Annotated in this window: 62 protein-coding genes (1 of these 62 running past the window's edge); 23 read left to right on the forward strand and 39 right to left on the reverse strand. The window is 52.1% G+C overall.

Going from position 1 to position 56089, the window contains the following annotated elements; genetic code table 11:
- The first annotated feature begins 33 nt into the window (after window positions 1-33).
- Window positions 34-318, forward strand: a complete 285-nt coding sequence (locus tag KIS77_19040) for a hypothetical protein (GenBank protein MCW5924422.1) — start codon at window positions 34-36, stop codon at window positions 316-318.
- Window positions 319-469: 151 nt separating this feature from the next.
- Here the strand turns inward: KIS77_19040 and KIS77_19045 are convergent, their stop codons facing one another.
- Window positions 470-1606 (reverse strand): BamA/TamA family outer membrane protein, encoded by a 1137-nt coding sequence (locus KIS77_19045; protein MCW5924423.1) that lies wholly within the window; start codon window positions 1604-1606, stop codon window positions 470-472.
- 147 nt (window positions 1607-1753) lie between these two features.
- On the opposite strand from KIS77_19045, the gene KIS77_19050 reads away from it, so the two are divergent.
- The 7 genes from KIS77_19050 (at window position 1754) to KIS77_19080 (ending at window position 13466) form a co-directional block, all read left to right on the forward strand.
- A complete protein-coding gene (locus KIS77_19050; GenBank protein MCW5924424.1) occupies window positions 1754-2317 on the forward strand; it encodes a hypothetical protein in 564 nt (187 codons plus the stop codon).
- A gap of 383 nt (window positions 2318-2700) precedes the next feature.
- Window positions 2701-3882 carry an ATP-binding protein gene (locus tag KIS77_19055; protein MCW5924425.1) on the forward strand — a complete coding sequence of 394 codons (1182 nt, stop codon included), beginning with the start codon at window positions 2701-2703 and terminating at the stop codon, window positions 3880-3882.
- A 181-nt stretch (window positions 3883-4063) separates the two neighbouring features.
- Window positions 4064-7120: a T9SS type A sorting domain-containing protein gene (locus KIS77_19060; GenBank protein MCW5924426.1), complete on the forward strand. Its 3057-nt coding sequence runs from the start codon at window positions 4064-4066 to the stop codon at window positions 7118-7120.
- Between the two features lie 178 nt (window positions 7121-7298).
- Window positions 7299-9806: a magnesium-translocating P-type ATPase gene (gene mgtA / locus KIS77_19065; protein MCW5924427.1), complete on the forward strand. Its 2508-nt coding sequence runs from the start codon at window positions 7299-7301 to the stop codon at window positions 9804-9806.
- A gap of 233 nt (window positions 9807-10039) precedes the next feature.
- On the forward strand, window positions 10040-10963 hold the full coding sequence (locus KIS77_19070) for a hypothetical protein (GenBank protein MCW5924428.1): 924 nt from the start codon (window positions 10040-10042) through the stop codon (window positions 10961-10963).
- A gap of 286 nt (window positions 10964-11249) precedes the next feature.
- Complete coding sequence (locus KIS77_19075; protein ID MCW5924429.1) at window positions 11250-12182, forward strand: hypothetical protein; 933 nt, start codon at window positions 11250-11252, stop codon at window positions 12180-12182.
- Window positions 12183-12260: 78 nt separating this feature from the next.
- Complete coding sequence (locus KIS77_19080; protein ID MCW5924430.1) at window positions 12261-13466, forward strand: MFS transporter; 1206 nt, start codon at window positions 12261-12263, stop codon at window positions 13464-13466.
- A gap of 2 nt (window positions 13467-13468) precedes the next feature.
- On the opposite strand, the gene KIS77_19085 is transcribed toward KIS77_19080, so the two are convergent.
- Complete coding sequence (locus KIS77_19085; GenBank protein ID MCW5924431.1) at window positions 13469-14155, reverse strand: carboxypeptidase-like regulatory domain-containing protein; 687 nt, start codon at window positions 14153-14155, stop codon at window positions 13469-13471.
- A 334-nt stretch (window positions 14156-14489) separates the two neighbouring features.
- Here KIS77_19085 and KIS77_19090 point away from each other — a divergent pair, with 334 nt between their 5' ends.
- On the forward strand, window positions 14490-15011 hold the full coding sequence (locus tag KIS77_19090) for an OmpH family outer membrane protein (protein MCW5924432.1): 522 nt from the start codon (window positions 14490-14492) through the stop codon (window positions 15009-15011).
- A gap of 368 nt (window positions 15012-15379) precedes the next feature.
- Here KIS77_19090 and KIS77_19095 read toward each other — a convergent pair whose 3' ends face one another.
- A complete protein-coding gene (locus tag KIS77_19095) occupies window positions 15380-16210 on the reverse strand; it encodes a 1,4-dihydroxy-6-naphthoate synthase (GenBank protein MCW5924433.1) in 831 nt (276 codons plus the stop codon).
- Window positions 16211-16303: 93 nt separating this feature from the next.
- On the opposite strand from KIS77_19095, the gene KIS77_19100 reads away from it, so the two are divergent.
- Window positions 16304-16996, forward strand: coding sequence for an RluA family pseudouridine synthase (locus tag KIS77_19100; GenBank protein ID MCW5924434.1), 693 nt, complete (start codon window positions 16304-16306; stop codon window positions 16994-16996).
- Between the two features lie 132 nt (window positions 16997-17128).
- Here KIS77_19100 and KIS77_19105 read toward each other — a convergent pair whose 3' ends face one another.
- Together KIS77_19105 and KIS77_19110 are read right to left on the reverse strand one after the other, a co-directional pair.
- Window positions 17129-18085 (reverse strand): D-2-hydroxyacid dehydrogenase, encoded by a 957-nt coding sequence (locus KIS77_19105; protein MCW5924435.1) that lies wholly within the window; start codon window positions 18083-18085, stop codon window positions 17129-17131.
- The gene (locus tag KIS77_19110) at window positions 18048-18365 is read right to left on the reverse strand and encodes a hypothetical protein (protein MCW5924436.1); all 318 of its coding nucleotides are present in this window, start codon (window positions 18363-18365) and stop codon (window positions 18048-18050) included. Before KIS77_19110 ends, KIS77_19105 begins: the two co-directional genes overlap by 38 nt.
- Before the next feature lie 14 nt (window positions 18366-18379).
- Between KIS77_19110 and KIS77_19115 the strand changes: the two genes are divergently transcribed.
- Window positions 18380-19615 carry a M20/M25/M40 family metallo-hydrolase gene (locus KIS77_19115; GenBank protein ID MCW5924437.1) on the forward strand — a complete coding sequence of 412 codons (1236 nt, stop codon included), beginning with the start codon at window positions 18380-18382 and terminating at the stop codon, window positions 19613-19615.
- Here the strand turns inward: KIS77_19115 and KIS77_19120 are convergent.
- Window positions 19602-20327, reverse strand: coding sequence for a glycosyltransferase (locus tag KIS77_19120; protein ID MCW5924438.1), 726 nt, complete (start codon window positions 20325-20327; stop codon window positions 19602-19604). The two genes, KIS77_19115 and KIS77_19120, sit on opposite strands and share 14 nt — an antisense overlap.
- A 216-nt stretch (window positions 20328-20543) precedes the next feature.
- On the opposite strand from KIS77_19120, the gene KIS77_19125 reads away from it, so the two are divergent.
- From KIS77_19125 to KIS77_19155, 7 genes are all read left to right on the forward strand, one after another.
- Entirely contained in the window at window positions 20544-21221 is a 678-nt protein-coding gene (locus KIS77_19125; GenBank protein ID MCW5924439.1) for a hypothetical protein, read from the forward strand.
- A 59-nt stretch (window positions 21222-21280) separates the two neighbouring features.
- A complete protein-coding gene (locus KIS77_19130) occupies window positions 21281-21478 on the forward strand; it encodes a hypothetical protein (protein ID MCW5924440.1) in 198 nt (65 codons plus the stop codon).
- 182 nt (window positions 21479-21660) lie between these two features.
- Entirely contained in the window at window positions 21661-22692 is a 1032-nt protein-coding gene (locus tag KIS77_19135) for a hypothetical protein (protein ID MCW5924441.1), read from the forward strand.
- A gap of 186 nt (window positions 22693-22878) precedes the next feature.
- Window positions 22879-24444, forward strand: coding sequence for an OmpA family protein (locus KIS77_19140; protein ID MCW5924442.1), 1566 nt, complete (start codon window positions 22879-22881; stop codon window positions 24442-24444).
- A gap of 336 nt (window positions 24445-24780) precedes the next feature.
- Window positions 24781-26304, forward strand: a complete 1524-nt coding sequence (locus KIS77_19145; GenBank protein MCW5924443.1) for a HAMP domain-containing histidine kinase — start codon at window positions 24781-24783, stop codon at window positions 26302-26304.
- Window positions 26305-26434: 130 nt separating this feature from the next.
- Entirely contained in the window at window positions 26435-26845 is a 411-nt protein-coding gene (locus tag KIS77_19150) for a hypothetical protein (GenBank protein ID MCW5924444.1), read from the forward strand.
- A gap of 209 nt (window positions 26846-27054) precedes the next feature.
- On the forward strand, window positions 27055-28959 hold the full coding sequence (locus KIS77_19155; protein MCW5924445.1) for a T9SS type A sorting domain-containing protein: 1905 nt from the start codon (window positions 27055-27057) through the stop codon (window positions 28957-28959).
- 80 nt (window positions 28960-29039) lie between these two features.
- On the opposite strand, the gene rplQ is transcribed toward KIS77_19155, so the two are convergent.
- The 31 genes from rplQ to KIS77_19310 all read right to left on the reverse strand — a co-directional run bounded on the left by rplQ (window position 29040) and on the right by KIS77_19310 (window position 48046).
- Window positions 29040-29702, reverse strand: a complete 663-nt coding sequence (gene rplQ, locus KIS77_19160) for a 50S ribosomal protein L17 (protein MCW5924446.1) — start codon at window positions 29700-29702, stop codon at window positions 29040-29042.
- A 169-nt stretch (window positions 29703-29871) separates the two neighbouring features.
- Entirely contained in the window at window positions 29872-30870 is a 999-nt protein-coding gene (locus KIS77_19165; GenBank protein ID MCW5924447.1) for a DNA-directed RNA polymerase subunit alpha, read from the reverse strand.
- Window positions 30871-31009: 139 nt separating this feature from the next.
- A complete protein-coding gene (gene rpsD, locus KIS77_19170; protein MCW5924448.1) occupies window positions 31010-31624 on the reverse strand; it encodes a 30S ribosomal protein S4 in 615 nt (204 codons plus the stop codon).
- A 98-nt stretch (window positions 31625-31722) separates the two neighbouring features.
- A complete protein-coding gene (gene rpsK / locus KIS77_19175) occupies window positions 31723-32115 on the reverse strand; it encodes a 30S ribosomal protein S11 (protein MCW5924449.1) in 393 nt (130 codons plus the stop codon).
- Window positions 32116-32224: 109 nt separating this feature from the next.
- A complete protein-coding gene (gene rpsM, locus KIS77_19180) occupies window positions 32225-32602 on the reverse strand; it encodes a 30S ribosomal protein S13 (protein ID MCW5924450.1) in 378 nt (125 codons plus the stop codon).
- A 110-nt stretch (window positions 32603-32712) separates the two neighbouring features.
- Complete coding sequence (rpmJ, locus tag KIS77_19185; protein ID MCW5924451.1) at window positions 32713-32829, reverse strand: 50S ribosomal protein L36; 117 nt, start codon at window positions 32827-32829, stop codon at window positions 32713-32715.
- Window positions 32830-32900: 71 nt separating this feature from the next.
- Complete coding sequence (gene infA, locus KIS77_19190) at window positions 32901-33119, reverse strand: translation initiation factor IF-1 (protein ID MCW5924452.1); 219 nt, start codon at window positions 33117-33119, stop codon at window positions 32901-32903.
- 33 nt (window positions 33120-33152) lie between these two features.
- On the reverse strand, window positions 33153-34007 hold the full coding sequence (map, locus tag KIS77_19195; GenBank protein ID MCW5924453.1) for a type I methionyl aminopeptidase: 855 nt from the start codon (window positions 34005-34007) through the stop codon (window positions 33153-33155).
- A 96-nt stretch (window positions 34008-34103) separates the two neighbouring features.
- Window positions 34104-35468 (reverse strand): preprotein translocase subunit SecY, encoded by a 1365-nt coding sequence (secY, locus tag KIS77_19200; protein MCW5924454.1) that lies wholly within the window; start codon window positions 35466-35468, stop codon window positions 34104-34106.
- A 14-nt stretch (window positions 35469-35482) separates the two neighbouring features.
- On the reverse strand, window positions 35483-35929 hold the full coding sequence (gene rplO / locus KIS77_19205) for a 50S ribosomal protein L15 (protein MCW5924455.1): 447 nt from the start codon (window positions 35927-35929) through the stop codon (window positions 35483-35485).
- 120 nt (window positions 35930-36049) lie between these two features.
- On the reverse strand, window positions 36050-36229 hold the full coding sequence (gene rpmD / locus KIS77_19210; GenBank protein MCW5924456.1) for a 50S ribosomal protein L30: 180 nt from the start codon (window positions 36227-36229) through the stop codon (window positions 36050-36052).
- Window positions 36230-36310: 81 nt separating this feature from the next.
- Window positions 36311-36832 (reverse strand): 30S ribosomal protein S5, encoded by a 522-nt coding sequence (gene rpsE / locus KIS77_19215; protein ID MCW5924457.1) that lies wholly within the window; start codon window positions 36830-36832, stop codon window positions 36311-36313.
- Between the two features lie 106 nt (window positions 36833-36938).
- The gene (gene rplR, locus KIS77_19220) at window positions 36939-37280 is read right to left on the reverse strand and encodes a 50S ribosomal protein L18 (protein MCW5924458.1); all 342 of its coding nucleotides are present in this window, start codon (window positions 37278-37280) and stop codon (window positions 36939-36941) included.
- Window positions 37281-37379: 99 nt separating this feature from the next.
- A complete protein-coding gene (rplF, locus tag KIS77_19225) occupies window positions 37380-37940 on the reverse strand; it encodes a 50S ribosomal protein L6 (protein MCW5924459.1) in 561 nt (186 codons plus the stop codon).
- A 100-nt stretch (window positions 37941-38040) separates the two neighbouring features.
- On the reverse strand, window positions 38041-38451 hold the full coding sequence (rpsH, locus tag KIS77_19230; GenBank protein MCW5924460.1) for a 30S ribosomal protein S8: 411 nt from the start codon (window positions 38449-38451) through the stop codon (window positions 38041-38043).
- Window positions 38452-38563: 112 nt separating this feature from the next.
- Window positions 38564-38833 carry a 30S ribosomal protein S14 gene (gene rpsN, locus KIS77_19235; protein ID MCW5924461.1) on the reverse strand — a complete coding sequence of 90 codons (270 nt, stop codon included), beginning with the start codon at window positions 38831-38833 and terminating at the stop codon, window positions 38564-38566.
- 36 nt (window positions 38834-38869) lie between these two features.
- Window positions 38870-39421, reverse strand: coding sequence for a 50S ribosomal protein L5 (gene rplE / locus KIS77_19240; protein MCW5924462.1), 552 nt, complete (start codon window positions 39419-39421; stop codon window positions 38870-38872).
- Window positions 39421-39765 (reverse strand): 50S ribosomal protein L24, encoded by a 345-nt coding sequence (gene rplX / locus KIS77_19245; protein MCW5924463.1) that lies wholly within the window; start codon window positions 39763-39765, stop codon window positions 39421-39423. Before rplX ends, rplE begins: the two co-directional genes overlap by 1 nt.
- Window positions 39766-39824: 59 nt before the next feature.
- The gene (gene rplN, locus KIS77_19250; GenBank protein ID MCW5924464.1) at window positions 39825-40193 is read right to left on the reverse strand and encodes a 50S ribosomal protein L14; all 369 of its coding nucleotides are present in this window, start codon (window positions 40191-40193) and stop codon (window positions 39825-39827) included.
- A gap of 85 nt (window positions 40194-40278) precedes the next feature.
- On the reverse strand, window positions 40279-40542 hold the full coding sequence (gene rpsQ, locus KIS77_19255) for a 30S ribosomal protein S17 (GenBank protein MCW5924465.1): 264 nt from the start codon (window positions 40540-40542) through the stop codon (window positions 40279-40281).
- Between the two features lie 115 nt (window positions 40543-40657).
- Window positions 40658-40918 carry a 50S ribosomal protein L29 gene (rpmC, locus tag KIS77_19260; GenBank protein ID MCW5924466.1) on the reverse strand — a complete coding sequence of 87 codons (261 nt, stop codon included), beginning with the start codon at window positions 40916-40918 and terminating at the stop codon, window positions 40658-40660.
- 92 nt (window positions 40919-41010) lie between these two features.
- The gene (gene rplP, locus KIS77_19265; protein MCW5924467.1) at window positions 41011-41430 is read right to left on the reverse strand and encodes a 50S ribosomal protein L16; all 420 of its coding nucleotides are present in this window, start codon (window positions 41428-41430) and stop codon (window positions 41011-41013) included.
- Window positions 41431-41570: 140 nt separating this feature from the next.
- The gene (gene rpsC, locus KIS77_19270) at window positions 41571-42503 is read right to left on the reverse strand and encodes a 30S ribosomal protein S3 (GenBank protein ID MCW5924468.1); all 933 of its coding nucleotides are present in this window, start codon (window positions 42501-42503) and stop codon (window positions 41571-41573) included.
- Window positions 42504-42555: 52 nt separating this feature from the next.
- Complete coding sequence (rplV, locus tag KIS77_19275; GenBank protein MCW5924469.1) at window positions 42556-42927, reverse strand: 50S ribosomal protein L22; 372 nt, start codon at window positions 42925-42927, stop codon at window positions 42556-42558.
- A 74-nt stretch (window positions 42928-43001) separates the two neighbouring features.
- Window positions 43002-43268: a 30S ribosomal protein S19 gene (gene rpsS, locus KIS77_19280; protein MCW5924470.1), complete on the reverse strand. Its 267-nt coding sequence runs from the start codon at window positions 43266-43268 to the stop codon at window positions 43002-43004.
- Window positions 43269-43373: 105 nt separating this feature from the next.
- Window positions 43374-44207 (reverse strand): 50S ribosomal protein L2, encoded by an 834-nt coding sequence (rplB, locus tag KIS77_19285; GenBank protein MCW5924471.1) that lies wholly within the window; start codon window positions 44205-44207, stop codon window positions 43374-43376.
- A 57-nt stretch (window positions 44208-44264) separates the two neighbouring features.
- Entirely contained in the window at window positions 44265-44564 is a 300-nt protein-coding gene (rplW, locus tag KIS77_19290) for a 50S ribosomal protein L23 (GenBank protein MCW5924472.1), read from the reverse strand.
- An 83-nt stretch (window positions 44565-44647) separates the two neighbouring features.
- Window positions 44648-45274 carry a 50S ribosomal protein L4 gene (gene rplD / locus KIS77_19295; protein ID MCW5924473.1) on the reverse strand — a complete coding sequence of 209 codons (627 nt, stop codon included), beginning with the start codon at window positions 45272-45274 and terminating at the stop codon, window positions 44648-44650.
- A 27-nt stretch (window positions 45275-45301) separates the two neighbouring features.
- Entirely contained in the window at window positions 45302-45925 is a 624-nt protein-coding gene (rplC, locus tag KIS77_19300; protein ID MCW5924474.1) for a 50S ribosomal protein L3, read from the reverse strand.
- 233 nt (window positions 45926-46158) lie between these two features.
- Window positions 46159-46467 carry a 30S ribosomal protein S10 gene (gene rpsJ / locus KIS77_19305; protein ID MCW5924475.1) on the reverse strand — a complete coding sequence of 103 codons (309 nt, stop codon included), beginning with the start codon at window positions 46465-46467 and terminating at the stop codon, window positions 46159-46161.
- Window positions 46468-46597: 130 nt separating this feature from the next.
- Window positions 46598-48046 (reverse strand): hypothetical protein, encoded by a 1449-nt coding sequence (locus tag KIS77_19310; GenBank protein ID MCW5924476.1) that lies wholly within the window; start codon window positions 48044-48046, stop codon window positions 46598-46600.
- Between the two features lie 83 nt (window positions 48047-48129).
- On the opposite strand from KIS77_19310, the gene KIS77_19315 reads away from it, so the two are divergent.
- Window positions 48130-50022, forward strand: coding sequence for a family 20 glycosylhydrolase (locus KIS77_19315; GenBank protein MCW5924477.1), 1893 nt, complete (start codon window positions 48130-48132; stop codon window positions 50020-50022).
- Here KIS77_19315 and KIS77_19320 read toward each other — a convergent pair.
- Together KIS77_19320 and KIS77_19325 are read right to left on the reverse strand one after the other, a co-directional pair.
- A complete protein-coding gene (locus KIS77_19320; protein ID MCW5924478.1) occupies window positions 50019-51029 on the reverse strand; it encodes a DUF1028 domain-containing protein in 1011 nt (336 codons plus the stop codon). The two genes, KIS77_19315 and KIS77_19320, sit on opposite strands and share 4 nt — an antisense overlap.
- 138 nt (window positions 51030-51167) lie before the next feature.
- Window positions 51168-51797 (reverse strand): hypothetical protein, encoded by a 630-nt coding sequence (locus KIS77_19325; protein ID MCW5924479.1) that lies wholly within the window; start codon window positions 51795-51797, stop codon window positions 51168-51170.
- 86 nt (window positions 51798-51883) lie between these two features.
- Between KIS77_19325 and KIS77_19330 the strand changes: the two genes are divergently transcribed.
- The 4 genes from KIS77_19330 to KIS77_19345 form a co-directional block, all read left to right on the forward strand.
- Window positions 51884-52198 carry a hypothetical protein gene (locus KIS77_19330; GenBank protein ID MCW5924480.1) on the forward strand — a complete coding sequence of 105 codons (315 nt, stop codon included), beginning with the start codon at window positions 51884-51886 and terminating at the stop codon, window positions 52196-52198.
- Between the two features lie 262 nt (window positions 52199-52460).
- The gene (locus KIS77_19335; GenBank protein MCW5924481.1) at window positions 52461-53558 is read left to right on the forward strand and encodes a site-specific integrase; all 1098 of its coding nucleotides are present in this window, start codon (window positions 52461-52463) and stop codon (window positions 53556-53558) included.
- A 356-nt stretch (window positions 53559-53914) separates the two neighbouring features.
- Window positions 53915-55015: an OmpA family protein gene (locus KIS77_19340; GenBank protein ID MCW5924482.1), complete on the forward strand. Its 1101-nt coding sequence runs from the start codon at window positions 53915-53917 to the stop codon at window positions 55013-55015.
- A 268-nt stretch (window positions 55016-55283) separates the two neighbouring features.
- Window positions 55284-56089, forward strand: the 5' portion of a protein-coding gene (locus tag KIS77_19345; protein ID MCW5924483.1) for a catechol 1,2-dioxygenase. Its footprint extends 97 nt past the window's final position; 806 of the gene's 903 nt are visible here — the first part of the coding sequence; it begins with the start codon at window positions 55284-55286; the stop codon falls past the right edge of the window.

The following is a 56089-nucleotide window of genomic DNA, read 5'->3' on the forward strand; positions in this document are numbered from 1 at the left end:
AATTTCGCATCTTCAACCGAACCAGCTTACGCTATGCCAAAGCCTAACAACATCATCGTCAGCGTAGCCACCTATTCCAAAGCGGAGTACCTCGAACTGCTGGCCCTCTCCGACGACCGCGACCAGATGGACGCGACATGGGAGGAATGGACAAAAAGCAAAAACAAGACAGTGAAAAACCTGCGCAAACAAGGCCTTCGAGTGGAAGAGGTGGAGGTGCGGCTAACGGAGATGGTGCTTTTCTGCCGCGAACGGGGTTTGAAAATCAATGGCAAGAGTCGGGCGATGTTTGCGCGAAAGTTGGCTTCAGGGAAATAGGCTGCCGTTATTAGACTTGTTGCGTTCAATTTCGTACTCGGAAAGCGCAACTTCTGGCTTGGCTCAATAATTTTCTTTACAAAGATACACGGCATGGAACGATTGGGCAATTTTTTGGAACAATCAAACTCGCACTCGCCTTTCTCCACGCTCAAAACGCCTCCCCCGTGAAAATATAAAAACTCACGCCCTCCCGCGTGAAGCCGGCATCCAATCGGACAAAAATGTCTTTTTGCGGAAAAATGAAATAACGCAACCCCGCCCCGCCCGCCAAACGGAGGTTTTGGAGGGTCAGCGACGAAACGGTGGGCGCGACGGCACCCATGCCCACAAAACCCGTCGCGCCGAATCGCTTGCTGAACGGGAAGGGCAAAAAACGGTACTCGGCTTGCGCGGCGTAGTAGTGACGGTCGCGGTAGCGCCCCGTGTAGTAGCCGCGCAGGAGCGATTCGTTGCCCATCAGGCTGAGCATATTGAAAGGCGCGTCGCCGAGCACGACATTGCCCGCTGCCTGCCATGCGAACACGGCGTTTTTGTTGAGTTGGCGATAGCGACGCACCTCCGCGAAAAAGCCGTCGAAGGCATGGTCGCTCCCGATGGTTTTGCTGTAATGCAGCCATGACAGCTCCGCAAACCAGCCATCGCGGGTGTTCAGCATGTTGGGCCGCGAATCGTACACCGTGCCGATACCCACACCAAAGTTGGTGGAACCGTCGGCACCGCGCGGCAGGGGCCGAGAAGGCTGCTCGCCGCCAAAATCCACCTGACCCAAACGCTGATAATCCAACTCCATGCCCGCAAACCAGTTGCGCTTGACCCGATGCATCACGCGCTGCCTTATTAAATGGTACACGCCATTGACCACCACGGGGTCATCCTTCGGCGCTTCCGGCCCGATGCCGTAGTACAGGAGCGGGAACCGCTGGAGACGAACTTTGCCCAACAACAGCCAGCGGTCTTCGTCGGTGTAGATGGCGTTGTCGAGCCAAAGGCCATATTGGGAGCGGAGCGTGACAAAAGCAAATGCCGTGACCTCGCTCAGGCGATTTTTTTGGTAGTCATTTTTGGCGTGGAACAGCAAGGAGGAAGCCGCGCCCAACTCCCAACTGGTCTCCGGCGAATAGGCTACCGTGGGATAGGCAAGCAATCTGGGCTGGTGGGGCGGGCGGTGTTCTTGAGTGAGGCGGGTCAGTACGCGGTCGAACCAACCGCTCGAATCCGAGTGGGCGCACAGAGCTCCACTTGCCAAGCAAAAAGAAGCGAAAACGATGAGTCGGATGGACGACATGACACTGAGAGGATGATGGAAGTTTTGTCCAACGCCTTGTCCCGCATTTTGTTGGCGAATAGTTCGACAATGGGGCGGATTTGACAATTTTAGGAAAGTTCCTTACCATTGTGGGGGTCTGTTATCTCTTTCAAAAATTGACACATTATGAAACCACTCCACCTTGTTTTTTTGCTTGCCCCTACGCTCTTGTCTTCTTGCAAAGTAACGCAGGAAAAACCAGCGGCAGCTGTCACCGCCGACCGACCGATTCGCCTTGAAGAAGCCCAACCGCCAAGCATTGACCCCTGCGCTTTGTGCGTGGGTTTTTCTGCAACGAAGCCCTATACCTCAGGCAGCATCCGATGGGTCAATTGTAGGATGGGCCAAGACAAGGTGTACTTGGACCTGCGGCTCTCCAAGCGCAACAAACCGGACTTGAAGGTGCGCCTCATGCGCGATTGCGACAACCCGGCCCAACCCGGCAATATAGTTACGGTCAGCAACCACTATCTGAAATGCTCTGCCGATGATATATCGGGTTTCACGGTAGTTCATTATGAGCAAACACCTGAAGGCCATATAGTTACTTCCATCTTATTTAATTTTTCTTGGTCAAACGAACTAAATGTCTTTCAGGCTAAGCTGACTTCCAATGCTTTGGTGGACATTCAAGTAAAGGACGGCTGGCAAATGCACTACGACAATGCAAAGGGGTGCAAGGGGAAATAGGTTGTGTGCGGAGGAATCATGCGTTTGACTTATTTCCAAAAATAAACGCATACTTGGAATTATCTCCTGTTTTTGACCACTTATTTCCAAGTACTAGGTCTTAACTGTCGCCTATTCCCCCCGAATGCGTACGCACAAGAAGTGGTGGATGCGGAAATCCGCTTGGAGCAATTGTTAGCCTGAGCGCGGATGGATGACCATAAAGCCGTTAAAGGGAGTTGGCATCATCGTAGCTCGCTTTTGCAGCCTTATTGAGCAAGAAATTTTTACGGTGCATTTTTGAATAATCGGCGGGTGCGAAAATTAACCTTGGGCATTTGTGCGCTCAAATGCGACTAATAGCATTACTTTGTGTCAATTTTTTTTACACAAAGTAATGTGTCATGTATCATCGGCCTATTTTTTCAGCACTTGAAAAGCACCTTGTTGAGCCTCAAGTGACTGTCGTCACGGGGATGCGGAGGACGGGCAAAACCACAGCGTTAAAATATCTTTTGGAAAAAACAGCCCACAAAAACAAATTGTACCTTGATTTGGAGAGGCTGGAATATCGCCGAATCTTTACCCGAGGCAGTTTCAGCGAAATGCAAGCCGACCTTGAGTTTTTGGGGTATGATTTTGCTCAAAACGGAATAATTGCCATAGACGAGGTGCAGCTTATCCCTGAAGTGGTTTCGTTTATCAAATACTATCACGATAACTTCCCGGTCAAGTTCCTAATTTCAGGGTCAAGTTCCTATTATCTCAAAAACCGATTCACTGAAAGTTTATCTGGCCGAAAGCGGGTTTTTGAGATATTTCCACTCGATTTTTGGGAATTCTTGAGTTTCAAACAGGTTGATTCAGCGCCTTTGCTAGGCCAAAGGCTCCAACAGTTCCGGCCTTTGGTCTTTGCTGCTTATCAGCATCATTATGAAGAGTATTTGCGGTTTGGCGGATTCCCGCAAGTAGTGCTGGCAGATTCAGCGGAAAAGAAAGTGCAGGCGCTAAACGACATCCTCAATTCTTATCTGGAATTAGACATCAAGATTTTGTCGGACTACTCGGTTATTGACGACCTTTTCAAATTAGCGACCCTTCTGTCAGCCCGTATCGGGAGCAAATTGGATTATCAGAAAATTGGTGTCCTCACTGGCCTAAACCGGCACAAAGTCAAGGATTACGTCCAATTGTTTCGGGCCACATACTTTTTGTACCTCATTGAGCCTTATTCGCTCAGTCCTGACAGAAGCATAGCCGTGCAACCCAAAATTTATATCTCCGACAACGGAATAGTTAACCAACTTGCTCAGGTTAGCAGCGGTGCCCTGTTCGAAAATTCCATTGCCAACCAACTGCTTCGGCTTGGAAACGTCCAGTATTTCCAGAAAAAAACTGGACAAGAAATTGATTTCATTTTGGACGGAGAAAGGGCGATTGAAGTGAAAGAAACCCCCAGCACATCCGATATGAAAACACTACAGAACCGAGCTGCCAGTCTCGGCATCAAAGACCATATATTGGTTGGGCGATACCCCCCGGGAAGCGAATTCCACGAGTTCGTTTGGGGCGGCTGCATTTTTTGACCGGACACATCTTATACCCTGATTCGCCGGGATTAATCTGACGACCATGATTAACATCCTTGACTTTGAACAGATTGTGCTTTTAACCGTGCTTAAAACCTGACGGCGCAAAACATACTTTTTATCCTCTACCCAACCTTTTCGGAGCAAAGCGCGTGTGCTTCATAAAATTTCAATTTTTATGAAAAACACAACCAACATCCTACTCACCGCTTTGATGGTGTTGCTCGGCATTGGAGCCAACGCCCAACAATTCTTCTTCTCTGCCGTACAACCCTCCTCTTGCGCCGCCGACGATGGCATCGTCACCATCGTGCCGACGCAGGGTGTGCCGCCATTCACCTATCTATGGAGCAACGGCTCCACCGAGTTGAGCATTAGAAACGTGCCTAAGGGTATCTATTCGGCCACCCTGACCGACTCGGAGGGTGCCACTGTGACTCACACTCACATCCTGAACAGCAAGGCACTGGACTTGTATCTCGCCGATGCCAAGCCCGTGGGCCATTGCAACCCGAACTCCGGCGCCTTGACTGTGGAGCCGATTGGTGGCCAGCCTCCCTACACCTACTCGTGGAGCAACGGACAGTCTGGCGCTTCGGCACAAGGGTTGACCGTCGGCACCTATTCCGTCACCGTGCAGGATGCCGCAGGGTGCGTCGCGCTGGGCGAATACGAGGTCAAATACGTCAGCATTTATTACAGCCCTTTCGCGGATGTTCACACGGTCAGTGAGCCGGACTGCGCCAATCTGAACGGCGGCGAACTTTCGGCAACCATGCTTTGGAGCGGTTTTTTGCCATACACCTACATCTGGAACACGGGGGCCACGACCGAGACCATTTCAAACCTTGCTGCCGGCGACTACTCCGTCACCGTGACGGACGGGTTGGGCTGTTCGAGCAGCAAAACTGTGACGCTGCGCAGAGCATTGACCATGCTCGGAAGCACTATTTGCGCTGGCGCTTCATCGGGCTCCGTCAGCGCAGAGTTGGTAAACGCCACCCCGCCAGTCAATTATGTGTGGAGCAATGGCCAATCGGGGCAGAGCCTCAACAACCTTTCGAGCGGCACCTACTCCGTGACGGCCACCGATGCCGTTGGTTGTAGTTCCATCAATCAGGTCAAGGTAACACTCCCGCAACTTTTCACGAACGACCTTTCACCCAAATGCTATGCTGGCAACAACGGGGTGGCCAATTGCTGGGTCAGCGGCGACGACGCGCTCAACTACCTGTGGGACAATGGTGTCACCACCGCCCTCAACAACAGCCTTAGCCCGGGAGCGCACAGTGTCACCGTGACGACTGCGCTGGGTTGCACCCTCACGAGCAGCGTGAACATCGCCGCGCCTATCGCCCCACCCATCGAAATCAACTATGCCCCCACCCCGGCCAACTGCGCCATCGGAGCCAACGGAGCCATGAACATCAGCATCACGGGAGGCATCCCGCCGTACAACTTTTACGCTTGGGGGCCTAATTTCAACGCCAACAACACGGCTGCCATGCAGAATCTGGCAGGCGGACAATACTACCTTTCCGTGTGGACACCCTTTCCTAACTACTGCACCGCCAACGTCACAGCCGTGTTGCCCGATGCGGGCGGGTTTGAGCCAAGTTTGGTAGTGGAGGAACTTGATTGCGTCTCTGGCTACGGCGCTGCCGCCATCGTGGGCGTCACCATGCCCGGCACGGCGTATCAGTGGAGCATGGGTGCCACCACCCCCGACGTCCACAACCTGACGGCTGGCTCATATTCCGCCACGGTGACAGGCCAAGGCTCGTGCATCAAGTATTTCAATTTCAATTTGCCCGAAAACGATACCCTTCAATTTTTCAATGACTGCTCTGGCTTGGCGACGGGCCAGCTGCTCAACGATTTGGGCATCGCCGGCTGCAACGGCACGGCGGGCATCCCGTTCCAGCTCATCCGCACCCAGCCATCGGGGGCGCTGAACTTCACCGATGCCAATGGCGTGTATGAGGCACAATTGCCCAATGGCAATTTTAGCATAGCGCCTGCCAATTACAACCCAACCGACATTGCCTGCCCACCGGGAGGCTCTCATTCAGTCAATTCGTTGGTCGGCGTCACCGTATCGGGACTCGATTTTCACTTTTACAATCCCAACCCCACCGACCACCGGGTGCGGCAAAAAGCCTTGCGCACCGCGCAACCGGGCTTCCCATACTCGCTGCGCATTGACGTGTGCAACGACGGCAACAACGCGCCCAACGGCACCGTCGCGCTGGAATACGGCAATTTCTTCGGCAGCATGGCAGCGGCACATTTCGCCCAGCACGCGGGCACGTTCTCTTTTGCCTCCGAAATGGCGGGCAGCCCGAACAACGAAGCCACCTTCACCTTCCCCAGCATCGCGCCCGGCGGGTGCGAGCTGTTGCAAATTGATTTTGAAACGCCAACGACCACGCCAGCCAACACGGAATTTATCACCCGCGCCTCCGTGACGCCGACGAGCGGAGACCCAACTCCCGACAACAACGTTTCGACCCTGTTCAACACGGTGGTCGGCTCGTTCGACCCCAACAGCGTGTTCGCCTACCCTGCCCGTAATGGCAACCCCCGCGACGGCGGCGACATTCTGCGCAACGTGGACCGCACGATTACTTACCAGATTTTTTTCCAAAACACGGGGACGGCGGCGGCCAATCTCGTCATCGTGCGCGACACGATGGATGCGCGACTGAACCTCGCCACCATCCGCAACATCACGGCTTCGCACGACGTGAAGGTGAGCATAGAAGGCGACAATGATGTGCTGGTGTTCAAATTCCCAAACATCAACCTGCCCGACTCGACAGCGGACTACGCCAACAGCATCGGCTCCATCCAGTATGAAATTGACCTTATGCCCAACCTGCCCGTCGGCACCGAGGTGATGAAGCACGCGGCTATTTATTTCGACTTCAACAGCCCCATCATCACGAACGAAAACGTGCTGAAAGTGGCCGAAACCAGCTCGCTCACAACCATTGCAAAAGCCAATAGCGCGCTCGTTCTTTTCCCCAACCCTGCCGACCAATACTTTGGGTTGCGCAGCGAAAGCGGTGGCGAGCTGAGCATTTTCAACGCAATGGGCAGCTTGGTGTCGCGGCAATCGGTGAATCCGGGCTTGCAACGTGTCCCGACAGTTGACTTGCCCAACGGCATTTACTTGGTTCGCTTGGATGCTGGCGGCTTGGTGCAAACAGGAAAGGTGGTGGTGAGCCATTGACACGAAGATTCCCAAAGACTTCTTGGGCGGCAGCGCGACGTTTGTGTCGCGCTGCCGTTTTTTTAGGGCTAAAAGCACAGGAGATTGCTGCGCCAATTTCTTCCAGTGTTTGTTCGCTCCTATTACATACATTTGGCACTTTGATTCACACTTTCTGCCCCTATCAAGTTTGCCCTCCATGAGACGCGACACTTGGCAACGCCCAACCGATGAATGGCTCCAATCCCTTCGAGCCACCCGCACCGGGCTAACCCAGTCCGAAGCAGACAAGCGATTGCGCGCTCGTTTACAGAAAGAAAAAGTGATGCCTGGGTGGTGGAGAGCAGTTTCGCTGTTTTTCCGTCAATTCAAAAACCCATTGGTGCTCTTATTGGCAGTGGCAGTCGCTTTGGCTGCCGTGCTGGGCGATTTCACCAATTCCGCTATCGTGTTCGGCATTCTGTTGCTGACGGGCATACTGGGTTTTTGGCAAGAATACAAAGCCGACCGAGCGGTGAAAAAATTGCGCGAGCTGGTGAAATCGCAGTCCCGTGTGCGGCGCGACGGCAGATGGGTGGACATCCCGCAGAACGAAGTAGTGGAGGGCGATTGCGTGCAGCTGACGGCTGGCGACATGATTCCGGGCGACTGTCTGCTATTGGAAGCCAAGGATTTGCACGTCAATGAGGCGGCGCTGACCGGAGAGTCGTTTCCGGTAGAAAAAGAGGTTCCACTCTCTGGCACAGATGAGGAACAGCCCAAACGCCACATTCTTTTTCAGGGCTGCAATGTGGTGAGCGGCACGGCTGAAGCACTTGTGGTGAAAGTGGGCAAAGACACCGAACTGGGAAAAATCACGCACGACTTGCAATTCAGCGAGCAACCTACCGCATTCGAGCGGGGCATCAGCGATTTTGGTTTTTTGTTGATTCGGCTCACCCTGTTGCTTGCCATCGGTATCCTGATTTTCAACATCCTGCTGGGGCGTCCGGCTGTTGAGTCCATCTTTTTTGCGCTGGCATTGGCCGTCGGCATGGCACCCGAGCTGCTGCCAGCCATCATGGTGACCACGCTTTCTTCAGGCGCTTTGCGCATGGCGCAACAAAAAGTAGTGGTAAAAAAATTGGCTGCCATCCAGAACCTCGGCGCCATTGACGTTTTGTGCTCGGACAAGACAGGAACGCTCACGGAAGGCACCGTCAAAGTACACGCCACGCTCGACTGGCAGGGCCACCCCTCCGAAAAGGTGCGTCAATACGCCTACCTGAATGCTTTTTTTGAATCGGGCTTCAACAACCCCATTGACCTTGCGCTACGCAATCTCCCCGACACCAACAAACAAGGTTTCTCCAAAGTGGATGAAGTACCCTACGATTTCATCCGCAAACGCCTCAGTGTGGTGGTAGAGGAAAATGAGAAGCATTGGATGATTACCAAAGGAGCCTTGAACAACGTGTTGGAGGTGTGCCATTTAGTGGAAAAAGGCGAACAGTCGGAGCTGCTCGCAAACGTTCGAGACAGTATCCTGCAAGCGTGCGAACACTATGGCCGCGAGGGCTTCAGAGTGTTGGGGCTGGCTTACAAAGACATCACGGGCGACCCGGTCATCAATCGGGACGATGAGACGGAAATGATTTTCCTCGGCTTCATCTTGCTCTTTGACCCTCCCAAAGCAGGTGTCGGAAACACGCTTGACAAGCTTGAGCGTGCAGGCGTGCGGCTGAAGATTATCAGCGGCGACAACGAGTATTCCGTGCGGCACACGGCTGAAGCCATCGGCTTATCCGCCTCCAAAGTGCTGACCGGGCAACAATTGCAGCATATCGGCGACGATGCCCTGCCGACACTCGCCACTCAGACCGACCTTTTTGCCGAAGTGGAGCCTCATCAAAAGGAACGGCTCATCCGCGCGCTTTCTGCCAAAGGCAGCGTCGTAGGGTACCTCGGCGATGGCATCAACGACGCGCCCGCCCTCAAAGCCGCCGACGTGGGCATCTCGGTGGATAGCGGCGTGGACGTGGCCAAAGAAGCCGCCGACATCGTGCTGCTCGACAAAGACTTCGATGTACTGCTGCAAGGCATCGTGGAAGGCCGCCGCACTTACCTCAATACGCTGAAATACATTTTCATCACTACCAGCGCCAACTTCGGCAATATGTTCAGCCTCGCCGGGGTGTCGCTGCTCATTCCCTATCTGCCACTCCTGCCCAAGCAGATTCTGCTGCTCAATTTTTTATCCGACATTCCCGCGCTTTTCATCGCTTCCGACAAGGTGGATGAGGAAAACCTGCAACAGCCGAAAAAGTGGAACGTGACATTGATTCGTCGTTTCATGTTCCTCTTTGGCGTGCAAAGTTCGGTGTTCGACTACCTCACGTTTGCGGTGTTGTTGCTGGTTTTCAAGGTGCAGGAATCTGTGTTTCAGACCGCTTGGTTCGTCGAATCCGTCATCACCGAAGTGCTGATTTTGCTCATTATCCGCACGACACGTCGAGCTTGGCGCAGCAAGCCCAGCCCGTGGTTGTTGTGGACGGGGCTATTGGTAGTCGCTGTCACGGTGGCCATTCCTTACCTGCCGTTTGCGTCGTTGTTCGGCTTTCAGCCGCTCCCGCCGGGTTTGCTGGCAGGCATGGTTGGCATCGCGCTGGCGTATGCGCTGCTCGCCGAATTTTTGAAGGGAAAGTTCTTCCGGTATGCGAGTCTCTGAGAACAAGCACGGCTGAACAAACGCCACTCTCTCCCGCGTTCAGCCCGCAAAAAAGTCTCCAACCTTACACTTTTTCCCCTTTTAATTTTCTTTTAACCCCGCTTTAATGTCACTCCCCTCGTTGCGGCAAAACCTTTGCAACGTCGGCGCTCACGCTTTTCGGCTATCATCCCTCCCCCCATTGCCGACAGTGTTTTCCCAACCGTATTTACTCATCATCATTAATCTTCACTATGAGAAACTTCTTTCAGTCAAAACGCTTCTACATCGTTGCCGGGATATTGCTGCTGTTGGCGCTCGGCACCACCGCCTTCTTCTGGCAAAAATCCAACAGCCTTGGCAGTGAAAACAAACGGCTCATCGCAGAAACGCAGGCATTGGAGTTGGAAAAAGCAACCCTGGAAGCCTCGCTCGACAGTCTGACACTTTCCTACGACAACCTGCGCGCCGAGCATGAAGACCTGCGCGGCAAGGAGGCCAGCTCCGCCACCCTGATTGCCGAAAAAGACGCTGCCATCAAAAAAATCAAGGCGCAGAGCAAACGCGACCTCGAATCGCTTCGCAAACAGGTGGAAGACCTGCGCAGAATCAAAATCGAGTACGAGACCCTCATCAGCGCCCTGCGCAGCGAAAACGACCAACTCCGCGCCGAAAACGAACGGCTGGCAGGCGAAAACTCCCAACTCCGCGGCGAAAACGCCGACCTGAGCGGCCAAGTGGGCAGCCTCGCCAAGCAATTGGAGGAGCAAATCAGAAAGACACAGAGCGCCAAATTCAAGGCCACTTCTTTCAGAGTGGAAGTAGAACGCCGCAACGACAAACTGACCACGCGCGCCAAAAGAGCGCGGGAGATATTGGTCAGCTTCGACTTGGCTGATGTGCCTCAAGAATACCAAGGCGCTCAAAAGCTCTATCTGGCCATCACGGACGACAAAGGTCGCCCTGTACCCTCTGCCAATCCCATCAAAGCCAGCGTGGAAGCACCCACAGGACCAGTGGCCATCATCGCGCAGCAAGTGAAGGCCGTAGCCGTCGGCAACACGCAGCGGCTGTCATTCTCTTACAAGTTCGACGAAAAAATAAAGCCGGGCAACTATGTGGTTGCCATTTATTGCGATACGGGTTTGCTCGGAGCTGCCAGCTTCCGGCTGACCTGACGAAGAAAACTATGCAAGTTCATCGAAGCGACCGCTTCCCCGACGAAAGTTGCCGGGGAGCGGTCTTCTTTTTTAGACTTGTTGCGGTGGAGGGTTTTGAGTGAAGGGAATTGTCATTTTTTCGACTGGCAAGGCAAATTTTGCAATCTAAATCGGGCATATTCGCCGAAAAATTTAACGAAGCCAGTCGGAAAAAGGGCTTTCCATTTGCCAAAGGCCTCTACCGCAACAAGTCTTTTAAAGCATATTGGGCAAGTTGAGCGAAGAATGAGACCTTTGCACCTGCATGAGCACGACGACTTCCACACCCATTTTGTTTCTTGTTTTCAATCGCCCCGAGCACACGAGCAGAGTGTTCGAGCGCATTCGGGCAGCCCGCCCCACCCGCCTTTATGTGAGCGCCGACGGCCCACGGGCACACGTCGCCACCGATGCCGAAAACAGTCGTTTGACCCGCCAAGTCATCGAAAGCATGGATTGGGAATGTTCCGTTAAAACGCTTTACCGCGAGCGGAATCTCGGATGCCGCCCTGCCGTCCAGTCGGGCATTGATTGGTTTTTTGAAAACGAGGAGGCTGGCATCATTCTGGAAGACGACTGCCTGCCCGACCTTTCTTTTTTCCGATTTTGCGCCGAAATGTTGGAGCGATACGCTGACGACGAGCGCGTCATGCATATTTCTGGAAACAACCCCGCGGCACGAGCCTGCCGCAAGGTGCCTACGAGTTATGTGTTTTCAAAATTCTCCTTCATTTGGGGGTGGGCATCTTGGCGACGGGCATGGCGGCACTACGACGGGACGTTCCGAATGTTGGAACAAGCTCCTCAACGGGCCGAACGCCTCATTGCCGATGCAGCGAAAAACCCCACCGCCGCCCGCTATTTGCTCGACAAATTTCTCCGCACCCGCGACGGCGAACTCAACACTTGGGACTATGCTTGGTTCTACTCCATCTTGATGAACGAGGGGTGGTGCGCCAACTCAGCTTCCAACCTGGTGGAAAACATCGGCTTCGACCAAGCGGCCACGCACACCAACCAACGACGTGCCATCGCCAGCCAACACTCAAAGGTCGCGCCGGCACAATTCCCCCTGCGACACCCCGACCAAATAGCGCGAGACGAACGCATCGAGCGTGCCTTTTTTCACGCCTCGCAGAAAGGACGCTTGGGTTTGCTGCTGCGACAAATCGCGCCCGATTTGTTCTTCAAAAAATAACGCAAGTCGCAAGCATACCTCGCACCACCAAATTTTGAGCATGACTAAAATCGCAATCTGCCGTTACTTAGCGCCCTGATGAACGCATCCGCCTCTTTCGCAGTCCGTTCCCTGACCAAAGTCCTTACCAATTTAAGCTTGTTTTTCCGCCACCCCTTAGCCTTGGCTACGGGTCTCACGTTCGCCGCCGATAGCCTGATGTTCGGCTCTTGGGTGGCGCACATTCCTCATGTCAAGACTTCATTGGGCCTCAACGACGCGCAACTCGGCTTGGCCTTGTTTGGGCTGCCCATTGGCTTGTTGGCCATGAACCCGCTGTCGCCAAGCATCATCGCCCGTTTCGGTTTGGCTCGCTCGACGGTGGGAGGCACCTTGGCAATGGCCATCGCATTCGCCCTGCCTGTCTGGATGCCCGACCGTTGGCTGCTATTGGCTGCACTGATAGTGGTGGGAGCCGCCGTGGCTTTGATGAACGTGGCCATGAACACCTGCGCCACCAACATCGAGCGTGCCGACGGGGTGTATATCATGTCCACTTGTCATGGTATGTGGAGTTTTGGCGGCATGGCTGGCTCCGGCACAGCGGCGGCCTTGATTGCCTTCGGCGTGACCCCGCGCTTGCACCTAAGCGTGTTGGCCGTGATGGTGTTGGTGGCGACTTTGAAATGGCTACGCCCCGTGCTGGCCAAAGTGCCGGAGGGCGGACAGACGGACGAAGGCGGCGGAGGCTCCAAGTTCGCGCTGCCCAACCGCGATTTGCTGCTGATGATTTTTATTGGTCTGGTGGTGAGCCTTAGTGAGGGAGTGGCATTTGATTGGAGCGCCGTTTATCTGCGCGATTCGCTGGGAGCACCGGAGCAAATCGCAGCATTGGGTTTCACTTGCTTTTCGCTTACCATGATGGCCATGCGCTTCACGGGCGATGTGCTCATTCCTCGTTTTGGCGAACGAAACCTGCTTTTTTTCACGGCCCTGTGTTCTGCTTTGGCGCTGCTGTGCATCATCGTCGCGCAACTGCCACTTGTAGGGATTGCCGGTTTTTTCTTGTTGGGGGCAGGCGTGGCGTTGGGAGCGCCGATTCTTTTCAATGCCGCTGCGCGAGTGCCGGGGTTGGCGCCGGGGGCTGGGCTGGCAACTTATGCGACGTTTAGTTTCATGGGTTTTTTGGCTGGCCCGCCCGTCATCGGGTTCATAGGCGAGCGACACGGCCTCCACGTCGGTTTTGCATTGGTGGGACTATTGGCCATACTGTCTATACTGGCTATCCGGCGAGTGAGGCTTTGAGCTCAATCATCCTTGCCCGTTGACTGTTTTTTGAATTTTCCATCTTTCCATGCTTTGAAAAATTGGCCCCATGCCAGTGGGCTAAAAATGTTCATCGGCGGCACCTGACCGATGTAAACATACTCGCGCGCCTGCTGGCGCAAGTAAAAATTGGCACTTTCCCGACCGCTGTGTGGCACCATGTCGGGGTTTTTGCGTGCCTCCGCGAGATATTCGTTGGCGAGATTTTCGGCGGCACGGCGTTGTAGCTCGGGCGTCACATCCATTTTCAAGAACTCAATCTTAAAATGCTCTTTTGATGGCCAAGGGAAAATGACCAATTCTGGCAGGTTGATGGTGTCTTGCGTCATCAATTGCACCACAGAGTATTGGTCTTGCGTCAGCGTGTCGGGCACGGTGATGGTGACGGTCTCAAGACCAATGCATTTGAAACGCACCTTGTCGCCTTTTTCCACCACGATGGTGAAAAAGCCGCGATAGTCAGAGTATGTACCCCGATTTTTATCGGGCAGGTAAACCGTCGCATAAGGCACCGGGCGAAGTCTGCCCCCGTCGTCGGTGAGCAGCATACCGGAGAACTGAATAAGATGCTGCTGCTTTGGCTTTTCCGGCTGCGTTGTCTCTTGCTGCGTGTGTGCAACGATACCGACAAACAAAAAGAGCGATGCAAAAAACAGTTTCAAGCGCATGGAAGGTATATGGTTGATAAGTTATCGAGGAAAACGCGGGTGTGCCGCAGGCGACTTGACAAAGGTACATCGAAAAAAACGTATCAAGGCGCCATTTCGTCCTTCTTGGTTTTTGCGGCTTAACGGAACTTTAACTTGCTGCGACAAGGCACAAAATGTTCGTCACAAACAGCATCAAGACGCGATTTAGGGCATAGTGGTTTCTTTGTTTGTGCATTTTGTTTTTCAAAAAAAGCGCGACAACTATCGTACTCTGTGGCGCATCTGCCGCAAATTGTTACTTTTGCCGCCGTTTTTCGTTTCTTTTTTTCAAAAAAACACTTTTTTACACACGATGTTTCGCAAAACACCTATTTGCTTGTTGGTGGCACTCTTGATGGGCGCAGTCTCGCTCAACGCTCAAGCACCACCTAAATACGGCCACATGAATTTGGGCAACTTGTTGGAATCCATGTCGGAAACCAAAGCTGCCAACGAACGGCTCAAAGTTTTCGCCGACTCGCTCACAGCCATTGATGAAAAAATGACCAAGGCCTTTCAGGAAGCCTACGCCAAACTGGAGCAGGAATACAACAAGGGCGAACTTACCCCCGTACAGACACAACAACGCCAAGCCGAACTGCAAAAGCAGCAAGAAGACATTCAAAAATTCGAGCAGCAGGCGCAGCAGTCCCTCAATGCCAAGCGCGACGAATTGCTGAAACCCATACTGACGCGAGTGGAAGATGCGGTGAAGGCAGTGGCTACCGAAAACGGCTATCTGATGATTTTTGATACCAGTTCGGGTGCCTTCCTTTTCGCCGCGGAAGCGGACGATGTCGCTCCATTGGTGAAGAAAAAGTTGGGAATGCAATAGTTTCTCGTTAGAGATACTTGGGGTATTGAAAAAAAGTAGGTCATCAGGCGCTCAAGTCCGATGACCTACTTTTTTTTCGACAGGCTGCCATATACTTCACGCCGCCGAGTTTCGGGCATGGCTAAAAGCGCAATTTGTTCAAAACCAGGGGGAGCGAGCATGGCGAACTGGCAAACCCTCGCGAATCAATGTGCAAAAACGAGCAGCCTTGTTCAGTTTTAGGCTGGGCGGGCAAGGGAGCGCCTTATTCATAGGCATAAAAAAAGGGGCGCGACTTTTCGCGCCCCCCGAATTTCTTCAATTCTAAAAACAATACTTACACACGCTTTTGGTATTCCCTAAAACCGTGCCAGAAATGGGATTCATTTTTAATTTATGAAAAAATTTTCTTCGTAGTCTGGGATGACCGCTCGCTCGCGTGCCACTCGGAACATCTCATGCACGGCGGCGCGCCCCTCTTCCCCCAAATGAACCGTGCGGTGGGTCACATAGAGGTCAATATGCGCCTGCATCACCGCGTCGTCCATCGCTTGTGCGTGCTGCCGAACAAAAGGCATCACATCGGCGCGATGCTCGAAGGCATACTCCACGCTGCGCCGCAGCACCCGGTTGATTTTTTGTTGCCATTCCATCGGCACGTCTCGATGCACCGCAATGCCACCCAGCGGAATGGGCAGTCCTGTCATCGTCTCCCAGTATTCGCCCAAATCAATCAACTTGACCAAGCCTTTTTGTTGGTAGGTGAATCGGTTTTCGTGGATGATGAGTCCTGCTTGGGCTTTCCCTTCCAACACAGCATCTTCTATGGCTGAAAACAAGGTCTCTCGTTTGTTTTGGGCTTTGGGAAAAGCAAGGCTGAGAAGGAAGTTGGCCGTTGTCATTTTGCCCGGGATGGCGATGAGGGTGTTATCGAGCTCATCGTTGCTCATGGGCTGAGCCGCTATGAGCAGCGGTCCGCAATTGTGACCCAAGGCGCTGCCCGCATCCAACAAGGCGTAGCGGTGGGTGAGATGGGCAAAGGCATGATAGCTGAGTTTGGTGATGGCTATGTTGCCAGCGAAGGCCCTTTGGTTGAGCGCCTCCACGTCTTCCATGAACACCTCAAAAGAAAGTCCTTCGGTATCCACTTTGCCATGCAGCATGGCATCGAAGATGAAGGTGTCGTTGGGGCAAGGCGAAAAACCGAGTGATAGAGTCATGTTTGAGCGGATGCTACACGTTGCGCTGTCCAATTTTCAGCACGGTTGAAATAGCAATCTATTTAGAATCAAAGAAAAGAATCCCGACGCATCATGGCATACTTTTGCTCCGTGAATCCTACCGTGATTTTTGAAGACAACCATTTGTTGGCTATAAACAAACCGGCCGGTTGGCTGGTTCAGGGCGACCGCACAGGCGACGCGACACTGACTGACTGGGGCAAAGCTTATCTCAAAGAAAAGTATGAAAAACCGGGGGCCGTTTTCCTCCACCCCGCTCATCGGCTCGACCGCCCAGTGAGCGGCGCGGTGCTTTTTGCCCGCACCGATAAGGCGCTTAGCCGCTTGACGACGATGTTTCGGGAAAAACAAGTGACCAAGACTTACCTCGCCTTGGTGCTCAAGGAGCCATCTCAGGCATCTGGCGAGCTGCGCCACTATTTGTGGAAAGACGAACAGCGCAACGTCGTGAAGGCACTTGCTCGGTCTTTTCAGGATGCGAAGGAAAGCATCACTCGCTACGAAACGATTGGTAAAATGGGCGGCTATTGGCATCTCCGTGTGTTCCCATTGACGGGACGCCCGCACCAAATCCGCGTCCAATTGGCCGCTTGGGGTTGCCCCATCGCGGGCGATTTGAAATATGGCGCTTCCTCCGCACTCCCCGATGCTTCCATCGGGCTGCACAGCTGGCGCATGGAATTGCTCCACCCCGTCCGCAAAGAGGCTATAAGGATAGAGGCAGCTTTGCCTGACAAGGCATGGTGGGAGGGTTTTGAGTGCTGACGGACGGGTGTGCCGTGCAGCAACGAGCCGAAAACTCGTGAAGGCCATTCAGGCGGTGATTTGAAACCACCGCCTGAATAAGTACCTGAGCATCAAACGCCAAGAAGACTCTCCCGATGCGATGCTTGCTTATTATTTATCGTCGCCGAAGAAGGCGATGATTTTATCGGCCAGTTCCATGCCGATGTACGATTGCGCTTCGATGGTGCTTGCTCCGATGTGCGGGGTGCAAGAAACCTTCGGATGGCGCAACAGAGCCTCGCGTGGGGTCGGCTCATTCTCGTACACATCCAAGCCTACCCCAGCGATTTTGCCACTATCGAGGGCTTCCAGTAAAGCTTCTTCGTCAATGACACCGCCGCGAGCGGTGTTGATGAGGAAAACGCCGTCTTTCATTTTCGCAAATTCCTCGGCAGCGATGCTTGCTTTGCCGGAGCCGGGAATGTGGATGCTGATGAAATCCGATTCGCGCAGAATTTTGTCCAAAGGCTCGGTGCGGATGTTCACGCACAGTTTCAAGTCCCTGAACTCATTGAGTTGGATGCCCACCTCAGCCTCCTGCACAAAGGGGTCGTGCGCACGCACGGACATCCCCACGCCGAGGGCAATTTTGGCCAGCTCCTGACCAATACGCCCAAAACCGATGATGCCGAGGGTTTTCCCTTTGATTTGAAAACCAGTCTCGTAGGCTTTTTTCAATTTTTTGAAATCCCCGCCGTCGGCCAGTTCGCGATTGCTGCGGTGGAGCATCCGAGAAAGCGCGAAAATGTGTCCTGCCGCCAGTTCGGCCACCGCTCTGGACGAAGCCATGGGCGTGTTATAGACCTGAATCCCCTTGCTTTGCGCGTATTCAAGGTCAATGTTGTCGAGGCCCACGCCCCCGCGAGCGATGATTTTGAGGTTTTTGCCGCCATCAATCACGGCCTTCGTCACTTTTGTGGCACTTCTGACGATGAGCACGTCATAGTCGGCGATGCGCTCAGCCAGTTCGTCCTGAGGGATTTTGTCTTCGTCCACAATGTAATCAGCTTCCTCGAGGAGGAGGCGGCCGTCAGGGTGAATGCCATCGTTGGCGAGAATTTTTACCATGATTTTTCCTGATGTTTAGATAACGGGGCAAAGATAGTTCTTTAAAAAGGGTTTTATTGCCCCTCAAAACAGAATTATATTTCAAATGCCGGGTTTTCGGACGTGCCAATTTTCCTTTTTGCGCGGGTTTGATAGCGGAACGTTCAGTTTTCATTTTTTCAAAAAAAGGACTTGCCAATGCTCGTTTGGCCGCAGGGGCTTTTCCCCAAATAATCAGGTGATTTCCTTTTTTGACCAAAAGATGGTGCCTGCCCTTGCCTTGCCTTGTACCTTTGCGCAAAATTTTTCCTGACTATGAAATCATTAGCCCTCTGCCTCGCGGCGTTTCTCTTGGCGGCTCAGCCCATCTTCACACAAGATATTTCTGAAAAAAAACTCAAAAAACACGTCACTTACCTAGCTTCCGACAAGTTGAAAGGACGCGGCACGGGTACGGAGGAGGAGCGGAAAGCAGCTGCATATCTGGCCAAACAGTTCAAAAAAATCGGCCTCGCTCCCAAAGGTGACAACGGCACCTACTTCCATCATTTCACGTTCAAAAAGCCCTCCGACCCACATGGGGGCGTGGCGGAAAATGCGCCGGTGATTGCCAGCCGCAACGTGGCTGCCTATCTGGACAATGGCGCGGAACATACCATCGTCATCGGTGCTCACTACGACCACCTTGGCCTCGGCCACGACCACAACTCGCTGGATGCCAATCCATCGGGCAAAATTCACAACGGCGCGGACGACAACGCCAGTGGCACCGCCGGGGTGGTCGAACTCGCTCGCTACTTTGCGCAAAATGGCGTGAAAGAGCGGCACAACTTCCTTTTCCTCTGCTTTTCGGGCGAGGAACTGGGGCTACTCGGCTCAAAGAAATATACCGAAAACCCCACCATTGACCTCTCGAAGGTGAATTTCATGGTCAACATGGATATGATAGGAAGACTCAACGCCGAAAAACGCCTCGTGGTGGGTGGCGTGGGCACCGCTCCCGATTTTGTTCCGACGCTCAATGGCATGAAAGGAGACCTCAACGTCAAGCTCGACAGCTCGGGCATAGGCCCCAGCGACCACACTTCTTTTTATCTGAAAAACATCCCTGTTTTGTTCCTTTTCACCGGCCAACACGCCGACTATCACAAGCCGACCGACGACGTGGACAAAGTCAATTTTTCAGGCCAAAAACAGGTGCTCGAATACGCTGCCCGCGTCATCGAATCGCTCGACAAGAAGCCGAAACTGACTTTTCAGGAGACAAAAGCCAATCAGGAAAACACGCCTCGGTTCAAAGTGACGCTTGGCATCATGCCCGACTACACTTGGGAGGGCGAGGGCGTGCATGTGGATGGCGTGACGGACGGCAAGCCTGCGGCCAAAGCCGGCATCAAGAAGGGCGATATCATCACTGCATTGGGCGAGCATTCGGTGAGCAGCGTGCAGGAGTACATGAAGGCATTGGCCGCTTTTCAGAAAGGAGACAGCACCACGGTGCGCGTGAAGCGAAATGGGGAGGAGCAGACTTTGCCCGTCACGTTTCAGTAGGCTTTCTTTTTTTCAACACCCGCATCGCTTTGATGTATTGCTTGGCCAAGCGAGGTATGTTCACCTTGCTACCAGAGGTATCGTCGGTCCATTTCACGGGCAATTCGCACATTTTCAGCCCTTTCCATTCGGCAACGGCCAACAGTTCGGTGCTGAAAAACCAACCATTGGAGACGGCACCGCCTTCCATGAGCGGCGCGACGTGTTTTCGCAAAAGCCATTTGAAACCACACATACCGTCGGAAAAACGGGTGCCGAGGTAATTTTTCAACATAAAATTGAACACCCGCGAGGTGACTTCCCGCTTTAAGGTGCGCCCGACGACGCGCGATTTTTTGTGAAGGCGAGTGCCGTAAACGAGGTCGAACCCCTCTGTGGCAAGTGCGTTGTAGGCCTGAATGAAATGATTCAGGTCGGTCGCCAAATCCAAATCCATGTATCCCACGATGTCGGCTTGGCTCTGCCCCCAAGAGGTCTTGAGCGCCAAGCCGACCCCTTTTTCAGGCACACGGACCAATTGTACTTCGGGGAACTGGTCGCACAGCGCGGAAGCGATGTGACGGGTGTTGTCGGTGCTGCCATTGTCGGCGATGACGATGCGCCACTGGCCGGGCGCGGAAAAGTTTTTTTCCAGAAAACCGTGCAGGATGCGCACCTGTTGGTCGAGGGTTTCTTCCTCGTTGAGAACGGGGATGGTGACGTCGAAGGTCATGATTACTTTTGGCGGAGAGAATTTTGGCGAAAGGTACGGCTTCGGGCAAAATGCTTGAAACGATAAAGTCTATTGACATTTTATCGGCGATTTTACCTTACTTTGTCGCAAAATCTCGGATTGTCGCCGACGATATTGGGAAGCCAGTTTTTTAGAGCCTCATTTTTGACCGACAATCCGTTTTTAACCAACACCGCAAAACGTTTAACGTTCGAGATGAGCGATATTTTGAAAAAATTCAAGTCCGTTTTCGTTGTGGAGGACGACGGCGGCAACGCACCAAACACCAACAAACAAACAGAACAAACCACCTCGAATGTCGCGTCAGCAACGGCTCCTCCCGCGTCGCCCCCCCGTCAGGAACACAACGCGGCGGGTTCGGTGAGCGAAAAATTCGTGGAAGTGCTGAGCGCGGCGCTGGAAAAGAACAACCAGCCGGGATTCGATTATTTTGAGTTTCGGCAGGCATTGAAAAACCTCTCCAAAATGCCGATGGACGAAGCGACTCGTTTTCACTCGGCCTATGCCATGGCGCAGACCATGGGCATCACTCCCGCCAAATTGATTGAATCCGCCCAGTTCTACCTCAACGTGCTGAACAACGAACAGGCCAAATTCAACGAAGCCCACGCCCAACAACGCGCCCGCCTTATCGGCAACCGCGAAGAGGAAGTGCGCAACCTCGAGGCCATGATTCAGGCCAAAACCGAACAAATCAAACAGTTGAGCCAAGAAATCGAAGAGCATCGCCGCCGCAGCGAGCAAGTCCGCACAGAAATCAACGATAGCACCCTGAAAATCGAGAAAACCAAGGCCGATTTTGAAGTCACCTTCGATTCCGTGAGCGCACACCTCAAAGAGGACATCAACAAAATCCAGCAACATCTCAAATGACGCGGATGCTGCTTCCCAAACCGCCCAACCATCCTTGTCAACAAATCAACGACTATACGATGAACGACTTAATCAAGAACCCACTTGTTGCCTTCATCGCCGGCCTGCTGGCGCTTTGGCTCATCTACTTCCTCTTGAAACTCACCATCAACTTCTTCTGGGTGTTCGTGTTGGCGTTCGTGTTGTTGTATTTCATCAACGACCGTTTTCGCCGCTCCGTGAGGTTGTTTCTCAATAGCATTTTCAACAAAAATTAAAACCAGTACCCGCCCATAAAGTGGCGGCAGGGGTTGATAGAGGTTGATTACGATTCGTAAAACATGAATCTGCCCATCTTGGAAAAATCAACTTTCTCAAACCCGAAACCCGGCCCGCTCCGCTTGACTGGGCAGGCCTCACACCTTCAAACATCATTTCCACGAACCAACACAACTTGCTCATGTCAGAATTGCAGCCTATCAAACCCAAAAGTTTCTGGGAGCGCCCCGAAGGCATCACAGGCACCCTGTTTTTGGCAGCCATCGTGCTCGGTGGCGGATTTTTGCTCTACCAAGCCTTGCCCACACTCATCGCCTTGGCACAAAACACACTTTACCTCGCCGGGCTGCTCGCGGCTTTGGGCGCGCTCATCTATGTAGTGCTCGACCCCAAAATGCGCAACCTCATCTGGTACATATATAAATCAGTGATGCGCTGGATAACGGGCATTTTCGTTCAGATAGACCCCATCGGCATCCTGAAAAGCTACATCGAGGACTTGAAGGACAACCTGCGCAAGATGAACGGCCAGATTAGCAACCTCAAAGGGCAGATGTACAAGCTCAACGAGATGATAAAGCAAAACCAGCGCACCATCCAAAGCAATCTTGGCTTGGCCAGCAAAGCCAAGGAGACCGGCAAAGAGGCCATCATGGTGTTGCAAGCCCGCAAAGCAGGCCGCTTGCAAGAGTCCAACATGAAACTCGAAGACCTCTACAAGCGCATGGAAGTGCTCTATCGCGTGCTGACAAAAATGTACGAAAACTCCGAAATCATGCTCGAAGACCTGTCCGACCAAGTCCTGGTGAAAGAGCAGGAATACAAGGCCATCAAAGCAAGCCACTCGGCCATTCGCTCGGCGCAAGCCATTCTGAGCGGCAACTCGGACCAGAAATACATGTACGACATGGCGCTCGAAGCCATGGCCGACGATGTGGGCAAAAAGGTCGGCGAGATGGAACGCTTCATGGATATGTCCAAAAACTTCATGGACTCCATTGACCTTCAGAACGGCGTGTTTGAGGAAGAAGGGCTTGCGATGCTCGAAAAGTGGGAGAAAGAAGGCGTTTCGATGTTGTTGGGCGGCGAAAAGAACAAAATCGTCGCAAAGGCCAACAACCCATCCGACGTGCTCGACCTCAACGCCCCGGTGCAAGTCCCCTCAAAAGTAGAGCGCGGCGGCAATCAGTACGACTCGTTCTTCGAACATTAAGCACAACGCGCTAAGTGACAAGTTGCCCATCACGAGGCTTCTTGATGGGCCGTGGCATGACCAACGAAATACACCCTAATTTTGGGTTAAACGAACCTTGTCGCAAATTGAAAGCACTATAAACGAACAACGACCCAAGAACAACAATCAACGAATAACCAACAACATATCACGAACAACCATCTCATGGCTCGTCTAACATCTTTCTCAAAATTTCTCATCACGCTCCTCATAGTTGGCATCGCCTTTTTCGGCATCCGCTATTTCATGGACAACACCGAAACCGGCAAGGAACTGCAAGAAAAAGCCAAAACCGAACAAGGCGGCGGCAGTCTTTTTGGCGGCGGCTCCAAACCCGATGCCAACACCGTCGGCGTAGGCGTGGTCACTTGGGGTGGTTACGCCGGCGGCCAGTATTGGAACAAAGGGTTCAAGGCCAACACCGACAGCCGTTTTTACAAAGACTACGGTTTCAAAGTTGATTTCAAAATTCTCGACGACCCCACCGCCAGCCGCAACGCATGGAAAAACGACGAGGTCCACCTGCTCTGGGCCACCGTGGACGCGCTGCCAACCGAAATGCCCGGCCTCGCCGCCTACGACCCTGTGGTGGTGTTTCAGGCCGACTGGTCGCGCGGCGGCGATGCCATCGTGGTGCGCCGGGGCATAGGCTCGGTGGGTGATTTGCGCGGCAAACAAATAGCCGTCGCCGAAATGTCGCCCTCGCACTCATTCCTGATATGGCTACTCAGCGCCGCAGGCATGACGACCGCCGATGTGAAAGTGGTAGGGGTGCCCTCACCGCTGGAAGCCGCCGACGCATTCAAGGCCAACAACGTGGATGCCGCCGTCGTGTGGTCGCCCTTCGACGAGGAATGTGTACAAAAAGTACCCGGCGCGCGCGTGTTGCAAAGCACGCGCAACGCTTCCAACATCATCGCCGACGTGTTCATCGCCAAACGAAAATGGGTGGAAGCCAACCCCGAACGGGTGCAGCAACTCTACGAAGGCTGGATGAAAGGCGCTGCCGAAATCAACCGCAGCCCTGCCGCCAAACAGGAGGCCGCCACCATACTCGCCAATGCCTTCGACGGCTTCTCGAAGGACGACGCACTCAAAGCCATTGACAACGTGCGCCTCTGCACCCACGGCGACAACCTGAACTTTTTCGGATTGAACCGCAACACCTACAAAGGCGTGACGGGCGAAGAACTGTATAGCCGCATGACCAAAGAATACCGCAACGTGGGCGTGCTTTCGGGCAGCGACGCAGTCCCCGTGTGGTCGCGAGCATCCTTTCTCGGCGCGGTGGAACGTTCCTCGTTGAGCGGCAACGAACACGCCGCCGAAGGCCAAAAGACGTTTGCCTCCATCTCCGAGACCGAAGCACGAACCAAAGGTGCCGTCGCCACCAAGCGCGTGAGCATATCCTTCCGCACAGGCGAGTTTTTGCTGGATGAAAACGCCAAGTACATCGTGGACAACGAAATGGTACCCATCGCCAAAGCCTTTGCCAACAGCCGCATCCGGGTGGAGGGCAACACGGACAATGTGGGTAGCGCCGCTTCCAACGTCGCGCTCTCAAAAAAACGCGCCCAAGCAGTGGTGGACTATCTGGTGAAAGAATATGGAATGCCGCGCAACCGATTCACGGTCATCGGCAACGGCCCCGACAAACCCGTTGCCAGCAATGACAGCGAAGATGGCCGCCGCAAAAACCGCCGCACAGATTTTGAATTGGTGGAAGAATAATTTGCCCCTCCGTTCGCATGATACTTCCCATGAGCCATCACCGAAAATTCGGGATGGCTCATGTCATTTTTTATCCCCAACTCGCATATATCGTAAACTTTGCCAATTCCCACCCAAGAGTTGGAAAAACAAAAATTTCGTGGGCGAAGGACACGCAACGGCAGCAGCCCCTCGGACCCCTTCCGCTCCATCCGACCGGGCAAGCCCTCAAAAACAACTCAAACTCTTCCCTCGTTAATCAGAGGTTAAAAACCAACCGCCCGTGCCACCCAACCGCATACTTTTCGCTCATAGCAGCGTTAAGTTTCCGAAATTTGCATTTTCACGCATAGATAAATGAACGCCAAACGCATACGCCTCATCATCGGCCTCATGACTGCCGCGCTTCTCGGCATCATTGGCTTGCAGATTTACTGGATTGACTGGAACATTCGGCTCAACGAAGAGCAATTCGACAAAAATGTATTTGCCGCGCTCAACAAAGTGGCCGGCAAACTACAATATCTGGAAGCCGTGTCGGTACTCGAAACAATGAACCAGTCGAGAGGCGAGTCGGGCAACGCCCGTCGCACCGCCCAACTACTCGAAAACGGCTTCGCGGCCCAAAGCCTCGGCTCTACGGACACCTTGCCCAGCCCCGTGCTGGGCGAGGGCGGCACCTTTGAGGACAACGTAACCATGTGGGAGTACATGAAGGTGACACAGCTACTCGATGCCAAACCCTTGGCAGAGCGTATCCCGCTCGACGTGTTGGCGCAGTCCGTTCAGGACGAAATAGCCAGTCGCGGCATTCAGGCGGAATATCAATATGGTGTTTATTCCAAAGCCCGCAACAGTTATGTCATCGTGAACGACCACTTTGTAGTGGAAGACAGCGGCCCGCAAATCACGCACGGCGGCGCTCCCACGCTCTACAACTCGCCCTACAAAGTCGCCCTGTTTACGCAGGACATGGAATCGCCGGGGTATCTGTCGCTCTATTTCCCCAACCGCACTCGATTGGTGGTAGCTTCTGTTTTATCACCCTTAGTACTGTCGGTTGTGTTTACCGCCATTGTCCTTTTTTGTTTTTGGTACACGATACAGGTCATTTTCAGACAAAAAAAATTGTCGGAGATGAAAAATGATTTCATCAACAACATGACCCACGAGTTCAAGACCCCTATCGCCACCATCAGCCTCGCGGCGGACAGCATCGGCAGCCCCATGATAATGAGCCATCCGGATAAAATAAAACGTTTCGTGGACATCATCCGTCAGGAAAATCGCCGCATGAACAGCCAAGTGGAACGAGTGCTCCAAATGGCGATGATTGACAAGAAAGATTTTCAGCTGCGGCTCGACGATTTTAATCTGCACGAGGTGATACAGCAGGCTGTGGACAATTTTAGCCTTCAAGTAGAAAAACGCGAAGGCACATTGCGCATTGATTTGCAGGCAAAAAGACCCGTCATCGAAGGTGACGCGACGCATATTGCCAGCATTATTCACAACCTTCTGGACAACGCCAACAAATATAGCACCGATGCCCCCGACATCACCATCAGCACGCGCGACGTGCCAATGGGCGTGGAAGTGACGGTGGCGGATAAGGGCATCGGCATCAGCAAAGAGGCCAGAAAGCATATCTTTGACAAGTTCTACCGGGTACACACGGGCAATCTGCACGACGTGAAGGGGTTTGGCTTGGGGCTTAGCTATGTGAAGGCCATCATGACTGCCCACAAAGGACTGGTGGACGTGAAGAGCGAACTGGGGAAGGGAAGCAGTTTTATCCTGACATTCCCAAAGAACGTGACGACACAAATTGAACGCAGCGCCGCCGAACGCGCCCAAAAGCAAGCGGTAGCGGAAGGTTGATGCCCCCGTATTGCTGGTTTTTCTTCACAAAAGGCCCACGCTGCTCGCATTCGATGTCAAATCTTCTTTGTTTTGCAACAAATTTTCAACCAAGCAAGTCAATTGCTTAAAACAACCATTTCTATTCGTCATGAAAAACTTTAAAGCTCCCATTCTCGCGGTTCTTTCCGTATTGTTTGTAGTGTCGTTTGGCTGCAAAAAAGACAGCAAAGACAATGACAGAGACAAGTTCTTGGGCACCTATTCCGTTGTTGAAAACTGCCCAACCACTGGAACAGGCAACTACGACATCACCATCACCGAATCGGCGGCATCTTCCAGCTCGGTCATCATCAGCAACTTTGGAGATTTCACTGTCGGCATCACCGCAACGGTTTCTGGCAACTCCATAACGATTCCGCAGCAAACCATCACAGTGCAAGGCTTCGCCATCACCATCAGCGGAAGCGGCTCTATCAATGGCCTCATCATGACCATTGCCTACTCATACAGCGTGGGCGGACAAGGTGAAAACTGCACCATGACCTGCACCAAGAAATAAACTACCTGACATCGGTCAAGAAGAACCGTGACACATGAGCCATTGCTGTTTTGAGGTTTTCAAACAGCGTGGCTCATGTCGTTTTGGAGCCTTAGTTTTTGTGCAAAACAGCCAAGGTGGTGCATTTATGCCCTTGTTGCTCCCTTTTGGGAACTATTTTTGTTGCATACACTACCTGAAAGCAGGTAACGCATCAAAATCAGCTCACCATGAATCGGTTATTTACGCTCGCGCTCCTCTTGGCCCAATTGAGTCTTTCCGCACAAATCACTTGGATATCCGACTGCTCGGACAAGGCATTTTGCTTCGACCCCGGCAGCTGCGACGAGGGTACTGTGTTTATGAGAGAGCAGGCCGTGACGGCTTGCCTCAACAGCCCGCTCGTCTATTATTCCTACCGCCTTGACCTGTTTGCCGACAACACAATTGACATGGAAGCCTCTGTGGATTCGGTGCTTGCCGTGCTCCCCGCCGGCACTCACCGCATCACATGGCGCGCCACCGACAACTGCGGAAACGCTTCTCAATGCACCTACTTGTTCACTATTGATGATTGCCTACCGCCCACCCTCATTTGCATCAACAACCTGTCGCAGAACCTCGATTTTTTCTGCAACGCCTCGCTCCATGTGTCGGATGTTGTGCTAAATGCCTTTGACAACTGTACACCCAAAGACGACTTGGTATTTGGCATCAGAAGGCTGGGGGACGGGACGGGGTTCCCCGCAGATAGTGCAGTCAATTTTGATGGTTGCGATGTCGGCGCTCACCAGCTGCAAGTATGGGTGAAAGACGAAAACGATTTCACCAGCATTTGTCTTAGCAACGTGACAGTACAGGACAATGCAGATACTTGTGCTTGCGCCACCGACGTGCGCATCGGCCTGCAAGGCTGTGCGAGCTCGGCAGGTGGTGCCAAAATGAGCAACTACAACATTCGTGGGGACTTGTTGTCGGCGGCATTGCCCTCGCCACAATCAATCCAAAAAAACGTGACGGATTCGTGTTTCAGCGTTGCTTTCAGCCCTGTCCCTTTCAACAATAACTATCAAGTGGTGGTGCGAGCCAACCGCAATGATGACCCGCTCAACGGTGTCACGACCTTCGATTTGCTGCAAACCAGCAGGCATATACTGAACATCGAACCTTTCTATAGCGCCTACCAGCGCATCGCTGCGGATGTGAATGCCAGCAACACCGTGACCACATTCGACATCGTGGAAACCCGCAGACTCATCCTCGGCATATACGACACGTTCCCTGCCGTGCCTTCTTGGCGACTCATCAGACCAATTGATGACCCAAGCGACATCCTAAGCGTGCCCAAAGACACCTACCGTATCGTGCTCACCAATCTGGCCGACGACATCACCGTTTCGGGGCTTCGATTTGTTGGCATCAAAATGGGCGACACCAACCTATCTGCCGCTTTTGGCAACGACGAGGCAGACACCCGCTCACCTTTGCTTCTCAACATAGAAAATCAATTTCTTGAAGCAGGTACCACAGTCGCCGTCCCTATTTACCTTTTGGGCGGGCACAAGTTGCATGGCTGGCAAATGGCGCTATCGGCAGTTCCTTTATTTGCGGAAATCGTGGACGTGGAAGGAGTGCCCGACGAGCATTTTTCGAGCCGAGGCGACGAGGTTCGCGCACTTTGGTTCGATGTGGAGGAGCGATTGTTTCCGCCCGACGAGGCGCTGTGTTTTTTGAAAATAAAAGCCTTGCAGGCTGGCTCACTTGCCGAAATGCTCCGCCTGTCCCCCCACTTTGCCTCCGAAGCATATATGCCCACTTTGCAAGGCGCTACCGAACGTCATCCACTCATTCTTGGTTTCGGCGCTCAACAGTTGAATGGTGCCCTGTTCTTCCCGCCCCAGCCGAATCCTTTTAGCCACACGACGACTTTCAATCTCTTCACGCCCCACCCCACCGAGGTCCGTCTTGAATTGTTCGACGAATCAGGCAAGATGATTTTAGAGAAAAACACACAGGTGGAAGGCGGTGCTCAATCGTTGTCGCTACAAGCATCGGACTGGCAGGGGAAAGGAGTATTCTTTTTCCGCCTTCGAGCAAATGGCGAAGTATTCGCAGGTCGCATAGTGAAAATGTGAAAACGCCCTCAAGCCAAAAAGAAATCGGCGACCCCTATGGCAGGGAGTCGCCGATTTTTGCATACAGTTGAAAAACAATTTTATGCTTGTTCTTCGTCCTTTTTATCTTCGGTAGCGGGCGCTTCTTCGGTAGTTGCCTCTTTCACAACGTCAGCAACAACTTCTGCCGCGGTCTCGACAACGTCCTCCGCCACAACAGGCGCTTCTACTTCTGCTGCCACTGCTTCCGTGGCTTCCACAGCCGCTTCTTCGGCTGCCGCTACAGCCTGTTCGGCCACCGTAGCCGTAGGTTCTGCTACTGCTGCCGTCGAAGCAGCAGATTTGCGACCGCCGCGACGTGTTTTCTTCGTCTGTCTGACCTTGCCAGCGTTCGGGTTGTAGACCTCGTTGAAATCCACCAGCTCAATCATGGCAGTTTCCGCGCCGTCGCCCCGGCGGAAGCCAAGTTTGATGACGCGCACATAGCCGCCCGGGCGCTCACCCACTTTTTCTGCAATCGGGCCAAAGAGCTCCTTGATGGCCTCTTTGTTCTGCAAATAGCTGAACACTACCCGACGAGAATGTGTCGTGTTGGTTTTTGCTTTGGTTATCAGAGGCTCCACATAACGGCGTAAGGCTTTGGCCTTTGCCAAAGTAGTCGTGATGCGTTTGTGTTCGATGAGAGAAATCGCCATGTTGGCGAGCAAGGCGCGGCGGTGCGAGGCCGTGCGTCCGAGGTTGTTTACTTTATCTCCGTGTCTCATGTTAAAAAGTACCTTTTGTTTAGGTGGCAACACCGGGGCCGCGCGAGGCGCTCAACGGTCACTGCTCTTTTTGAAAAAATGTTGATTTGATGATTCGATGACTTGTTGATTCGGCAGTGTCGAGAGGGTAATTCTCAAAAAATCACCGAATCAACAAATCAAAGGAAAATCATTCTTCGTCCAATTTGTACTTGGCAAGGTCCATCCCAAAAGTGAGGCCCTTGTCTTGTAAAAGTTCCTCTATCTCAACCAACGACTTTTTACCGAAGTTGCGGAATTTGAGGAGCTCATGGGTGTCGTAACGAACCAACTCAGCCAGCGTGTTGATTTTTGCGGCTTTAAGGCAGTTGTAGGCTCGCACACTGAGGTCGAGGTCTTCGAGCGATGTTTTCAGCAGTTTGCGCATGTGGAGGATGTGCTCGTCCACCACATTTTCCTCGCGGCTGGCTGGCGTGTCGAAGGTGATGTTGTCGTCGGTAATCAGCATCAAATGCTGGATAAGGATGCGACTTGCCTCGCGGATGGCCTCTTCGGGATGAATCGTGCCATCTGTCTTGACCTCTATGGTCAGTTTTTCATAGTCCGTGCGCTGACCTACGCGCGTGTTTTCCACTTTGTAGGCCACGTTTTTGATGGGTGTGTAGATGGCATCAATCGGAATGACGCCGACTGCTGCATCTTTGGGCGCGCCGTCGTCGGCGGGCTGATAACCGCGACCTTTGCTGATGGTCAGTTCCAATTCGAGATTGACCGACGGTTCCATGCGGCAGATGAGCAGGTCGGGGTTCATGATTTTGAAGACGTTGTTGGCATCTTCAATCATGCCGGCACGAAATTCTTCCTGACCGCTGATGGTCAGATAAATTTTTTCGGGCTGACCTTTTTCATCGGCAGCGAGGGGTTTCAGACGGACCTGCTTCAAATTGAGCACGATGTCCACCACATCCTCCACTACCCCGCGAATGGTCGCAAATTCATGGTCAACGCCACCGATACGCACGGCGCTGATAGCATAACCTTCGAGAGATGAGAGAAGTACGCGGCGAAGCGAGTTTCCAACCGTTTGGCCGAAACCCGGCTCTAACGGCTTGAACTCGAAAGTGCCTTCAAAATCGGTTGCTTTTTGCAACAGGATTTTGTCAGGCTTTTGGAAATTGAGAATACTCATATTGTGGAACGCTCCGAATTTGAAATGGTGGGAATCAGTGATTTATGAGGGCAGGGAAGGATTGTGGGGGACTAAAACACTTAAACGCGAAAATGGTTGGCGCTCTTGAAGGGCGCCAACCTGCTCGTGTTTGCTATTTTTATTTCGAGTACAACTCGACAATCAACTGTTCGTTGATTTTTTCCGGTATCTGGTCGCGCTGCGGGTAGGTTAGGAAAATGCCCTGCATCTTATCAGGGTTCCATTCTAACCATCCGAATTGACGAACGTGACTTGTCTTTGCGCCTACATGGGTGATCACCATGTCTAAGCCTTTGGACTTGCCCCGAACAGCCACCACATCGCCGGGTTTCAGCGAATAGGAAGGTATATTGACGACGTGGCCATTCACTGTTATGTGACGATGACTAACCAACTGACGGGCACCCCGACGAGTCGGTGAGATGCCCAAACGATACACCGTGTTGTCCAAGCGAGCCTCCAGCAACTGGAGCAAGACCTCACCCGTGACACCGTGGCGGCGCGTAGCATTGACAAAAGTCTTACGGAACTGACGCTCCAACACACCGTAGGTATATTTAGCTTTTTGCTTTTCCTGCAATTGCTGCGAATAGTTGGAAGCCTGCTTCTTTTTCCGCGACAAGCCATGCTGGCCCGGCGGATATTTCCGACGCTCAAAGTATTTATCTACCCCGAATATCGGGTCGCCAAACGAACGGGCTTTTTTGGTGGTTGGTCCTGTATAACGAGCCATTACTGAATGGTGTTGATTTGACAAGTTGTTGATTTGTTGATTTGGGGGTTACTTGTCGAATCAACAAATCAACAAATAACCGAATCAACAGCAGAGTTTTAAACGCGGCGACGCTTGGGTGGGCGGCAGCCGTTGTGTGGCATTGGGGTCACGTCGTTGATGACTTGCACTTTGATGCCAGATTGGTCAATGGCGCGGATAGCGGCTTCACGACCCGAACCCGGCCCCTTCACAAACACCTCCGCCGTGCGGATGCCTGCTTCAAAAGCTGTTTTGGCAGCATCGTTGGCAGCCACTTGGGCAGCATAGGGCGTGTTTTTCTTGGAGCCACGAAAACCGGCTTTGCCGGCTGAAGCCCAAGAGACAACTTCACCTTGCTTGTTGGTGATAGAGATAATGATGTTGTTGAAGCTAGCCTGAATGAACACAATACCCTCCGGGGTCACTTTGACTTTGCGCTTAACAACCTTTTTTGCAGCTCCTTTTGCCATTTTATTTCAATGTGCTAATGTGCTAATTTTGAAAGTGTGCCAATTGAAACTTAGAGAATGCTTGTGCTGGAAACTTATAAGCATGTTGTCACATTCTCGCATCAGCACATTATTTCGTTGCTTTTTTCTTGTTTGCCACCGTTTTACGTTTGCCTTTACGGGTACGGGCATTGGTACGGGTACGCTGACCACGCAACGGGAGACCTTTGCGGTGGCGCAAGCCGCGGTAGCAACCGATGTCCATGAGACGCTTAATGTTCATCTGCACCTCGGCTTTGAGTTGGCCTTCGGTCTTGTATTCGTCGGCAATGATACGGGAGAGGATTTTGATGTTCTCGTCCGTCCATTTTTCCACTTTGGTGTTTTCGTCAATACCTGCCTTATCCAGAATGGCTTTGGCAGTAGAAGGGCCAATGCCATAAATGTAGGTCAGACCAATGACCCCTCTTTTATTGCGGGGCAAATCCACGCCAGCTAAACGTGCCATTTTATTGTTGATTTGTTGATGTTGTTAATTTGTTGATTCGAATGCGATTCGCGGAAGTCGAGCGGTTAATGTTAAATCAACGAAACAACGATTCCTCGAACCAACAGCCTTTATCCTTGCCGTTGTTTGAACTTTGGGTTTTTCTTGTTGATGACGTATAGCTTGCCTTTGCGGCGAACTATCTTGCAATCAACGGAGCGCTTCTTGATGGACGGACGGACTTTCATGTCGGGTCGTATTTGCCAGTTTGCGAAAAAAATGCGTTTTCAATGCTTGGTCTTTCCTTGGGGTTGGGGTGTTATTTATAGCGGTAAATGATTCTACCTCTTGTCAAATCGTACGGCGACATTTCCACGGAAACCTTGTCGCCGGGAAGAATACGGATGTAGTGCATACGCATTTTGCCCGAGATGGTCGCCAGTATCACATGGCCGTTTTCCAAGCGTACTTTGAAGTTTGCGTTGGAGAGCGCCTCTGTGACTTCGCCGTCTTGTTTGATAATGTCTTCTTTTGCCATAAAAACCCTTCCTGAATTTCGGGGTGCAAAGGTCTAATTTTTCGGGTAAACTTCCTTCAACGATTTGTTATTTTTTATTGCCTCCAAAATGAACTCGTGCGTGGAGAGAATATCGGCCTTCGATCTTCTCACGGCCACCGAGTGTTCATAGTGTGCGCTGGGGCCACGGTCGCGTGCATGAATCGTCCAACCGTCCTCATCCTGATACACATCTCTGGTTCCCAGATTTATCATAGGCTCAATCGCCAACACCAATCCGTCAAGTAACAGCGGGCCTTTGCCTCGCTTGCCGTAGTTGGGCACTTCGGGGTCCTCGTGTAGTGACCGCCCGACTCCATGACCAACTAAATCTCTCACCACATAGTATTTGTGTTGGCGCTCACAGTATTCTTGAACCGCGAATGCAATATCGCCCACTCTTTTGCCATGCACTGCTTGCTCGATTGCCTTGTAAAGAGAGGCGTATGTGACGCTCAGCAGCTCCATCGTTGGCTCTCCCACGTTGGCAAACGCAAAAGTGAAGGCCGCGTCGCCATAGAATCCGTCCAATTCCACCCCGCAATCAATAGAGACGATGTCATCCTCCTTGAACTCTCTCTTGCTTGGGATGCCATGCACCACAATATCGTTGTAAGAGATGCAAAGAGAGCCGGGGAAAGGATTGTCGGCATCGCCATAACCCTTGAACGCTGGCCGCCCCTTGTGGTCGCGGATGAATTCTTCGGCAGCCTTGTCAATTTCAGCACCCGTGATGCCCGGCCTGAGCAGACTTGCGACGTGACCCAATGTTTTGGAAACAACCAAGTTGGCTTTCCGCATCATCTCGATTTCGTCGTTCGTTTTGTAAAAGACACGTTTGCCTTCAATGCCGCTCGAAAAAATTCCCATTTTTAAAATTCACTAATTTGATAATGAGGATAATGTGACAATTTTCCAATCTGCCGATTTTCAAATTACGCTATTATCACATTATCAAATTCAGGTTTACTGAGGCTGGCCTACTTGGACACCCGAAGTGGAGCGCCCTTGAATGCGGCCTGATTTTATCAGGCCATCATATTTCTGTGTCAGCAGGTAGCTTTCTATGACTTGAAGTGTGTCAAGTGCCACACCGACCATAATCAACAGGGTGGTGCCTCCGAAAAACAGCGCGAACTGCTGGTTGACACCGAGAGAAGCCGCGATGGAGGGCAAAATACCGATGAAGCCTAAGAATATCGCGCCCGGTAGCGTGATGCGGGTCATGATGTTGTCAATGTACTCTGAGGTGGCTTCGCCGGGCTTGACGCCGGGGATGAAAGCGTTGCTGCGCTTGAGGTATTCTGCGTAGTTCTGCGGATTTATCATCAACGCCGTGTAAACATAGGTGAACACGACAATGAGGAGGAAGAAAAGCGCATTGTAGCCGAATGAATAGATGTCGTTGAACATGTGAATACGACCCGTGTTCACATCTTCTCCAGACATATATTGCAAAGCGGTGGCTGGCAGGAACATCAATGCCTGAGCAAAGATGATGGGCATCACGCCCGCAGAATTGACTTTCAAAGGCAGATAATCGCGGGCGCTCGCGGTGGGCAGTGCTCCGCCTGAACGCCCCACCATTCGCTTGGCAAATTGAATCGGTATTCTCCTGACACCCTGAATAACCAAAATAGTGGCCATGACAATCAGGAAGAAGAGTGCCAATTCGACAAAGAATATCAGCAGCTTGTTGTCACCAAACAATTTTTGGAACTCAAACACGAATGCCTGTGGGAGTCGTGCGATGATGCCAGCCTGAATGATGAGCGATATACCGTTGCCAACTCCTTTATCCGTGATTCGTTCGCCGAGCCACATACAAAATATGGTGCCCGCCGTTAGGATGATGATATTGGTAAACCAAAACAGTCCGTCGGGAATATCGGGTGAAACGGCGCCGGGGATGCTTCTTACCAACTGCAAATACCCCCCACCTTGCACCAAAGTGATGGCGATGGTGAGCATACGGGTAATCTGGTTGAGGCGCTTGCGGCCACTCTCCCCTTCTTTTGTTTGCAAACGCTGGAAATAGGGCACGGCAAAGCCCAGCAATTGCACGATAATCGAAGCAGTGATGTATGGCATGACACCGAGGGCGAATATGGCCGCGTTGTCGAAGGCTCCACCCGTGAAAACGTTGATGAGGCCGAGCAGGTCATTGGCGCTGCGGTTTGATGCGTTTTTGGCCAGCGCAGCAGGCACCACACCGGGAAGCACCACGAACGTGCCGACGCGATAAATCAGCAACAGCGCAAGTGTGAAGAGTATGCGCTGACGGAGTTCCTTGATGCTCCAGATATTTTGAAGAACTGTAAACAGTTTCATGTACGAAGTGCGATTTAAACGAGTTCAACGCTCCCGCCTGCTGCTTCGATGGCGGCTTTGGCGGAGGCCGAAATAGCGTGTACCTTGATGTTGACTTTTGAGGTCAGAGCGCCGTTGCCAAGCACTTTGATTTTATCGCTGGCTCTGGCTATGCCCGCTGCCACAAGGGCCGCCACATCAAAGGTGTTGTTGCTGGTCTTCTGCACCAAGTCTTCTAATTTGCCCAGATTCAAGGGCACATAGTCCACTCGATTGATATTCTTGAAACCACGCTTGGGCAACCGACGCTGCATAGGAGTCTGGCCACCTTCAAAGTGGCGCTTCTCTTTGGAGCCGCTACGCGCCTTGTCGCCTTTGTGACCGCGAGTGGAGGTGCCACCACGACCCGAACCTGTGCCGCGACCGATGCGTTTGCGTGATTTGACTGAACCTTCCGTTGGGCGAAGATTTGAGAGTTCCATTGCTGAATTTTATTCGATGTAAAGACCCTCGAAAAAACTTGAAGGTCTCTTAGTTTGAACGATTGAATTGTCGTGCCCGTCGTCGCTTGCTGAACTACATCGGCGGGTTTTGCTCTCTTTTCAGGCTTTGTCTACCTGAACAAGGTGGTTGACCACGCGCAACATTCCCTCAATTTGGGGAGTAGCCTCATGCTCCACCGTTTGGTGCATCTTGCGGAAGCCCAATGCCTTGAGCGTGTCTTTCTGACGTTTGGTTTTGTCAATCGGGCTTTTTACCAGCGTAATTTTTACTTTGCTCATTTTCGTTGTCCGTTGAACGTTGTTCGTTGAACGTTGCTCGTTGAAACCAATACTTCGGAACGAACAACGAGCAACAAAGAATTAGCCGTTGAATAGTTTTTCCATCGAAATGCCGCGCTGACGCGCCACTTCTATCGGGCTGCGCAAGCTCGTGAGAGCGGCGATGGTCGCTTTCACCACGTTGTGCGGATTGGAGGAGCCTTGTGACTTAGCCAGCACGTCGTGTACGCCAGCGGCTTCCAACACTGCACGCATGGCACCACCTGCAATTACGCCCGTGCCGTGTGCGGCGGGTTTGATGAGCACGCGACCTGCGTCGTACTTGCCGCGCGCCTCGTGTGGGATGGTGCCGTTCAGAATGGGCACTTTCACGAGGTTCTTCTCGGCATCTTTCACCGCTTTGGCGATTGCTTCCGATACCTCGCGTGCCTTGCCCAAGCCTTGCCCCACTTGGCCTTTCCCGTCGCCCACTACCACAACGGCAGCGAAGCTGAACGTCCGGCCACCTTTGGTGACTTTGGCCACGCGATTGAGCGACACGAGTTTTTCTTTGAGACCCGATTCTTCCGCGGCGCGGGTGTTGTCTCTTTCTTGCCTTGCCATGATGCTTTGCTGTTATTTATTTTGTTGATTTGGTTATGTTGGTCCGTGCGCTGATTTGAACTTGCTTTTTCAAATCGTCGAAAACCAACTAAACAAATAACCATTTTTAAAATTGAAGTCCTCCTTCACGAGCGCCGTCGGCCAAAGCCTTCACGCGACCGTGGTAGAGATAACCGCCTCTGTCGAAAACCACCGCCTCGATTCCGGCGGACTTGGCTTTCTCAGCGATAAGTTTGCCTACTTCTGCCGCCTGTTCAGTCTTGGTGCCTTTAAGACCGGCCGAGCTGGCTGCCACCAATGTGTGCCCCTTGAGGTCGTCCACTATTTGGCAGTAGATGGCTTTATTGGAACGGAACACGTTTAGACGCGGGCGTTCTGGCGTTCCGTTGACTTTTTTGCGAATCCGCAAGTGGATGCGCTTGCGGCTCTGTTGTCTGGTGCGTTTCATTGTCGCTTATCAAATTGTTGCCCCGATTTCCGACCGGGACATTGATTGTTGATTGTTCACTGCCGATTGATTTGAGAACGGGGAATCGGCAAGTTAAGATTACTTCTTCGCGCCAGCAGTTTTGCCAGCCTTGCGGCGAATCTGCTCACCCTTGAACATGATACCCTTGCCTTTGTAGGGTTCAGGCTTGCGGAAGGAGCGAATCTTGGCGCATACTTGCCCTAGGAGTTCCTTGTCGGTGCCTTCAAGGCGAATCAACGGCGGCGAGCCTTTTTCCATGGCCGTCGTCAGTTTGATTTCCGAGGGAACGTAGAACATCACTGGGTGCGAGTAACCAATTGTGAGTGTCAGAAGGTTGCCTTGGTTTTCGACGCGATAACCGACACCGATGACTTCCATCTCACGAGTATAGCCTTCGCTGACACCCACCACGAGATTGTTGATGAGTGCACGGTAGAGGCCATGCAACGCACGATGGCGCTTTTGGTCGGTGGGACGCTCGACCGTGAGCGTGCCATCTTCCACTTTTACCTTAATGTCTGGGTCCACTTTTTGGGAAAGGGAGCCTTTCGGGCCTTTCACAGTGACCGTATTGTCGGAGGCCACCGAAACTTCCACTTTTGCGGGAAGCGTTATCGGCAATTTACCAATGCGTGACATATCGCAGATGAGTTCTTAGTTTCTGATTTAGAATGATTTAGAGGGATTTAGAATGATTTAGAAAACTCAATGGGCTAAATACTCTAAAAACCCTCCAACTTCAACTGATGTAGCAGAGCAATTCGCCGCCGACGTTCATTTCGCGTGCTTTCTTATCAGTCATCACCCCTTTGGAGGTTGACACGATCATAACGCCTAGGCCATTGATGATGCGCGGAATGTTGGCGGATCCGGCAAATTTGCGCAAGCCTGGACGACTGACGCGCACCAGCTCACGGATGACTGGTTGCTTCGTTTGCGGGTCGTACTTGAGTGCAATTTTGATGAGGCCCTGCTTGTTCTCGGCATTCTTGTCCTCGAACGTATATTTGAGTATGTAACCCTGGTCGTACAGTATTTCCGTGATCGCCTGCTTTAGTTTGGACGACGGAATCTCTACGATGCGATGACCAGCCATCTGCGCGTTGCGGATGCGGGTCAAATAGTCTGCTATCGGGTCGGTGACGTGCATTGTATCAAAAGTTGATAGTTGTTGGTTGTTAGTTGTTGGTTGTTGGTTGTTGGTTGTTGGTTCATATTTTTTTCAAACGAACAACGAAACAACGGTCAACGAACAACGGATTTTACCACGAGGCTTTCGTGACTCCGGGAATTTTGCCGTAAAGGGCCATTTCACGGAATTTGACGCGGCATATACCGAACTTGCGCATATAGCCTTTCGGGCGGCCAGTGAGCAAGCAGCGGTTGTGCAAGCGAATGGGGTTGGAATTGCGCGGGAGTTTGTCCAATGCGTCATAGTTGCCTTCTTCTTTGAGCTTCTTGCGGAGCTCGGCGTATTTTGCAACCAAACGCTGGCGTTTTTTCTCGCGGGCAATAACTGATTTTTTTGCCATTGTGCTCTTATATCGAGTTGAGAATGAGAGTCTTGGTTATTTTTTCACAAACGGCATCCCGATTTCCTTCAGCAGGGCAAAAGCCTCGGCATCTGTGTTGGCGGTGGTGACAAATGTGATGTCCATGCCCATGATTTTCGACACTTTGTCAATGTCTATTTCAGGGAATATGATTTGTTCGGTGATGCCCATGGTGAAGTTGCCGCGCCCGTCGAACGATTTGTCGTTCACGCCGCGAAAGTCGCGCACGCGGGGCAAGGCCACATTGATGAGGCGGTCGAGGAATTCGTACATACGCTCGCCGCGCAGCGTCACGCGCACGCCAATCGGCATCCCTTCGCGCAATTTGAAGTTCGACACGGAGGTGCGAGCCTTGGTTGGCACTGCTTTTTGACCGACGATGGTCGTCAGCTCGGTAGCAGCGTTGTCCACCATTTTTTTATCGCCCGTCGCGTCGCCGATACCTTGGTTGACGCATATCTTGGTCAAACGCGGCACTTGCATGACGGAGGTATAGTTGAACTGCTGCATGAGCGCAGGCACAACTTCTTTCTGGTATTTTGTCTTGAGACGAGGTATGTATTTCATCACTTAATGACGTTTCCAGTTTTCTTTGAATAGCGAACGCTTACACCATCTTCTTGGCGACGACCGACGCGGGTCGGCTCGCCTGTTTTGGGGTCGAGCAACGCGAGGTTCGATATGTGAATGGTGGCTTCCATTTCTTGGATGCCGCCAGGCTCGTTTTGGGTGGCTTTGACGTGTTTTTTCACGATGTTGACTCCTTCCACGATGGCGCGGTTTTTATCGGGGAAAACCTGGAGCACTTGCCCGGTCTTGCCTTTGTCGTCGCCAGCCAACACCATTACTGTGTCGCCCTTGCGGACGTGCAATTTGGGTGCAAAGCGTTTTACTTTATGTTTCGTTGCCATTTTGATAATGTGCTAATGTGGCAATTTGATGATGTGGTCAATGTGGCCACATTGAATGTTTAAAGAACTTCGGGCGCGAGTGAGACGATACGCATATAGTCTTTGTCGCGGAGTTCGCGGGCGACGGGGCCGAAGATGCGGGTGCCGCGCGGTTCGTCAGCGGCATTGAGCAACACGACGGCGTTGTCGTCGAAGCGAATGTAGGAACCGTCTTTGCGGCGGATTTCCTTTCGTGTGCGCACGATGACGGCTTTTGACACGGTGCCTTTCTTGATGGCCCCGCCTGCACTGGCATCTTTTACGGTCACGACGATTTTGTCGCCTACTCCCGCATAACGCTGGCGGGTATGACCCAGAACGCGAATGCAAAGTACCTCTTTAGCGCCGGAATTGTCGGCCACATTCAAACGAGACTCTTGCTGAATCATGACTTTGTTTGGTTGTTGGTTGTTGGTTGTTGGTTGTTGGTTCTGAGTAGTGAAGAACGAGCAACGAGCAACGAACAACGATTATTTACTTCGCTCTTTCAATGATTTCGACCAAGCGCCAGCGTTTCATTTTGCTGAGCGGGCGGGTTTCCATGATGCGTACGGTGTCGCCGACATTGCAAGTGTTTTCTTCGTCGTGAGCGAAGAACTTCTTGGAACGCTTCACGAATTTTCCGTAAAGCGGGTGCATCAGGCGACGCTCCACCATGACGGCGATGGTTTTGTCCATTTTATTGGAAACCACCACGCCTATTTTCTGCTTGCGAAGATTTCTTGATACTGCTTCCATCTATGTAGATGTCAATTTTTGTTGAATTCGTTGAATCCGTTGAAGTTGTTTGGATTTTCGCACAAGCCGAAGTCAATTCAACCGCTCGAACAAACCCAACCCATTCAACTCTTTTTTATTTCTGACGGCGGCGGCGCGCACGGAGCTTGGAACGCATTTCCAACTCGGCTGGCGACATGGCTGCCAGTTCGCGGCTTCGGCCTTCCGTAAGGATGCGGGCGATGTCGCGACGCATTTCACGTAGTTCCATTGGATTGGCGAGCCCTTTGACCGCGTGGTCGAATTTCATTTGCTGGTATTCGCGCTCCAAGCTAGCCAATTGGCTTTGCAGGTCTGCGTCGGACATTTCAGCAACATTCAATTTCTCCTTTGCCATTGTGTTTTTATTGTTGATTGGGTTATTTGGTCATTTAGTTATTTAAAATTATATAACCAAATCAACAAATAACCGAATAACCAGACTAGTTTTTATCCTTCGTAGTCGTATCGCGTGACGGCTTTGCAGAGCACCGGAAGTTTTTGGGCCGCGAGCCGAAGCGATTCGTAGGCGAGTTCTTGGCTCACGCCTTCCACTTCAAACAGTATGCGTCCGGGTTGCACTTCGCACACGAAGTGGTCCACGGCACCCTTACCTTTACCCATACGCACCTCGGCAGGTTTGGAGGTGATGGGTTTGTCGGGGAAAACGCGGATCCAGACCTTGCCTTCCCGTTTCATGTTGCGGGTAAGCGCCACACGAGCCGATTCAATCTGACGGCTGGTCAGGCGGCTGAATTCCAAAGATTTCAGCGCAAACGAGCCGAAGGAAATCGAGCTTCCTTTATGTGCCAGGCCGCGATTGCGGCCTTTGTGCTGCTTGCGATATTTTTGACGTTTTGGCTGTAACATCGTGTGTCAATTTAAAAGCCTCTCAATCAAAGTTTGTTTTTATCAGCCGCTTTTCAGAAAAAGGGCTGCAAATGTACGGCATGCTTGGAAAACTTGAAAAAGGGTAATTCAAACGCGCCGTTAATTGTCAGGTCACTTTTTTATCGGCGTCCGCCGCCGCCGCCGCGATTGCCACCGCCACGGTTGCCGCCGCCGCCGCGATTGCCGCCGCCACGGTTGCCGCCGCCCTCGCGGCGCTCGCCACGCTCGCCACCACCTTCACGGCGCTCGCGGCGCTCGCTGCCGCCATCCCGACGGTCGCGGCGCTCGCCGCCACCGCCCTCGCGGCGCTCGCCGCTACCACGACGGTCGTCGCGCCGGTCGCCACCTGTACCTTCCGCTGCGGCAAATGGGGTCAGCTCGCGTTTTTGGAGCACTTCGCCCTTGAACAGCCATACCTTGATGCCGATTTTTCCGTAAACGGTTTGGGCTTCAACCCAAGCGTAGTCAATATCGGCACGGAAAGTATGCAGAGGTGTGCGTCCTTCCTTGTATTCCTCGGTACGAGCAATTTCCGCCCCGCCAAGACGCCCGCTTGCGCGAACTTTTATGCCTTCCGCACCGGCACGCATCGAGCCTTGAATGGCACCTTTGACTGCACGGCGGAAGTTGATGCGTGCTTCTATTTGTTTGGCGATTTGCTCTCCAACGATGTTGGCATCGAGTTCGGGCTTGCGGATTTCAAAGATGTTGATTTGGACATCTTTGCCGGTGAGCACTTTGAGCTCTTCCTTGATGAGGTCAACTTCCTTGCCGCCCTTGCCGATGATGATGCCGGGACGACTAGTATGGATAGTGACGGTAACGCGCTTCATGGTGCGCTCGATGACGATTCGGCTGATGCCGTTTTGCATCGGCTTGTTGCGCTCCCGCGGGTCGTTGGAGGCCGTTTTGGGGCGCCGAGCGCGGAGGTAGCTGCGAATTTTTTCGTCTTCTACCACTTTAAGACCGTAGTCTTTGTCGGCGAACCAGTTGGAGTCCCAACCCCGGATGATGCCTAAGCGATTACCAATCGGATTTGCTTTCTGACCCATTTATATCGTGCGAATGAGTGATTGAGTGAATGTGTGTTGTTCAGATGGCTGTTTATTCGTCGCTTTCGCCTTCGAGAGCGACGCGGTTTTCTACCACAATGGTGACATGGTTGCGGCGCTTCCGCACTTTGTATGCGCGACCTTGGGGCGCGGGCAGGAAGCGATAGATGATGCTGCCCGGGTCTACATGAGCGGTCTTGACATAGAGCTCATAGTCGTCGGCAGCGCCTTCTTGTTCGGACTTTTGCTCCCAATTGTTGACTGCCGAGAGCAAGAGTTTTTCAAGCCATACCGCTGCCTCTTTGTTGGTGTGCTTCAATATACCGAAGGCATCCACCACTTTGCGACCACGGATGTTATCCACTACCAAACGCATTTTGCGCGGCGACATCGGGATATTTCTCAGTTTAGCTACAGCTTCCATTTCGAGTGCTTATTGCTAATTGTTGATTGCTTGTTGAATATAGAGCGTGAGATTGTTTCAGCACACCCCGTTTTTTACTTCCTGTTGCCAGCGTGGCCGCGGAAGTTGCGCGTGGGTGAAAACTCTCCAAGTTTGTGGCCGACCATGTTTTCGGTCACGAAAACGGGGACGAATGTTTTGCCGTTGTGTACCGCGATGGTTTCGCCGACCATGTCGGGGATAATCATCGAGGCACGGCTCCACGTTTTTATCACCTGCTTGCGGTTGCTTTGTTTTGACTTGGCCACTTTCTCCAGCAATGAGTGGTGGACGTAAGGGCCTTTTTTAAGTGAACGCGGCATTTGTCGAATGTTGATGCGTTGATTTACTTGATGCTGACTTGGAGGCGATTTGCCGAAGGGTATTGAAATCGAAATCAATGCCTCAACAAATCCTCAACTCAACTTTTATTTTCCTGACTTCCGGCGGTTGATGATAAGCGCGTTGGAAGCTTTTGTACGCGAACGAGTTTTCATTCCTTTGGCTTTTAGTCCTTTGCGGCTGCGCGGATGCCCGCCCGACGCGCGGCCTTCGCCACCACCCATGGGGTGGTCAACGGGGTTCATCGCAACGGCGCGGTTGCGTGGGCGCCAGCCTTTCCAGCGCATGCGACCCGCTTTGCCCATTACCTCGAGGCTGTGGTCGGGGTTGCTCACCACTCCAATAGTGGCACGGCAGGTAAGGAGGATGCGGCGGGTTTCGCCGGAAGGCATTTTCAAGACGGCGTAACGCTCTTCGCGGCCCATCATCAGGGCGCTTGTGCCTGCGCTGCGAACGAGTGAGCCTCCTTGGCCGGGGTGCAACTCTACATTGTGGACAAAAGCGCCCAATGGTACTTCGGATAGGAAGAGGCAGTTGCCGTTTTCAGGGGCCACACCGCGACCCGACATGACTTTTTGGCCGACTTCGACACCTTTTGGCGCGATGATGTAGCTTTTTTCGCCGTCGGCTTCGTATTGGATGAGCGCGATGTAGGCGCTGCGGTTCGGGTCGTACTGGATGGACTGTACGGTGGCCACACCTGCTTTGTCGCGTTTGAAATCAATAATCCGATAGCGACGCTTGTGGCCGCCGCCGCGATAGCGCATGGTGCGGCGACCGTCGCTGTTGCGACCGCCAGTGCTTTTTTTCGGGGCGATGAGCGACTTTTCAGGCTTGGCGCCTTTGGTCAGCTCTTCCCTCGAAACAGCAACCCGGAAACGAAGCCCCGGTGTAAGCGGATTGAATTTTTTGACTGCCATCGTGATATGGTAGCAATAAGTTATTGTCTGTTTTTAATCTGCCGAACGCAGGTCGTTTTATTCGCTTGCGCCAAAGAGGTCAATGGTTTCGCCCGGAGTGAGCGTCACATAAGCCTTTTTGTATGAAGACTTTGTGCCGCGCACGATGGCGGTTTTGGTGCTGCGCGATTTGGGCTTGCCCGGCATAATCGCCGTGTTCACGCGGTCAACGGAGACGTTGAACATCTTTTCGACCGCGTTGCGGATTTCGATTTTGTTGGCATCCTTGTTCACCACGAACGCATAAGTGTTGCGCTTGTCGGCGAGTTTGGTCGCCTTTTCCGTGATGACTGGCTTTATCAAAATTTGCTTAGCCATTTTTGTTGTTCGTTGTTGGTTGTTCGCTGTTCGCTGGCCACTTTAGAACTACTGGCGGTCAACGATGAACGAGCAACGAGAGGTTACGCACAATTTTCCTTGATTTTATCAATCGCGCTTTCAGTGATGACGACTGCTCCTGCTTGCATGATTTGATAGGTGTTCAAGTCGGAAGCGGGTGCTATGGAAGCCTTTTCGATGTTGCGGCAGGAGAGGTACAACGTCTTGTCGTAGCTGCCCAATACCGTGAGGGGCTTCTTGTCGGCCACTTTGAGGGCGGTCAAAATGTTTTGGAAATCCTTTGTCTTAGGAGCTTCAAAAGTGAAATCTTCCACTACGATGATGCCGCCTGCTTTTGCTTTGGCTGAAAGGGCGCTGCGGCGGGCAAGGCGACGCACTTTCGCATTGACCTGAATGTCATAGTTGCGTGGACGTGGGCCAAATACTCGGCCACCACCGCGATAGAGGGGGTTGTTGATGTCGCCCTTACGCGAGCCTCCCGTGCCTTTTTGCTTGTGCAATTTACGGGTGGAGCCGCTGACTTCGCTGCGCTCTTTCGATTTGTGGGTTCCTTGGCGCTGAGCGGCAAGGTAGCGTTTCACATCAAGCCAAACGCTGTGCTCGTGTGGTTCGATGCCGAATATCTCTTCCGGGAGCTCTACTGACCTGCCGGTGGATTCGCCTTTGATGTTATAGACCGAAACTTTCATTTCCTGCGGAAATTATTGGTCAAGAAATTATTTTTCAATTGTTACATAAGCGCCCTTGTGACCCGGAATCGCGCCTTTGATAAGGAGGATGTTCTGGTCAGGGAACACTTTCAAAATTTGCAGTTTGCGCACTTTTACCTGCTCGTTGCCCATTTGGCCTGCCATGCGCATCCCTTTCATCACCTTGGCGGCGAAGGAAGAGTTGCCGAGCGAGCCGGGCGCTCGAAGGCGGTTGTGCTGACCGTGCGTTTGCTGCATCACGCCGCCGAAGCCGTGACGCTTCACGACGCCTTGGAAGCCTTTGCCCTTGGAGGTGCCGGTCACGACCACTTTGTCGCCTTCCGCAAACACGTCGGCCACCGTCACCTCGTCGCCGAGGTTCTTGGTCAGGCTCATGTTGCGAAACTCTTTCACTTTGTAGAGCGGCTCTTCAAGACCCGCTTTTTGGAAATGCCCCATGAGAGGCTTGGGCGTGTTTTTCGTTTTGCGGTCGCCGAAAGCCAACTGGAGGGCAGCGTAACCGTCGTTTTCTTCGGTGCGCACTTGCGTGACGACGCAGGGGCCAGCTTCAATGATGGTGACTGCCACGTTTTTGCCGTTGCTGTCATAGATGCTGGTCATCCCGATTTTTTTGCCAATCAGACCGTTCACTGTGTCTCGAATTTTATGGTTGAACGATTGGATTTGTTCGATTGCGGATTTTTGGAGGCGTACCTGTCGAATGTGTTTCGGCGCAGATTTTTTTACCGAAAAAAAAACGCTTAAATTCCCTTTGACGGGTAAGCGTCCGATTCTGTTCAGTTACCCCCATTTGGGCTTGGCACTTTGAATCAAAATCGCGGTCTTAAAATCAAAAGCCGGAAATCAGCAATTCGAAGATTAACTCAGGTAAGCTTGACTTGAATGTCAACACCGCTCGGCAGTTCCAATTTGGAGAGAGCATCCACCGTTTTCTGGGTGGGTGTGTAGATTTCAATCAAGCGCTTGTGGGTGCGCAACTGGAACTGCTCACGAGCTTTCTTATTCACGTGCGGCGAGCGCAGCACTGTGAAAACTTCTTTCTCGGTAGGCAGCGGAATCGGGCCAGTCACAACGGCTCCACTCGCACGCACGGTCTTCACGATTTTTTCCGTGGACTTGTCCACCAGATTGTAGTCGTAAGACCGGAGTTTGATGCGAATTTTCTGATTCATTACCCTTGAAGGAATTTAAAATTTCAAATCGCGTCTTGAAAAACCAGTTCAACCAAACAAGATTTGGAGACCCCTTTTTCAAAAGCGCCCGCAAAGGTAAGAACACCGTATCTGAAAAACCAAGTAGGTTTTAAAATTTTCTGAAAAAAGTTTGCGGCACCTCCGTCACCAAAATCATCTGCCCGCCCACTTGCACCGTGCGCGTCGCTCCGCTTGCCGAAGTCAGCCATGCTATCAGTATGCGCGGCTTCGGCACTCCGGGCATGGGGTCGAAGGCATACAACCGCACTTCCGGCGCAGGCGACAAATCAGCCGAGAAGCGCAGACCAGTCAGGTCTGTCGCCAATTGTTCCAGTATTTCGTACCCTGCTTTTGCCGCGAAGGGATTTCCCGATTGCGGATGCTCCCCCTGCATGATGCCCGAAGAGGTGAACAGCCCCCCCGACTGTTCGTTGGGTTCGTCAATGGCCGTGAACACAAACGCCGCATCCACGCCAGCGGCCATCGCCTCCAAATAAGCGCGGGCATTCCAGATGCCTTGCACCGTTTCGGCAGAGCGCCCGCCGTGCGGCACGGCTCGCTGGGGGCTGGCAGGATGCGTGTCGTATCCAAATTCGGAAAGCCATATCGGCATGTTCGGCAGGTTTTTGTTGCGCCAGCGAACCAGGTCGCGGAGGCGCTCGCGGAGGCTGTCGGCTTCTGGCTGCACCCCATGACGAGTGAGGTGGATGCGAGGATTGTCGCGGCGGTTGGCGGCGTTGCAATAATGGTGCACATTCAGCACGTCGGCTGGGAACCGCCGGTCACGGCGGTTCGATTGACACCAAGCGAGCATCGCATCCAAATAGGCAACATTGATGTCTGCCAAACCCGGCATCACCACGCGCATGGTCGAATCGGCGATTTTGATGCCACAGAGTGGCCCCATTTGTCCTTCATGGCCATCGTAAGCTGCTGAAAGCATGGCTGCTGCCTGTTCGGGGGTGTACTGCGCAGCAGGGGGGCGCCACCACCGGTTGGGTTCGTTTTCAGGCTCGATGTAGTGGAGCAAATCCAGCCCTGAGGCGCTTGTGTTTTTAGAGTCGTTCGTCCAGCGCACTTCCGGGCTTACCCTCAGGCGCTCTGCCGGATGCTGCTGCCTGCCATAGCGGGCCGACCATTGATAAAGATAGGCGGCCCATTGCCGATAAGAAAGGGGGTTGGCGGGGTCTGTGGCGGGGTCGTTCATGGTTTCGTGTTGCCAAGCATCGCCAGCCGTTTTGGGCTTGAGCCATGCTGGCCGCCAGCTCAACACGGGCACCATCGTGACACCTTTATATTTGGCCTCGGCAAAAAGCGAGTCGTAATGTTCGTCGTTGGCACCGTGAGAAGGGGCCACCGTGATGCCGTCTTTCTTCCAAGTCCACTCGGTCATTTGGTATTGGCGTACCAGGCCGAAAGGCCGCACTTTGGAGAGCGGCACCCACGGAAACGAGTTGATGCCGAAAAAAGGATGCCCTGATGGGGGAACGGGCGGGGATTGAGCGTTGGCACAGATGGCCAGCAAGAGGAGGATGCTAATGAAGGGTGTCTGTTTCATCGTGTGTTCTTTTTTTGTTTGGAAATTTGGGACAACCAAAAAACATTTATTCCTTCGCCGCCACACTTTTAAATTATTGTTCCATGTTGCGTTATTTGCTCTGCCCGCTATTTTTCGCCATGTTTGGCATGGCCAATGCTCAAAACAACTCCCTAAACCTGATTCCACAACCCGTTGAATGGCAAGTGACGAACGGAACCTACGCGCTGGCGCGGGGCGCCACCATTGGGTTCGACAAACCCGAAGGTCGGGCAATTGCCGAAATGCTCGCTCAAAAATTGAACACTCCGACGGGCTTTTCTCTCAAAGCACAACAAAGCACCTCTGCCGCCATACAACTAAGGCTGAACAATACCCCCGACGCAAGGTTGGGTCAGGAAGGCTACACCCTCGAATCCACGCCCAAAGGCATCGTGATGACGGCCAACCAACCCGCAGGCTTGTTTTACGCCATGCAGACGTTGTTGCAACTTTTCCCAAAAGAGGTGGAAAGTAAAACCGTCGCAAAAGTGGACTGGAATATCCCGCTCGTGAAAATCGCTGACTACCCGCGTTTTGCTTGGCGCGGCATTATGCTCGATGTGAGCCGCCATTTTTTCTCAAAAGAGGACGTGAAAACACACATTGACCAAATTGCCCGGCTGAAATACAACACGTTTCACTGGCACCTGACCGACGACAATGGCTGGCGCATCGAAATAAAATCGCTGCCCAAGCTGACTTCCGTCGGGGCTTGGCGGGTGCAACGCGCCGGACGCTTTGGCGACCGCGCCGACCCCCAACCCGGCGAGCCGGCCACTTATGGGGGCTTTTACACGCACGACGACATTCGGGAAATCGTCCGGTACGCACAGGAACGCTTCGTGACCATTGTGCCGGAAATAGATGTGCCCGGCCACAGCATGGCGGCCATCGCTGCTTACCCCGAATTGAGCTGCACCAAAAACCCCGACACCAAGGTGAACCCCGGCACGCCTTTTTCGGAGTGGTATGGCAATGGCACGTTCAAGATGAACATTGACAACACGCTCAACCCCTCCGACGAAAAGGTGTATGAGTTTTTGGACAAGGTATTCACCGAAGTGGCCGCGCTTTTCCCCAACCCCTACATTCACGTCGGCGGCGACGAGTGCTACAAGGGCTACTGGAAGGAAGACCCCGGCTGTCAGGCTTTGATGAAAAAACTCAACATCCGGCATGTGGAGGATTTACAGGGGTATTTCATGGGGCGCGTGGAGCAAATCCTGCACTCGAAAGGCAAAAAACTGCTTGGCTGGGACGAGATTCTGGAAGGCGGCATCTCACCCAACGCAACGGTGATGAGTTGGCGGGGCATCAAGGGCGGGATTGAGGCCGCACAAATGGGCCACGACGTGGTGATGACTCCCACTACTTATGCCTACTTGGACTACAACCAAGGCGAGCCGACGATAGACCCACCCATTTATGCGTATCTGCGAGCCAAAAAGAGCTATAGCTTCGAACCTGTGCCGGATGGCGTTGACCCGAAATACATCCTTGGCGGGCAGGGCAATCTTTGGACCGAACAAGTCCCTACCCTGCGCTACGCGCAATACATGACGTACCCTCGCGCATGGGCGCTCTCGGAAGTGTATTGGTCGCCCAAGGAGAAAAAGAACTGGGAAGATTTCGCCAATCGCATGGAGGCCCACTTTGCCCGCGCCGATGTGGCCGAAATCAACTATTCCCGCGCCGTTTACGACGCGATTGTGAAGACCCGGCGGCAAGACGGGAAACTGTGGCTGGAAATGGACAACGAAATGCCGGGGCTGGACATCTTTTACTCCATTGACGACACCATGCCCGACAGGTTTTCCTCAAAATATGTCCAGCCCGTCGAATTGCCGGAAGGCCCGATTACGCTCCGCGTGATTACCTACCGCGACGGCAAGCCCATCGGCCACCTCATCACCTTGAGCCGCGAGGCGCTGGAAAAACGAGCAGGCCGTTTCTAATCCGCACAAATCACCCGTTTCACGCCCATGCGACCTTCCTTGTCCGTGAGGCGCAGATGAACCAGTCCACGCTGTTGGATGTGTAGGCGCGTCCCCGAAGCGATGTTGGGGCGGGTTTCGACCAGTTTGCCCTGCGCGTCGAAAACATCCATGCGGAGGAAGCCCAAGTCGTCGGGAAACGTCACGCGCACCTCGCCGGAAGCGGGATTGGGCGAAACGGAAAAGGAGAGCGCGTGCCGCGCATTTTCCAAACTGCTCAGGCAAATGTAGTTGGCATCAAACAACGCCTGCAAAGAGTCAATAGGCTCAATGCCTACCGGATTGTAGGAAACAAACAGGCGCAAATATGGCTCCTCAGGGCTGTCGTCGGGTGCCGCGACTTTAATGAAGGCAAACATGGAAGAGGTGCCATTGCTCAAACAGCGGGTGTCGGCACCGGGCACTTTGGCCCCTTGCATAGCGGCCATGAGCTTGTTGGCAAGGCACCCCTCGGCACTAAGAAAACGCGCTTCCATCGAATCGAGAATCCCCTGCCCTAACAGGATGTTGCCCTGAATCGAATAGTTGGGGCCTACTCGGTGGCCCTTCACATCGAAACAATTGACCCCCGTGAAAGCCGCAGCCGCCGGCGCACCATTCTGAAATGCCGCCACACCATACTGGCGTTGAGTGGAATTGCCCTGTGCGTCGTTCGCCACCAACCAATCAAGCACTCCCTGCGGCGACAGCCCCTCCGTCAAGCGAGCGCGAGCGTTCAACTGATTTTGAAGCAAATAAAATGACTGGGTGTTGATAGCACCGCGGCCCGGCAACAGGTCACCGAGAAAATCAGGAGCGAAATCGGGGAAAAAAGTCTGAAGGTTAGCGGCGCTAATGCAAGAAGCACCCGCACTTCCCACCTCTCCGGTGAGCGAGTCCACCGCGACGATGGAAAAGGTATCTTGAGCAAAGGAAACGCTGCCGCGGAGCAGCAACGCGAGCGCGAGACAAAGGATGCTTTTATTCATGAACGAACAGTTTTTGAGGGCAAGTGTACACTTATTTTGGCAAAGATGCCACAACCCAAAAGCCCAAGTCTTCCGTAGCACCGCCCACCCACTTTATCAGCAAATCGTTTCCTTTCATAAGCCACCACCCACTCGCGCTCATTCTCCATTTCGCCTCGCCGTTCCAAGATGTTCAAAGTCTTCTTTTCGCGTGAAATACTCCAGCCCCAGCACCAGTACGATGGTGCTGACAAAAACGATCTTCTGCGCAATCGGCAGAAACGAATAGTCGCCCGAACCATAGATGTACAGGGTGTAGTAAAAAAACAACAAGTAGAGGATGCACAGCACCTTGAACAGGTGCAACCTTGATTTTAGAATGAAAACCGTGATGTAAAACATGCTCAAGAGAAACAAGGTGGCGGATATAGTGACCATGAGATCGTGCAAGGGGGTCACGATCAAAAAGGTAAACAGCATACCACCGGAGCCTAAGTACTTGATGACCTTGGCGGCTCTCGTATGCGGTATTCTTTTGGAAAATCCGATGAAGAATAGCGCGAAACTCGCCGACAGGAAGATCATGCCCGCATCAGCCCAGAGTCTGGATGGATTGTCCGAACCGTTCACCGCTTTTGCCGCGAATAGGTTGCTGATAAAATTTTTTGACCAGACAAAGCCGACGGAATCCTTGTCGGACAGCGAGCCGCCCGGATACACCTGCATGGCCCACAGCAGCAGGAATACGGAAATAGAGATGCCGAGCAGAACAGCGTGTTTTTTCAGCATGTTGTAGCAGTTAAAGACAGGTTGATTTTTCCCGATGCCGCTCCGGGGCATCGGGTTGAAAAGACCGCAAAGTTGTTGTTTTCCAAATGGAAAAACCCACCGCACCCAGATTAAAAAGCGCAGACCCACAGCGGCGAGCACCGCAGCCTGCCGTACGACGGTGTTTTAGCCTCCAGCCCGCTGCCCTGCTGCGAGCAGGCGGAAAAAAATCCGGCGCGGCTTCGCCAAACAGCGCGGGCGGAATGCGCGCCCACACGCTTGGTGCAGTAGCGAAAAGCCCGCAGCAAGAGACCAAGAAGTTGGTGGCACGGTTGGTGCGGGGAAGCGAGGCACATAGCACACTATTGGACATTTTTCCAACCGCAGAGACGCAGAGACGCAGAGACGCGGAGGGTTTCTAAGAATCTGATTTTCAAAAAAATAAAAACTCTGCGTCTCCGCGTCTCTGCGGTGAATTTGAAAATGTCCAGTAGTGTGGGCACATAGAAGCCTCTTCACGCCCCGGTTTGTTTGGCAAACCTGAAGAACAGGCTTGAAAGCCCTGTGCATTTGCTACACTCGAACCTTGAATCTGCTAGGAATAAAAAACGACGCGCCAAGATTTTGAAAGTTGGTGGGGCTGTGGTTACTTTTGCCGTACTTCAAATCGAAACCACAGACGATATGGCACTACAAAACAACAAACAGGTCTCGTACAGTGTGGGTACCCACAAGGGCCAAGCGGTCATCTACATTCGATTTGAGTACGACCGGGCACTCATCGAGGAAACTAAAAGATTGACCGACGCTCGATGGAGCCAATCGCAAAAGGCTTGGTATGTACTGGATACTGCCTCGTACCGGAAGATGTTTGGACTGGAAAGCCAACCGGTGGTTTCGGATACTGTTCTGCCGGGCATCGGCTCGGTCAACCAACCGGCTCTGACGGCATTCGTGTCAACCTTGCAGCTAAAGGCGTACAGTCCGAACACGATCCGAACATACCGCAACGAGTTTGTACAACTGCTTCAGTACTTGGATGACAGCACGCCGGTAGATACCCTGAGCACGGAACATCTTCGGGCGTATTTCTTGCACTGCACCAACAATCTGAAATTGTCGGAAAACACCCTGCACAGCAGAATCAATGCCGTGAAGTTTTATTTCGAGCAGGTGTTGGGGCGAGCAAAGATGTTTATCGAAATACCTCGGCCCAAAAAAAAGGTCATTTTGCCCAATGTGCTGGCCATCGCACAAGTGGAGCGTCTCTTTTCGCAGCTCGAGAATCTGAAGCACAAGACCATGCTATACTTGGCGTACTCCGCAGGACTGCGGGTGAGCGAAGTGGTCAACTTGAAGGTCAAGGATATCCATTCGGAACGCATGGTGATCAACATCAAAGGGGCAAAGGGAAAAAAAGACCGTACGGTAGCCCTGTCACAAGGGATATTGGAGTTGCTGCGCAAATACTATGTCGCCTACAAACCCCAAGATTGGCTTTTTGAAGGACAATACCCTGAAAGCCCGTACAGCACGCGCAGCTTGCAGCAGATTTTTAGGAGGGCCAAAACGGCTGCCGGAATTTTGCAGGACGTCACGTTTCACAGCCTGAGGCACAGCTATGCCACACACCTGCACGAGGCCGGGACAGACCTCAAACTCATCCAGGAACTCTTGGGGCACAACGACATCAAAACGACGCTCCGCTACACACATGTCAGCAACCGAACACTGGAAAACATCAAAAGTCCGTTTGATGCCTTAAACCTGAAAAACGAGTAGGGGCTTTGTCGTACTTTTTGTATTGTTGGCTTCGACAATACAAAAAATACGACAAAACTTTCGTATATTTGAGAGTTGCGCCGCAATCCCTTCGGGATTGCGGCGCAACGCCCGCTCCGCTTTCGCGGACAGCCGTACGCCGCCCCTTCGGGACTGCGTACAACTGTCCGCTTGGCAAAATCCAAAAAAATTTTTTTCGCTTCGCGAAATTTTTTTGGACTTCGCCAAGCGGAGCGGGCGTTAGCGGCAAGTGTTAACGAAAGTATTGATAACGAACAGCTTAATACAGGCATACTAACAGATTAAAGATTATAAGATTTCATTTTAACATAATACAAACGTAAGAAATTTTACCTATGTTGCTATCCATTTCTTTCCAAATCTTTGGTATAATGTTTAGGCGTCATCACACCAAAAACATCAATAGCCGAACACAAAATGGCTATTCAAAATTTAAGCCAAGCAAAATGAGTTTATATGCCCCCAATCATTTTAACTGCACGATACTGATTAACTTACTTTTTAGTTTAGGGTTATTTCTTATTGCTATTCCTTTGCAGGCTCAAAACGAAAAGTTAACAATTAGCGGCTATGAAGGTAGTAATTTAATCGGCCAGTATCAAAGCAATTATGTGCAATATCTGATAGCAGAAGGTCCGCTTTCGTATGGAGAATTTCCGAAAAAATCAACTCCCGAAGGTGCTTTAGAGTGCTTTCTCTACAAAGGTCCTTCAGGACGCACCGCCCTTGAAGTATTCAGAAATTATGAACAACAGCTCAAAAAATCAGGATTGAGCATACTGTTTAGCTGCTCTGACCGCAGTTGCAATGATGGTGGATTCCAGAACTTTTTTATTACCATTTACGGAAGCGAGAATAATAAAGTAGAGAGTAGAAGTACCTTCCCTTCAAAAGAAATAACCAAAATTTATAGCGGAAAATACTACTTGAGTGCTGTATTAAAAGGGACAGAAAGCAACAAATACGTTACGATTGGAGTGGCAGATGTTGATAATACAATTTATACCTACATTGATATCTTAACAGAGAAAAGTATGGATGCAGATATGGTTAAGATAACGGCTGAATACATCAAAAATCAAATTAAAGCAGAAGGGAAAGTAGTCATCTATGAGGCACTGTTTGAAACGGGTAAATCTACTTTATTGCCCTCAGCTACTGGTATTATTGATGAAATGTTCTCTTACATCAAAGCTAATCCCACCAAAAATTTTTATATTGTTGGTCATACTGATGATACTGGTGATTTTGATGCAAATATGACCCTCTCAATTCAACGAGCCCAAAAGATTGCAGACGAACTAATAAAAAAAGGTGTATCTGCTCGCCAAATAACAGCAAAAGGTGTAGGACCATTAGCTCCAATTAGAACTAATCAAACGGACGAAGGAAAACAACGAAATAGGCGTGTAGAATTAGTAGAGCGTTTGAAGTAAGTTGAAAATGATTTTTAAATCCATTTAGGTCATATTGATAATTGTGAGTTGAAGTTCCTTAAAAGAATATCGAAACAGACAAAGTAATAACAACACCAGCCGCTAACACGGATTTTGCGTCATGCGGGTGGACGTGCAAACTTGGAGCATTGTGCTTCTATTCAAGTTCAGTGCTGGTTGACAGTTTTGTGCTCCGAAACCCGCCCGAACGCAAAGCCCGAAACCGTTGGTGGCAATTGTTCAACTTCTTTCTTAACATTAACAACATATGAATAGAAGAGACTTTCTAATTAACACAACGCTGACAGCAGTTGCGTTGACAGCTCTTGGCCACCCCTATTTGTATGGAAATACATATATCGGGGATTGTGAAACAACCTCTGACCTGTTAGGTCCGTTCTACAGACCGGATAGCCCTATTAGGAACAACCTCGTTGTTGCAGAAGAAAACCATCCAAAAATTATTTTAAAAGGAGTTGTCAGACATGACGATTGTACGACGCCATACAAAGGAGCCAAGATCGAATTGTGGCATTGCTCGCCTGAAGGCGTCTATGATAACGACACAGATGCTTTTTTGTACAGAGGGACAACTTATTGCAACGAAAGAGGAGAATATGAATTCACCACACAAATGCCCGTTCCGTATCTTGACGGCCCCGTAAATTATAGACCTGCTCACTTTCATTTATTGATTTCGGCAGAAGGTTATCAAAGTCTCATAACGCAAATCTATTTCAAGGGCGACCCACACATTAAAGAAGACCTTTCCTCAGCCAACGGCAAAGCTTCCCGGCGTATTTTGGAAACACAGGTGGTAAACGGGGTAAGTCAAGTGCAATTCGACATTGTTTTGTCGAAAAAGTATGTCGTCTCTGCAAAGAATTTAGACAAGTTGTTAGGGGAATATACTACTGCCGATAGGAAAAAGACGATACAATTCTTCAATAACGACGGACAACTTTGGATTAAAAACAAACCATACGGACAAGGATTTGATTATAAGGGCAACAACCATTTTGCAATTTATGGCTGGCCAGAAAATACCTGGTGGACATTTGATTTTACGCTGGA

This window comes from Saprospiraceae bacterium (genome assembly GCA_026129545.1).
Lineage (GTDB): Bacteria > Bacteroidota > Bacteroidia > Chitinophagales > Saprospiraceae > M3007.

What these genes read in the sequence shown, in the direction of transcription:
- rpsH (MCW5924460.1), bottom strand. Translation starts at nt 38,451, where the DNA reads ATGCACGTCACCGACCCGATAGCAGACTATTTGACCCGCATCCGCAAC.
- KIS77_19040 (MCW5924422.1), top strand. Translation starts at nt 34, where the DNA reads ATGCCAAAGCCTAACAACATCATCGTCAGCGTAGCCACCTATTCCAAA.
- KIS77_19095 (MCW5924433.1), bottom strand. Translation starts at nt 16,210, where the DNA reads ATGACTCTATCACTCGGTTTTTCGCCTTGCCCCAACGACACCTTCATC.
- map (MCW5924453.1), bottom strand. Translation starts at nt 34,007, where the DNA reads ATGGGAATTTTTTCGAGCGGCATTGAAGGCAAACGTGTCTTTTACAAA.
- KIS77_19335 (MCW5924481.1), top strand. Translation starts at nt 52,461, where the DNA reads ATGGCACTACAAAACAACAAACAGGTCTCGTACAGTGTGGGTACCCAC.
- rplN (MCW5924464.1), bottom strand. Translation starts at nt 40,193, where the DNA reads ATGATTCAGCAAGAGTCTCGTTTGAATGTGGCCGACAATTCCGGCGCT.
- KIS77_19315 (MCW5924477.1), top strand. Translation starts at nt 48,130, where the DNA reads ATGTTGCGTTATTTGCTCTGCCCGCTATTTTTCGCCATGTTTGGCATG.
- rpsN (MCW5924461.1), bottom strand. Translation starts at nt 38,833, where the DNA reads ATGGCAAAAAAATCAGTTATTGCCCGCGAGAAAAAACGCCAGCGTTTG.
- KIS77_19155 (MCW5924445.1), top strand. Translation starts at nt 27,055, where the DNA reads ATGAATCGGTTATTTACGCTCGCGCTCCTCTTGGCCCAATTGAGTCTT.
- KIS77_19100 (MCW5924434.1), top strand. Translation starts at nt 16,304, where the DNA reads ATGGCATACTTTTGCTCCGTGAATCCTACCGTGATTTTTGAAGACAAC.
- rplE (MCW5924462.1), bottom strand. Translation starts at nt 39,421, where the DNA reads ATGAAATACATACCTCGTCTCAAGACAAAATACCAGAAAGAAGTTGTG.
- KIS77_19070 (MCW5924428.1), top strand. Translation starts at nt 10,040, where the DNA reads ATGAGAAACTTCTTTCAGTCAAAACGCTTCTACATCGTTGCCGGGATA.
- rplX (MCW5924463.1), bottom strand. Translation starts at nt 39,765, where the DNA reads ATGGCAACGAAACATAAAGTAAAACGCTTTGCACCCAAATTGCACGTC.
- rplW (MCW5924472.1), bottom strand. Translation starts at nt 44,564, where the DNA reads ATGGCTAAGCAAATTTTGATAAAGCCAGTCATCACGGAAAAGGCGACC.
- KIS77_19045 (MCW5924423.1), bottom strand. Translation starts at nt 1,606, where the DNA reads ATGTCGTCCATCCGACTCATCGTTTTCGCTTCTTTTTGCTTGGCAAGT.
- rplF (MCW5924459.1), bottom strand. Translation starts at nt 37,940, where the DNA reads ATGTCACGCATTGGTAAATTGCCGATAACGCTTCCCGCAAAAGTGGAA.
- KIS77_19320 (MCW5924478.1), bottom strand. Translation starts at nt 51,029, where the DNA reads ATGAATAAAAGCATCCTTTGTCTCGCGCTCGCGTTGCTGCTCCGCGGC.
- KIS77_19340 (MCW5924482.1), top strand. Translation starts at nt 53,915, where the DNA reads ATGTTGCTATCCATTTCTTTCCAAATCTTTGGTATAATGTTTAGGCGT.
- rpsD (MCW5924448.1), bottom strand. Translation starts at nt 31,624, where the DNA reads ATGGCTCGTTATACAGGACCAACCACCAAAAAAGCCCGTTCGTTTGGC.
- KIS77_19060 (MCW5924426.1), top strand. Translation starts at nt 4,064, where the DNA reads ATGAAAAACACAACCAACATCCTACTCACCGCTTTGATGGTGTTGCTC.
- KIS77_19125 (MCW5924439.1), top strand. Translation starts at nt 20,544, where the DNA reads ATGAGCGATATTTTGAAAAAATTCAAGTCCGTTTTCGTTGTGGAGGAC.
- KIS77_19165 (MCW5924447.1), bottom strand. Translation starts at nt 30,870, where the DNA reads ATGAGTATTCTCAATTTCCAAAAGCCTGACAAAATCCTGTTGCAAAAA.
- KIS77_19050 (MCW5924424.1), top strand. Translation starts at nt 1,754, where the DNA reads ATGAAACCACTCCACCTTGTTTTTTTGCTTGCCCCTACGCTCTTGTCT.
- mgtA (MCW5924427.1), top strand. Translation starts at nt 7,299, where the DNA reads ATGAGACGCGACACTTGGCAACGCCCAACCGATGAATGGCTCCAATCC.
- rplP (MCW5924467.1), bottom strand. Translation starts at nt 41,430, where the DNA reads ATGTTACAGCCAAAACGTCAAAAATATCGCAAGCAGCACAAAGGCCGC.
- rplB (MCW5924471.1), bottom strand. Translation starts at nt 44,207, where the DNA reads ATGGCAGTCAAAAAATTCAATCCGCTTACACCGGGGCTTCGTTTCCGG.
- KIS77_19080 (MCW5924430.1), top strand. Translation starts at nt 12,261, where the DNA reads ATGAACGCATCCGCCTCTTTCGCAGTCCGTTCCCTGACCAAAGTCCTT.
- KIS77_19325 (MCW5924479.1), bottom strand. Translation starts at nt 51,797, where the DNA reads ATGCTGAAAAAACACGCTGTTCTGCTCGGCATCTCTATTTCCGTATTC.
- rplO (MCW5924455.1), bottom strand. Translation starts at nt 35,929, where the DNA reads ATGGAACTCTCAAATCTTCGCCCAACGGAAGGTTCAGTCAAATCACGC.
- rpsC (MCW5924468.1), bottom strand. Translation starts at nt 42,503, where the DNA reads ATGGGTCAGAAAGCAAATCCGATTGGTAATCGCTTAGGCATCATCCGG.
- rpsE (MCW5924457.1), bottom strand. Translation starts at nt 36,832, where the DNA reads ATGGCAAGGCAAGAAAGAGACAACACCCGCGCCGCGGAAGAATCGGGT.
- rplR (MCW5924458.1), bottom strand. Translation starts at nt 37,280, where the DNA reads ATGAAACGCACCAGACAACAGAGCCGCAAGCGCATCCACTTGCGGATT.
- KIS77_19140 (MCW5924442.1), top strand. Translation starts at nt 22,879, where the DNA reads ATGGCTCGTCTAACATCTTTCTCAAAATTTCTCATCACGCTCCTCATA.
- KIS77_19150 (MCW5924444.1), top strand. Translation starts at nt 26,435, where the DNA reads ATGAAAAACTTTAAAGCTCCCATTCTCGCGGTTCTTTCCGTATTGTTT.
- rpsK (MCW5924449.1), bottom strand. Translation starts at nt 32,115, where the DNA reads ATGGCAAAAGGAGCTGCAAAAAAGGTTGTTAAGCGCAAAGTCAAAGTG.
- KIS77_19075 (MCW5924429.1), top strand. Translation starts at nt 11,250, where the DNA reads ATGAGCACGACGACTTCCACACCCATTTTGTTTCTTGTTTTCAATCGC.
- KIS77_19120 (MCW5924438.1), bottom strand. Translation starts at nt 20,327, where the DNA reads ATGACCTTCGACGTCACCATCCCCGTTCTCAACGAGGAAGAAACCCTC.
- rplD (MCW5924473.1), bottom strand. Translation starts at nt 45,274, where the DNA reads ATGAAAGTTTCGGTCTATAACATCAAAGGCGAATCCACCGGCAGGTCA.
- KIS77_19115 (MCW5924437.1), top strand. Translation starts at nt 18,380, where the DNA reads ATGAAATCATTAGCCCTCTGCCTCGCGGCGTTTCTCTTGGCGGCTCAG.
- rpsM (MCW5924450.1), bottom strand. Translation starts at nt 32,602, where the DNA reads ATGGCACGTTTAGCTGGCGTGGATTTGCCCCGCAATAAAAGAGGGGTC.
- rpmJ (MCW5924451.1), bottom strand. Translation starts at nt 32,829, where the DNA reads ATGAAAGTCCGTCCGTCCATCAAGAAGCGCTCCGTTGATTGCAAGATA.
- rpmC (MCW5924466.1), bottom strand. Translation starts at nt 40,918, where the DNA reads ATGGCAAAGGAGAAATTGAATGTTGCTGAAATGTCCGACGCAGACCTG.
- rpsS (MCW5924470.1), bottom strand. Translation starts at nt 43,268, where the DNA reads ATGCCGCGTTCACTTAAAAAAGGCCCTTACGTCCACCACTCATTGCTG.
- KIS77_19055 (MCW5924425.1), top strand. Translation starts at nt 2,701, where the DNA reads ATGTATCATCGGCCTATTTTTTCAGCACTTGAAAAGCACCTTGTTGAG.
- secY (MCW5924454.1), bottom strand. Translation starts at nt 35,468, where the DNA reads ATGAAACTGTTTACAGTTCTTCAAAATATCTGGAGCATCAAGGAACTC.
- KIS77_19310 (MCW5924476.1), bottom strand. Translation starts at nt 48,046, where the DNA reads ATGAAACAGACACCCTTCATTAGCATCCTCCTCTTGCTGGCCATCTGT.
- KIS77_19090 (MCW5924432.1), top strand. Translation starts at nt 14,490, where the DNA reads ATGTTTCGCAAAACACCTATTTGCTTGTTGGTGGCACTCTTGATGGGC.
- rpsJ (MCW5924475.1), bottom strand. Translation starts at nt 46,467, where the DNA reads ATGAATCAGAAAATTCGCATCAAACTCCGGTCTTACGACTACAATCTG.
- rpmD (MCW5924456.1), bottom strand. Translation starts at nt 36,229, where the DNA reads ATGAGCAAAGTAAAAATTACGCTGGTAAAAAGCCCGATTGACAAAACC.
- rplQ (MCW5924446.1), bottom strand. Translation starts at nt 29,702, where the DNA reads ATGAGACACGGAGATAAAGTAAACAACCTCGGACGCACGGCCTCGCAC.
- KIS77_19130 (MCW5924440.1), top strand. Translation starts at nt 21,281, where the DNA reads ATGAACGACTTAATCAAGAACCCACTTGTTGCCTTCATCGCCGGCCTG.
- rplV (MCW5924469.1), bottom strand. Translation starts at nt 42,927, where the DNA reads ATGGAAGCTGTAGCTAAACTGAGAAATATCCCGATGTCGCCGCGCAAA.
- KIS77_19085 (MCW5924431.1), bottom strand. Translation starts at nt 14,155, where the DNA reads ATGCGCTTGAAACTGTTTTTTGCATCGCTCTTTTTGTTTGTCGGTATC.
- infA (MCW5924452.1), bottom strand. Translation starts at nt 33,119, where the DNA reads ATGGCAAAAGAAGACATTATCAAACAAGACGGCGAAGTCACAGAGGCG.
- rpsQ (MCW5924465.1), bottom strand. Translation starts at nt 40,542, where the DNA reads ATGGAAGCAGTATCAAGAAATCTTCGCAAGCAGAAAATAGGCGTGGTG.
- KIS77_19145 (MCW5924443.1), top strand. Translation starts at nt 24,781, where the DNA reads ATGAACGCCAAACGCATACGCCTCATCATCGGCCTCATGACTGCCGCG.
- KIS77_19135 (MCW5924441.1), top strand. Translation starts at nt 21,661, where the DNA reads ATGTCAGAATTGCAGCCTATCAAACCCAAAAGTTTCTGGGAGCGCCCC.
- KIS77_19105 (MCW5924435.1), bottom strand. Translation starts at nt 18,085, where the DNA reads ATGGTAAAAATTCTCGCCAACGATGGCATTCACCCTGACGGCCGCCTC.
- KIS77_19330 (MCW5924480.1), top strand. Translation starts at nt 51,884, where the DNA reads ATGGAAAAACCCACCGCACCCAGATTAAAAAGCGCAGACCCACAGCGG.